Below are 56,723 nucleotides of genomic sequence, written 5' to 3'. Positions count from 1 at the left end.
GTAATAAACACCTGACACGAGGTGGCGCTGTGCGCCTGGAAAGATCCGGGCGACTAAACCCGATCACTGATGAGCAGTGACGGGCCGAGACTAGCCACCGGATTTGGCAGGCGCAAGCGAGCGAAATGATCTAGGAAATGTCCTGCAAAGGAAAGGGAACAGGCCTTCGGAAACGCTGATTTCTTTGTACGAAATATCACCAGGATCGCCACTCCTGTAGGAGCGAGCTTGCTCGCGAAAAGCCTGAGGGCGCCACGGGGAATCAGGTTCCCCGCGTTATCGTTGACCTCCATCGCGAGCAAGCTCGCTCCTACAGCGTTAGCGTTTATTCAACCCCCGCGCCAACCGATCACCCCCCAACTGAATCACCGCCACCAACGCCACCAGCAGCACAATCACCGTCAGCATGATCTGGCTATCAAAGCGCTGATACCCATACCGATACGCAATGTCCCCCAACCCACCTGCACCAATCGCCCCGGCCATGGCCGAGGAGTTGATCATCGTCACCAGGGTGATGGTGAACCCGCCGACAATCCCCGGCAGGGCTTCCGGCAACAACACATGCCAGACGATGTGCCAACGCCGGCAGCCCATGGCTTGCGCCGCTTCGATCAGTCCGTGATCGACCTCGCGCAAACTCACTTCAGCGATCCGCGCAAAGAACGGTGTAGCCGCGATGGTCAACGGCACCACGGCCGCCCAGACGCCGTAAGTGGTGCCGACAATAAGCCGCGTGAACGGAATCAAAGCGACCATCAGGATCAGGAAAGGCACCGAGCGGAACAAGTTCACGAATGCGCCCAGCGCGCGGTTCAGCGCCGGGGCTTCGTAGATGCCGCCCTTGGAACTGGTGACCAGGATCACAGCCAGCGGAATGCCCGCCAACAGCGCGATCAACGACGACACGCCGACCATCAGGAACGTGTCGATAAAACCCTGCAGCAAGCGATCAAACCACATAACCCAGTACCTCCACCTGTTGCGCCCAATGGCCGGCGCGTTGACGCAACTCTTCGGCACTGAGGGATGAGCCCGCCACCGACAGCAGCAGTTGCCCAAGCGCATGGCCCTGAATCCGTTCCACGCCGCCCTGCAGCAAGCGCACTTGGCCACCGAGCGTACTGAACAATGCCGCCAGGTCTGGTTCGTCGCGCTGGCTGCCGGTGAACTGCAAGCGCAGGACCACGGCGGCATCGGCGGATGTCGCTTGCGCCAACAGACGGCTTTGCAGCTCTGGCGGCAATGCGTGCTGCAACGGCGCCAGCAGCGTCTTGCTGACCTCATGCTGTGGATTGCCGAAGACCTCCCACACCGGCCCTTGCTCGACGATGCGGCCGTGTTCGAGCACGACCACCCGATCACAGATCTCGCGGATCACCGCCATCTCATGGGTGATCAAAACGATGGTCAGGCCCAGGCGCCGGTTGATCTCGCGCAGCAGGCCGAGGATCGATTGCGTGGTCTCCGGGTCGAGTGCCGAGGTGGCTTCGTCGCACAACAGGATTTGTGGGTCATGCACCAGCGCCCGGGCAATGCCCACGCGCTGTTTCTGCCCGCCGGACAATTGCGCCGGGTAAGCCTTGTGTTTGGTCTGCAAGCCGACCAGTTCCAGCAGTTCACGGACTTTCTGCTCGCGTTGTTCCTTGGGCACGCCAGCGACTTTCAGCGGCAGTTCGACGTTCTGCCAAACGGTCTTGGCCGACATCAGGTTGAAGTGCTGGAAGATCATGCCGATGCGCCGACGCAGCGCCACCAGGCGGTCTTCGTCGAACTCGCCGATGTCCACCTGATCGATCAGCACCCGACCGCTGCTCGGTTGCTCCAGGCGATTGATGGTACGGATCAGCGACGACTTGCCGGCGCCGCTGCGGCCGATGATGCCGAACACTTCGCCGCGCTGGATTGCCAGGTCGATGCCGTGCAGGGCAGCCACCGGCCCTTGCTGGCCGTTGTAGGTCTTGCCCAGGCCGATGAAGCGGACGTGGGCATGGTTCAGTTCGGGATGCAGCTCGGTGCGTTCGGCACTTTGCGGCTCTGGAATCTCCAGTCGCCGTTGGATGGCGGCGGTCATGCTCAGCTTTCCCAGCCGGCTTGATAGAGCTTGCCGTGAGCTTTATCCAGCGCGGCGCGCACAGCGGGTGAGTGCTGGTAGATGTCGACGAACTTGATCAGGCGCGGGTCGGTTTTGCTCTTGGGCTGGATCACGAACTGAATCACGTACTCCTTGTGATCGAGGCCATCGAACAGCAGCGCGGAGCCCGCATCGAAGGTTTTCGACAAGCGAATGTAGGCCGGGTAGCCCTGCACCAGATCGGCATCGTCATAGGCTCGCACCAGTTGTACGGCTTCGACCTGGAGGATCTTGATGTGCTTCGGGTTGGCGATGATGTCTTCTTCGGTGGCCTTGTAGCCGACGCCGGGCTTGAGGGTGATCAGCCCGGCCTTGACCAGTAGCTGCAAGCCACGACCGCTGTTGATCGGATCGTTGGCGATGGCCACGCTGGCGCCTTGCGGCAGTTCGTCGAAGCTTTTGTATTTTTTCGAATAGAGGCCGACGTTGTTGATGATCCCCGGCGCGAAAGGCACCAGGTCGAAACCCGAAGCGGCCTTGGCGTTTTCCAGGAACGGGATGTGCTGGAAGTAGTTCACGTCGATGTCGCCGGCGGCGAGGCTGACGTTCGGTGCGATCCAGTCGGTGAACTCCACCAGCTCGACTTTCAGGCCTTGTTTGGAGGCCTCTTCGACGGCCGCTTCCAGGGGAATGGCGAAGGCGGCGGTGGTGCCGATTTTCAGCGGCGCGTCGGCGGCGAATGTCACCGAGCTGAACAGGCCGAGGGCCAGGGCCAGTGCTTTGACTGGGTGAGAGAGGTAGTGCTTTTTCATGATGAGTTTTCCAGTCAGTGCATTGATTTTTTGGTGTCTGGTGGGGCCTCTTCGCGAGCAAGCCCGCTCCCACATCTGGAATGCATTCCCCTGTGGGAGCGGGCTTGCTCGCGAAGCTTTTAGCGGCGGTAAGCCGAGCCGGTATGTTGCTCAGGCAAAAACGCCTCTCGCTGAAACAGCTTTTGACGCAAGGTGCCGCTGTCGTACGCCGTCTTGTACGACCCCCGCCGCTGCAACTCGGGAATCACCAGCTCAATGAAATCCTCATAGCTTTCCGGCGTGACGATGCGGGTCAGGTTGAAGCCATCCAGCCCGGTTTCGGCGATCCACGATTCCAGCTCATCGGCCACCTGTTCCGGGGAACCCACTACGGTGATGTAGCGACCGCCGAGGGCGTGTTGTTCGAGCAATTTGCGCCGGGTCCAGTCGTTGTTTTGCAGGTGTTTGGTGGCGGACTGGATCGCGTTGCTCTTTACGTACTGGATCGGTTCGTCGATTTCATACTGAGAAAAATCAATCCCGGTGGACGCCGAAAAATGCGCCACGCCGGCTTCGGCACTGGCGTAGCTCAGGTATTCGGCGTGCTTGGCCCAGGCCAGGTCTTCGGTGGCGCCGACGATCACATTCAGGCCCATGAACACCTTGATGTCCTCGGGGTTGCGTCCGGCGGCGACGGCGCTGGCGCGCACCTTGTCCACCTGCGCCTTGGTCGATGCCTTGGTCTGGCCGCTGATGAACACGCACTCGGCATGGCGCCCGGCGAACAGCAAGCCGCGATCCGAGCTGCCGGCCTGGAACAGCACCGGCGTGCGCTGCGGCGAGGGTTCACACAGGTGATAACCCTCGACCTGATAGAACTCGCCCTTGTGCTCGACCTTGTGCACTTTCTCAGGCTGCGCGTAGATCCGCTGCTGTCGATCGTTCAGCACCGCGCCGTTTTCCCAACTGCCTTCCCAGAGTTTGTAGAGCACCTCCAGGTACTCGTCGGCCTGGTCGTAGCGACGGTCATGCTCGACCTGTTCGCTCAGGCCCATGGCTTTGGCGGCGCTGTCGAGGTAGCCGGTGACGATGTTCCAGCCGACCCGGCCACGGCTCAGGTGATCCAGTGTCGACAGGCGTCGGGCGAACAGGTACGGCGCTTCGTAGGTGAGGTTGGCGGTCAGGCCGAAACCGAGGTTTTTCGTCACCGCGGCCATGGCCGACACCAGCAGCAGCGGGTCGTTCACCGGCAACTGGATCGACTCTTTCAACGGCACGTCCACCGAGTTCTGATAGACGTCGTAGACCCCGACGATGTCGGCGATGAACAGGCCGTCGAACAGCCCGCGCTCCAGCAACTGCGCCAGTTCGGTCCAGTATTCGAGGGTGTTGTACTGAGTCGAGTTATCTCGCGGATGGGTCCACAGACCATGGTTGATGTGCCCGATGCAGTTCATGTTGAACGCGTTGAGCAGGATCTTCTTTTTAGTGGCAGCCATCAGATGGTCCCCCGCAGTGGCGGGTTTTCATCGTTGAGGTAGTAATTACCTACGGCGTGGTACTTCCAGCGCACCGGATCGTGCAGGGTGTGCACCCGGGCGTTGCGCCAGTGACGGTCGAGGCTGTGTTCGATCAAGGTCGCCTGGCTGCCGGCCAGTTCGAACAGCGTGCTGCCGGCGGCCAGGGAGATTTCTGTGCTGATGGCGCGGGCTTCGGCGACGGCAATCGACGCGGCCGCGACGGTCTCGGCATGGGTGTCGGCCTGGGCCTTGTCGAGGTATTCGCCCGCACGCTCCAGCAGCGCCTCGGCGGCGTGCAGGCGAATGCTCAGGTGGCCGAAGCTCTTGAGGGTCAGCGGATCGTCCGTGGCTTTTTCGTGGGTAGCGTCGATCCATGGCCGGGTTTTCGTGCGCACGAAGTGCAGCGCATCTTCGTACGCGGCGCGGGCGATGCCAGTGTCGATGGCGGCATGGAGGATCTGCGCCAGTGGGCCAACCGTGGTAGGGCGCTCGAAGGCGCTTTGAAAGGGGATCACATCGTCAGCGGCAACAAACACATCTTCAAATACCACTGAGCCGCTGCCGGTGGTGCGCTGGCCGAAGCCGCTCCAGTCGTCGATCACACTCAGGCCCTTGCTGTTGCGCGGGACGAACGCCAGTTGCTGCACGCCATTTTCATCCACCACCGAGGTGGGAATGCGCTGGGCGTAAATCGCGCCGGTGGCGTAGAACTTGCGACCATTGATGCGATAGCCGCTGCCGTCGCGGGTCAGGCTGGTGACGCGATCGTGGGCGGTTTTGGTGCCGAGTTCGGCCAATGCATTGCCGAAGCGCTGGCCGGCCAATACTTCGGCATAAAGACGTTTTTTCTGCTCGTGGTTGCCGTTCACCCGCAGCACTTCGAGGGCATAAAAATGGTTTTGCGGGATTTGCCCAAGCGAGCCGTCGGCCTGGGCAATCAATGCGATGACCTTGGCCAGGGTGACGTTGGAAGCGCCGGCGCCGCCATACTCTTTCGGCACGCTGATGCCCCACAGGCCCGAGCGGGAAAACACTTCCAGCTCCGGGTGTGGCAAGCGGCGCTCGCGGTCGCGCAAGGCGCTGTCGCGTTTGAAGTCTTCGGCCAGGTCGCTGGCAATGATCAGGGCTTGTTCATCGCTGGTGATGACCGCGACGTGCTGATAATTTGTCATGTTGTTCTCCAGATGTCTGGTCGTCAGATCCAGGAATGCCGATTAGGCAACGTGCCGTTGAGGCGATAGGCGCCGATGGCGTGATACTTCCAGCGCACCGGATCGTGCAGGGTGTGCACGCGGGCATTGCGCCAGTGACGGTCGAGGTTGAATTCGGCGAGGGTCGCGCGGCTGCCGGCCAGTTCGAACAGCTTTTCACTGGCCAGCAGCGAGATCTCGGTGGTCAGCACCTTGGCTTCGGCCACGGCAATCGAGGCGCGGGCGGCTGACTCGGCGGTGAGCGGCGCGGCGCTGACCTGATCAAGCACCTGTCCGGCCTTGCGCAGCAGCGCTTCGGCGGCGTGCAATTCAATTTTCAACTTGCCGATATCGGCGATCACGTACAGGTCATCGCTGGCCCGCTCGACCTTGGCGTCGATCCATGGCCGGGCGCGGGTTTTCACGAAGTCGATGGCGTCGTCGATGGCGCCTCGGGCGATACCGGCGTCGATGGCCGCTTGAATCAGTTGGGAGACGGCCCCCTGAATGTTCGGCGTGTCGTTGATCTTCCAGTTATCCACAACCAGTTCGGAGTCGACTCGCACGTTGTTGAGCAAAATCGTGCCGCTGGCGGTGGTGCGCTGACCAAAACCGGACCAGTCATCGACGATGCGCAATCCCGGCGTGCCACGACGGATGAACGCCAGCACCTGCCTGCCGTCGTCATTCAATGCCTTGACCGCGACCCAATGGGCGAACAGGGCACCGGTGGAATAGAACTTCTGACCGTTGAGGACACCGTCGGCGGTCAGGCGTGCCTTCAGTTCCAAGGTGTTTTTGGTGCCGCGTTCCGGCCCGGCATTGCCGATGCGCCAGCCATCAAGAACGCTTTTGAACAGTTGTTGTTTCTGCGTTTCGGTTGCGCTGCCGAGGATCAGGTTGAGAATGCCGAACTGGTTCTGCGGGATCTGCCCAAGCGCCGGGTCGGCGGCGGAAATGATCGCGAAGACCTCGGCCAGGGTGACGAACGAAACTTGCGGGCCACCGTACTCGCGGGGGATGGAAATGCTGCCCAGGCCGCTGCGGGTGAACTGTTCGATTTCAGACCATGGGAGCTTGCGCTGCTGGTCTCGTTTGGCCGCTTGCAGGCGGGCGGCTTGCGCCAGCTCGTGGGCGGCCTTGATGGCTTGGGCATCGTTGCGCAAGACTTGTGCGGGCAACAACAGGGGGGCGACGTCCAGGTCACTCTGGACGATTGCATCTGCCAGACTGGACATCAGTGCCGCTCCTTGGCTGCACGCAATGCCCTGGCGATCTGCACTGGGGTGATTGTGTTCCGGACCATACCTACCTCACATCTCATGGAAGCGCCGCTTGTGGCGGCGCATGAAAACAAGAATGTCCGGTGGTCCGGTGTATATACCCTAAACGCGTATAAATAATTTATGAACTAACTTTTAGAAATATGGATAGAAGGATGATCCCGCTGATGTGAGTGGCCCCTGTATTCATTGCTTGCGGGATTCGGCTGCCTTGAGCATTTTTTTCGGGGGGACTTTCAGATAAGGATTGGCGCAACCGATCTTTAGCGTGCGGGGCGGTGCCCAGCGGGAGTTGTTGCCCACCCTGTCGAGAATGCAGTAGGTCACTTCCAGCCGCAGATCTTCGCCGGCTTCGAGGATGATGGCTGGCGGTATCCAGACCTGGATCGGTTGGCCGACATCGGCGGGCTCGAGTCGTGGCAGGTCCATGCGCACATCGCCCCAGCGCAGGGTGATTTCGTCGTCGACGGCCATGTTCAGGTACGGCTCGATGGTCAAGGGAACACCGCGTTTGACCTGACTCGTATTGACCCCCTGACGGCGAATCGCCTCGGGAATGTTCACCGGTGCCAGGCACTGGTTTTCATCGCCGCACAACGCGGAGGGTTGGCCGCCCGGGCAGTCGAGTTTGATCTGCACGTTGCGGCTGGCCGATATCGCCGGGCCCCGGCCAACTTGCATGACCCGGTAGTGAATGCTCGAAGTACCGTTGGCGACAAAACTTTCAGGCACCCTTAGCTGCACCGGTTGGCCGACATCGCTGGCCGTCAGTACGCGGGAGGCCACGTAGCAGTTGTCCCAGAACAGTTCGATCAGGTCGCCTGCATCCATGGCGGGGTAGGGCGCCACATCGATCAGCAGGTGCGCCGCGCAAGTGACGTTGATGCCGGTCTTGTTGGATTGCGCCAGGGTCGGGGCCGCAAGCGCGGATTTGTTCGAGGTGCTTTTCATGAAGTCTCCTTGAAGTCTTGCAACGAAGTCCGTTTCTGGAATATCAAAAAACTAAAAATCGAAGCGAAAAAAACCATTCATTACTTCGAGTTGAAATAATGATTCAAGCGTGATGAATGTTGCTGGCAGGAGACTAGATAAGAGCCATGAAGATCAGGTGTCAATAAGAAATATTAGTTATGATTGGTGTGTGTTGCTATTCAGAAAGTTCCTACACTCCCAAGTAAATAAACCATGTCCGCGTGTCGTATTTGTCTGCTGAAAACGGCGAGATACAGGCGTTTTTGTGCAAGTCGTAGGCACAGTCCTGCCATGAGGAGCCTGATTGGCTCAGCACTGTTTAATTGTTGCGATGCATATATATGTACCGCGTGTGCGTACAGGATATGCGTGTCGAATGGATGAGTTTTGTTTGGTATTTATGAGGTGTATTTCGAGGGGTGTCACTTCCATCCATGGAAGTTTACCGTTGTTGTGCAGGGTTGTTAGTTGTGAGCGTTATTCAGGAACTTGCTCAGGAACTGTTTGGTTCGCTCTTCTTTCGGGTTGGCAAACAACGCCTTCGCTTCGCCTTGCTCGACGATCACGCCCTTGTCGAAAAACACCACCCGGTTGGCCACGTCCCGGGCAAAACCCATTTCGTGGGTGACGATCACCATGGTGCGTTTCTCTTCGGCCAGGCCGCGGATGGTCGCCAACACCTCGCCCACCAGCTCCGGGTCGAGGGCCGAGGTCGGCTCATCGAACAGGATCACTTCGGGCTCCATCGCCAGCGCCCGGGCAATCGCCACGCGCTGTTGCTGGCCACCGGAGAGGCGACGCGGGTAAGCGTCCTCCTTGCCCGCCAGGCCGACCTTGGCCAAGAGCTTTTTACCCAGGGAAACGGCGTCGGCGCGCGGGGTCTTTTTCACCACGATCGGGCCTTCGATGACGTTTTCCAGGGCGGTGCGATGGGGGAACAGGTTGAAGTTCTGGAACACGAAACCTACGTGCTGGCGCAAGCGCCGCACCAGACTCTGCTGCTGGTTCAGGGGACGGCTGGTATCGATCTCGATATCACCGACCTTGATCCGGCCGCTGGTGGGTTCTTCCAGAAAATTCAGGCAACGCAGGAAGGTGGTCTTGCCCGAACCGCTTGGGCCGATGATTGCTACCACCTCGCCTTCCTTGACCTCAAGATCGATGCCGTTGAGCACGACTTGACCCTTGAACTGCTTTGTCAGTTTTTCCACGACAATCATCGGGTCAGGACTCCTGGTCGTGCCGATTGACCCGCGCTTCCAACTGGTTCTGCAGGTGCGACAGCACCGTGGCCAGGACCCAGTAGATCAGTGCGGCGGCAAGATACATGGTGAAGATTTCGAAGGTACGGGCAGTGATCAGTTGCGCCTGGCGGAACAGTTCCGGCACCTGGATGGTAGCGGCCAGCGCCGTGTCCTTGACCAGCGAAATGAAGCTGTTGCCCAGCGGCGGCAATGCGGTGCGCATTGCCTGCGGCAGGATGGCCCGGCGCAGGGTTTGCGCACGGGTCATGCCGATGCTGGCAGCAGCTTCCCACTGGCCGCGCTCGATGGAGCTGATCGCGGCACGCAGGATTTCACAGGCGTAGGCGGCCATGTTCAGCGAGAAGCCGATCAGGGCCGCCGGCAGCGGATCGAGTTCCAGACCCAATTGCGGTAAGCCGTAATAGATCACGAACAGTTGCACCAGCAACGGCGTGCCGCGAAAGAACGACACGTAGATGCGGGCGATCCAGCTCACCAGTTTGAAACGCGACAGGCGCATCAACGCCAGGCCGAACCCCATCACCAGGCCGAAGAACATCCCGCCCAGGCTCAAGATCACTGTGTAGTACGCGCCCTTGAGCAGAAAGGGCACGGAGTCCAGTGCGAGTTGAAAAGCTTCTTCCATTATTGAGTGACGTCAGCGCTGAAGTATTTTTCCGAAAGCTTTTTCAGCGTACCGTCGGCGCGCAGCTTGTCGATGGCTTTGTTCACGGCTGCCAGCAGTTCAGGCTCGCCTTTGCGCAGGGCAATGCCGGCTTCCTGACGGGAGAACGCATCACCGGCGGCGGTGGTGTCCTTGGCTTTCTTGGCGTATTCCAGCGCGGCCAGGCGGTCGATCAGAATGGCGTCGATGCGGCCGACACGCAGATCCTGGAACTTGGTCGGATCATCTTCGTAGGTGCGGATGTCAGCCTTGGGCACATTTTCTTTCACCCACTGCTCGTAGTTGGTGCCCAGACCTACGCCGACTTTCTTGCCAGACAGGTCAGCGGCGGACTTGATGTTCAGCTCGGCGGCCTTCTTCGTCAGCACCAGCGCTTGAATCCCGGAAACGGTGTACGGCTCGGAGAAGTCATACTTCTTCTTGCGCTCTTCGGAGATGGTCACCTGGTTGATGACCGCGTCCAGGCGCTTGGACTCCAGGGCGGCGAGGATGCCGTCCCATTTGGTCGGTTGCAGCTTGACCTTCACGCCCAGCTCTTTGGCCAGGGCTTCGGAGAACTCGACTTCGAAGCCGGCCAGTTTGCCGTCGGCGTCGACGAAACTGAACGGTGGGTAAGTGCCTTCCAGGCCAACGTTGATCACGCCGGCGTCTTTGATTTTTTGCAGTTGCTCACCGGCAACGGCTTGGCCAATCAGGCCAGCGCTCAGTGCCAGGCCCAGCGAGCCCACCAGCAGATTGCGACGTAGTGCGGAAAAATTCATGACAAGCCCCTGTGTTTTCTTATGGAAGACGCTTAAGGAAAGTTGGCAAATTCGGGATTTTGACGACAGCGCTATCCTGCCTTAAAGCAGCGTATGCGTCTCTCGGGAAATTCGCCTGTAGCATGACTATATGATGGCGTTTTTAGATTGGAAAATAATAATTAATCTTCTGGTTATTCCATTTTGGAATAGCTTACGTTTTCACTGTAGGAGCGAGCTTGCTCGCGATGGTCGTCAACGATAACGCTGACAACCTGACACCCCGCGGTGCCCTGTCGTCCATCGTCGGAACGCCGCCCGGAGCAGGCTCGCTCCTACAGAAAATCCTTGTACGCAAACAACGCCGGCGCCCCGCCGGTGTGCAGGAAGATAATCGGGCCCTCATCGAAACGCTGACGCCCGATTCCGTCCAGCAAGCCCGCCATGGCCTTGCCAGTGTAGACCGGGTCCAGCAGCAAGCCTTCCTGGCCCGCCAGCAGCTTCACCGCCGCCAGTGTTCCGGCATTCGGCTCGCCATAACGCGGGGCGAAATACTCATCCCATAGCTCGACCTTGAAAGCCTCCGGCAGGTTCACGCCCAGCAGCTCGGCGGTGCGTTCGGCCAGGCCTTGAACCTTGGGCCGCTGATCTTCATCGCTGCGCGAGACCGTCACGCCGATCACTGGCAGATCCGGCAGCACTTCACTCAAGGCCAGTGCCAGGCCGCTGTGGGTACCGGCGCTGCCCGAGGCCAGGACTACGGCGGCGAAGGTCAGGCCGGTGTCCTTGATTTGCCCGGCCAGTTCCAGCCCGGCACGCACGTAACCCAGGGCACCCAGCGCGTTGGAGCCACCGATCGGCACCAGGTACGGCTTCTTGCCGTTGCTGCGCAGCCGGCCGGCCAGGGCTTGCAGTTGTTCGTCGGCGTTGTCGAGGTTTTCCACCAGTTCGACCTTGGCATCGAACAAGTCGAGCAGCAGCCGGTTGCCATTGCCGGTGTAATTGCTGTCATCGGTGCCGAGGGGGTTTTCCAGAAGGGCTACGCAGCCCAGACCGAGCTTGGCGGCAATGGCAGCTGTCTGGCGCACGTGGTTCGATTGCAGCGCGCCGGCGGTGATCAAGGTGTCGGCACCCTGGGCCAGTGCATCGGCGGCCAGGTATTCGAGTTTGCGCAGCTTGTTGCCGCCCATCGCCAGCGGCGTCAGGTCATCGCGCTTGACGTATACGTCGCGACCCAGCCAGGTCGACAGGCGTTCAAGTTTTTCCAGGGCGGTGGGCTGACCGAGCAGGTCGAGGCGGTTAAAGCGGGCGAGCTGTTGTTTGATCATGGGTCCGTACTGGCCGTTGAAGATCTCAGGACTATAGGCACGCCCCAAAGCCTGGGCAACCGCCAATCGCTTATAGCCAAACGAACTGAGCACAGCACTATTGGTTCTTAATTTGCCTTGCGACCCTTGCCGTAAAGTAATTGCCGTCAGTGCGGCCAGACAGTCCGGTCGCCCGTGAGGAGTTTTTACCGTGAGTGAGCGTTCCAGCCATTGGCAATTGCAGACCATCGTCAGCCAGCTGCGCACGGCGCGTGAACAGTGGCGTGCACAAAACGGCCGGGCCAGCGGCGAGCAGGGCGGTCGCGAACTGCCCTCCCGGGCAGCCATGGCGGAGATTCTCGAAGCCTTGTGCGGTGCGCTGTTCCCGATGCGCCTGGGGCCGGTTGACCTGCGCGAAGAAAGCGAAGATTTCTACGTCGGTCACACGCTGGATGTGGCATTAAATGCGCTGTTGGCCCAGGCGCGGCTCGAATTGCGCTACGCCGCGCGCCACAGTGCCCAGGCCGATACCGAAGTCGAAGCCAAGACCATCCAGATCATTCAGGACTTCGCCCTCGCTTTGCCTGGGTTGCGCAGCCTGTTGGACACCGACGTACTGGCGGCCTATCACGGCGACCCGGCGGCGCGCAGTGTCGATGAAGTGCTGTTGTGCTATCCGGGGATTCTGGCGGTGATCCATCATCGCCTGGCCCACCATTTGTACCGTGCCGGGCTGCCGTTGCTGGCGCGGATCAGTGCGGAAATCGCCCACTCGGCCACTGGCATCGACATTCACCCTGGTGCGCAGATCGGCCGCAGTTTCTTCATCGACCACGGTACCGGCGTGGTGATCGGCGAAACCGCGATCATCGGCGAGCGCGTGCGGATTTATCAGGCGGTGACTTTGGGGGCCAAGCGCTTCCCGGCCGACGAAGACGGTCAGTTGCAGAAGGGCCAGCCGCGGCATCCGATCGTCGAGGATGATGTGGTGATTTATGCCGGGGCGACGATTCTGGGGCGGATCACCATCGGTCAGGGCTCGACCATCGGCGGCAATGTCTGGTTGACCCGCAGCGTGCCGGCGGGCAGTAACCTGACCCAGGCGAATCTGCAGCATGATGATGGGGCGCAGAAGTAGGCCTTTGAATCTCCTTTGACTGGTCTGGCCTCTTCGCGGGCAAGCCCGCTCCCACAGTGGTTTTCGTCGTTCACAATTTCGCGTCCGACACTCATCAACTGTGGGAGCGGGCTTGCTCGCGATTGGATTTCAAGCTGAATCGGGCTATTGGCCCTCGGCACATTTCCTCCCTTGAGCTAGCGTACAACCAGTACCGCCCAGCCCTGCGATTAGTCCTTAGCCCCCTATCCATGTTTAACTTGAACGTTCATTCAAGTTAAACCGGCGGTTCGCTGCCCGCTCACAACAGGAGGCTTGCCTTTGCTGAGTCAGATTTCCACAGCCACGTTTCTACCCTTCGAGGTGCACCGTACATGAGTGCATCGTCCATCCCTCAAGGCGGTCTGATCCGCATGAATCCGCCGGTGTTCTGGTTCTCGGCGAGTTTCATTCTGTTGTTTGGTGTCGTTGTCATCGCCATGCCCGAGCAGGCCGGTGCCTGGTTGCTGGCGGCGCAAAACTGGGCGGCCAACACGGTCGGCTGGTATTACCTGCTGGCGATGACCCTGTATCTGGTCTTCGTGGTGGTCACCGCCTTGTCCGGCTACGGCAAGATCAAGCTCGGTGCCGACCACGACGAACCCGAATTCAGTTATCTGTCCTGGGCCGGCATGCTGTTCGCCGCGGGGATCAGCATCACCCTGTTTTTCTTCTGTGTGTCCGAGCCCCTGACCCACATGCTGCAACCGCCGCAAGGAGAGGCGGGTACGGCGGATGCGGCGCGCCAGGCGATGCAGATTCTGTTTCTGCACTGGGGTCTGCATGGCTGGGGCGTGTTCGCCTTTGTCGGCATGGCGCTGGCCTACTTTGCCTACCGGCATAACCTGCCACTGGCCCTGCGTTCGGCGCTGTACCCGCTGATCGGCAAGCGCATCAATGGCCCCATCGGCTATGCCGTGGATGGCTTCGGCATCATTGCCACGGTGTTCGGCCTCGGTGCCGACATGGGCTTCGGCGTGTTGCACCTCAACTCGGGCCTGGACTACCTGTTCGGCATCGCCCATACCCAATGGATTCAGGTCGGCCTGATCACCTTGATGATGGGGGCGGCGATCATCGTTGCCGTATCCGGCGTCGACAAGGGCATGCGGGTCATGTCCGACATCAACATGCTGCTGGCCTGTGCGCTGTTGCTGTTCGTGTTGTTCGCCGGCCCCACGCAGCACTTGCTCAACACCCTGATCCAGAACCTCGGCGATTACCTCGGCGCCTTGCCGATGAAGAGTTTCGACCTTTACGCCTACGACAAACCCAGCGACTGGCTGGGCGGCTGGACCGTGTTCTACTGGGCCTGGTGGATTGCCTGGTCGCCGTTCGTGGGGCTGTTCATCGCGCGCATTTCCCGTGGCCGGACGATCCGCGAATTCGTCTTCGGCGTGCTGCTGATTCCACTTGGCTTCACCCTGGCGTGGATGTCGATCTTCGGTAACAGCGCCATCGATCAAGTGCTCAACCATGGCATGAGCGCGCTCGGCATGTCGGCCATCGACAACCCGTCGATGACGCTCTACCTGCTGCTGGAAACCTACCCGTGGAGCAAAACCGTCATCGCGGTGACGGTGTTCATCAGCTTCGTGTTTTTCGTCACCTCCGCCGACTCCGGCACGGTGGTGCTGTCGACGCTGTCCGCCAAGGGCGGCACTCACGATGAAGACGGGCCGAAATGGCTGCGAGTGTTCTGGGGTGCAATGACTGCGCTGGTGACCAGTGCATTGCTGTTCTCGGGCAGCATCGATGCGTTGAAGTCGGCGGTGGTCCTGACCTCGCTGCCGTTCTCGTTGATCTTGCTGTTGATGATGTGGGGGCTGCACAAGGCGTTTTACCTGGAATCGCAGAAGCGGATTGCGCAGATGCATTCACTGGCGCCGGTCTCGGGGTCCCGACGTGGCAAGGGCGGCTGGCGTCAGCGCTTGAGCCAGGCGGTGCATTTCCCTTCGCGGGATGAGGTCTATCGCTTCCTCGATACGACGGTGCGCCCGGCGATTGAAGAGGTGTCTGCCGTGTTCATCGAAAAGGGTTTGCACGTAGCGACACACCCGGGCCCGGCCAATGACAGCGTCAGCCTGGAAATCGGCCATGGCGATCAGCATCCGTTCGTTTATCAAGTGCAGATGCGCGGTTATTTCACACCATCGTTTGCCCGCGGCGGCATGGGCTCCAAGCAACTCAACAATCGCCGTTACTACCGGGCCGAAGTGCATTTGAGCGAGGGTAGCCAGGACTACGATCTGGTGGGTTACACCAAGGAACAGATCATCAACGATATCCTCGACCAGTACGAACGACACATGCAGTTCCTGCATCTGGTGCGTTGATCGCGGGCAGGGCGCCGGGGCTTTTCAGCCCTCGGCGCTCAGCACCATGAACAACACCAGCGCCGCCACCGGAATGCTGAACACCACCGTGCCGATCCCCAGTTCCGTACTCAACGACTGGCCGGCGCTCACCACGCCGATGGCACCGTTGATCACTGTCAGCGCCAGCCACAGCAGCACAAACGCGTAGGTCAGGGTCTGGCGGCTGAAGCCGATCTTCTCGCCGATGAACAGCATCAGGGCGAGCAAGGCCAGGCCGAAGGTGATGATGATCGTGGTGTGCATGGCGGCTTCCCTCCTTGCGATAGCTATCGCATCTTCGTTGCTTTGGCGACTTTGTTCCTGTCGACCCTGATCACGCAAGCCTGTCGCGGTTTTGTTGAATTCTGCGGGCTGATCAATTTTTTGTGAAACGATTCAGCATTTAGTCGAATCCCCGGTTTTTTGCCGTCCGTGCGGGCGTATGCTGGGCGACTGGCGAAGCAGTCGATACCAGATTCAAGACAGACAAGAGAGGATTCGATGACTTACACCGCTGCCGAAAACCGCTACGACTCCATCCCTTATCGCCGTGTGGGCCGCAGTGGGCTGGTGCTGCCGGCGCTGTCCCTGGGCCTGTGGCACAACTTCGGCGACAGCACGCCGATCGATACCCAGCGCGCGTTACTGCGCACGGCGTTCGACCTGGGCATCAACCATTTCGACCTGGCCAACAACTACGGCCCGCCGTATGGCAGCGCCGAGATCAACTTCGGCCGTCTACTGCGCGAAGACTTCAAGCAGTATCGTGACGAACTGATCATCTCCAGCAAGGCCGGTTGGGACATGTGGCCGGGGCCTTACGGTCAGGGCGGCGGTTCGCGCAAGTACGTGCTGGCCAGCCTCGATCAGAGCCTGCAACGCCTGGGCGTGGACTACGTCGACATCTTTTACTCCCACCGTTTCGACCCGGACACGCCGCTGGAAGAAACCGCCAGCGCACTGGCGACAGCGGTACAACAGGGCAAGGCGCTGTACATCGGCATCTCGTCCTATTCCGGGGTGAAAACCCGTGAAATGGCCGCGTTGCTCAAGGAATGGAAAGTCCCGTTGCTGATCCACCAACCGGCCTACAACCTGCTCAATCGCTGGGTTGAAAAAGACTTGCTGGACACCACTGACGAACTCGGCACGGGCGTGATCGCCTTCACGCCGCTGGCGCAGGGATTGCTGACCGACAAGTACCTCAACGGTGTGCCGACGGATGCGCGGGTCAATCGTCCTGGGGGTGGTTCGTTGCAGGCGTCGCACTTGTCCGAGGCCAACATCGCCCAGGTGCGAGCACTCAACGAAATCGCCCGGCAGCGTGGCCAGAGCCTGGCGCAACTGGCGCTGGCCTGGACCCTGCGTGATCCACGGGTGACTTCGGCATTGATTGGTGCGAGCCGGCCGGAGCAGATCATCGAGAACGTCGGGGCGTTGAAGAACCTGAGCTTCAGTGCGCAGGAACTGGCGGAGATTGACCGGTTTGCCCAGGAGGGCGGGATCAATCTTTGGGAGAAGCCTTCGACGGCTGAGTGAGTGTTAGGCGCCAGATTCTTTTGCGCCTTTCAGATCGCTTTCGCGAGCAAGCCCGCTCCCACATTGGAACGCATTCCAAATGTGGGAGCGGGCTTGCTCGCGAAGAGGCCAGACCGGCCATTCAAGACATCAGGGTTTACTTAAAAAACGGCACATCCCCCAAAACCGTTGCCCGCTGCATCACCCGCCGCGCCGGCCGGTAATCATCCACCGCGTAATGCTGGGTCACGCGGTTATCCCAGAACGCGATGTCGTCCTGCTGCCAGCGCCAGCGAATGGTGAATTCAGGTCGCGTGGCGTGGGCAAACAGAAACTTCAGAATCGCCTCGCTTTCGGTTTCCGACAGTTCGTTGATCTTCGAGGTGAAGCCTTCATTGACGAACAGCGAGCGGCGCCCGCTGACCGGGTGCGTGCGGATCACCGGGTGTGACAGCGGCGGATTCTTGCGTCGTGCTTCTTCCCATTGGGCCAGCGCCTCGGGCGTGTTGCCATAGCGCTCCAGCGGGAATGAGCGGGTGAAGTCGTGGGTGGCGGTCAGCCCTTCGAGCAAGGTTTTCATCGGCGCCGACAGGGCTTCATACGCCGCAATCCCGCTGGCCCACAACGTGTCGCCGCCAAACTCCGGCAGCAGCTTGGCGCTGAGCACCGCGCCCAGGGCCGGGGTCGGCAGGAAGGTCACGTCGGTGTGCCAGATCGCGTTGTCGCGCACGTCGGTGACGGCGGTGTCGAGGATCAATACTTCCGGTTGTTCCGGCACATTGGGGTAGATCGGGTGAATGTGCAGGTCGCCGAAATTCGCGGCGAATCGCGCCTGTTGCTGGGGCGTGATCGGCTGGTCGCGGAAGAACAGCACCTGATGCTTGAGCAGTGCCTGCTCGATGGTGTCGCGCTGTTCAACGTTCAGCGGCTGACTGATGTCGATGCCGCTGATTTGTGCACCGAGCGCGGAGCTGAGGGGGACGATAGTCAGGTGGCTCATGGTGGTTCTCTTCAATTCGGGGTCGAGCTTTCTTGTAGGAGCGAGCTTGCTCGCGATGGCGGTGAATCAATCACAGTAGTGTTGCCTGTCGCATTGCTATCGCGAGCAAGCTCGCTCCTACAGGGGGGAGTTCAGTTATCAGTGAGCCTGGCCATGCCACGGCACCAGTTTGCGTTGCAGGGCGCGCAGGCCCATCTCCATCGCGAAGGCGATCAGCGCGATCACCAGAATCCCCAGTACCACCACATCGGTGACCAGGAACTGTGCGGCCGACTGCACCATGAAGCCCAAACCGCTGGTGGCGGCGATCAGTTCGGCGGCGACCAGCGTCGACCAGCCTACGCCGAGACCGATGCGCACACCGGTCAGGATGTCCGGCAAGGCACTCGGCAAAATGACGTGACGGATCAACTGCGCCCGCGTCGCGCCCAAGGATTGTGCGGCGCGCAATTTCGCCGGGTCGACGGTACGCACGCCGGTCGCGGTGGCGATGGCGATCGGGGCGAAAATTGCCAGGTAGATCAGCAGCACTTTCGACAATTCACCGATGCCGCACCAGATCACGATCAGTGGCAGGTAGGCCAGCGGTGGAATCGGCCGGTAGAACTCGATCAGCGGGTCGAGCACGCCACGGGCGATGCGGTTGGCGCCGATGGCGATTCCCACCGGCACGGCGGTGAGAATCGCAAAGCCGAGGCCCAGGCCGATGCGCCCCAGGCTCGCGCCGAGGTGCTGCCACAGGGTTGAATCCATGTAACCGGAGGTCGCCAGCAGCCAGCCTTTTTGCAGGACGGCGGAGGGTGGTGGCAGGAACAGCGGCTCGATCAAACCGGTTGCCGTTACGACCCACCAGAAAACAATCAGAGCGACCAGTGTCAGCACACTGATCCAGCGAGTACTCAAGCTGCGTCGTGTAGCAGTCACGGGAGTGCCTGGCCTTGTCGCTGCGGCGGGAATTTCGTAACTGCTCATGCGCGCTCCTGCCGCGTGGCGGCGCTGCGTTGGGAGAACACTTTGGCGAGTACGTGTTCGCGGGTTTCGATAAAGCGCGGGTCGGACTTGATTGCCCGTGCCGACTCACCGGCGGCATAACGCTGGCCGAAGTCGAGACTCAGGCGCTCGACGATCTGCCCCGGGTTCGGCGCCAACAGAATCAGGTCGGTGGCGAGGAACACGGCTTCTTCAATGTCGTGGGTAATCAGGAACACCGGCTTGGCGGTGCGTTGCCAGACTTGCAGCAATAGCTCCTGCATCTGTTCACGGGTGAACGCGTCGAGGGCGCCGAAAGGTTCGTCCATGAGCAACACGCGCGGGTCGGCGGCGAGGGCACGGGCCAGGCCGACGCGCTGCTTCTGGCCGCCGGAAAGCTGCCAGATGCGGCGGTCTTCAAAACCGGAAAGATCGACCAGGGCGAGCATTTCCCGGGCGCGGGCCTCGCGCTTGTCCCGGGCGATGCCGGCCAGTTCAAGGCCGAAGCCTACGTTGGCCAGCACGTCTTGCCACGGCAGCAGCGCGTCGTCCTGGAACACCACGCCACGCTCGGCACTCGGGCCTTTGACGGGCACGCCGTCGAGGGTGATGCGCCCGGTGCTGGGATCGACGAAACCGGCAATCAGGTTCAACAGCGAAGTCTTGCCACTGCCGGACGGGCCGAGGGCGACCAGCAGCTGCCGGGGCCCCAGGCTCAGGGAGATATCCGCCAGCACAGGTGTAGGGCTGCCGGGGTACTGTGCGCTGATGCGCTCCAGCTGTAGCAAAGCCATCGCAATGAACTCCCGATCAGTTGGTGATGAACTTGGCGCTGACGTACGGCGCGTAGTCCGGCAGTACCGCCTCGACCTTGCCTTGCTCCTTGAGGAACGCGGCGGTGTCGGTGATGGCCTTGGTGGTCGGCGCGCCGAGGGTGATCACCTGGTCAGCTGCCAGCGGGTAGACGTTGCCTTGCAGCAGCAGCGGAATGTCGCTGGCCTTGGCTCCGGACAGTTTTACCAGCTTGTCGACGTTGCCCTGGTTGGCGAGCCAGGCTTGCGGGTCTTTGCGGTAGTCGGCGTAGGCGTCCAGGGTCACTTTGGCGAACGCGGTGACGATTTCAGGGTGCTTCTCGGCGAAGTCCTTGCGCACGATCCAGGCATCGAAGGTCGGTGCGCCGAATTTGGCCAGCTCGCCAGAGGTGATCAGTACCTTGCCGTTTTCCTTGGCCACGCCGAGTGCCGGATCCCAGACGTAAGTGGCGTCGATGTCACCACGTTTCCAGGCGGCAATGATCGCTGGCGGAGCCAGGTTGAGTACGGTGACTTTCGACGGGTCGATGTTCCAGTGCTTCAGCGCGGCGAGCAGGCTGTAGTGGCCGGTGGACACGAACGGCACGGCGATCTTTTTGCCGATCAGGTCTTGCGGGGTCTTGATCCCGGAACCGTCGCGAGCCACCAGGGCTTCGGCGGCACCGATCTGGGTGGCGATGAGGAAGGTTTCCACCGGGACTTTGCGGGTGATGGCCGCCGTCAGGGGGCTGGAACCGAGGTAGCCGATCTGCACGTCGCCGGAGGCGATGGCGGCGATGATGTCGGCACCGTTGTCGAATTTGCGCCAGCTGATATCGGCCTTGGTGGCTTTTTCGTAGGCGCCATCGGCCTGGGCGACTTTCGCCGGGTCAACGGTGGTCTGGTAGGCGACGGTGACGTCGGCCGCTTGGGCCAGGAAACTCGCTGTCGCCAAGGAAGCGGCCGCCAGCAAGCGTAGAGGGAAAGTCAGTTTCATCAGAAAGCTCCTTGTCAGGCGACCGAATGTCGGCGTGAGAAAGAGACTAAATGATCTAAGAATTCGAAAATAAATAACTTTTTCGAATTAGCTTATGAGGGGAACAATCTGTGGAGGTCAGCGGATCATGCTCTCTGTGGGAGCTGTGTTTGATGGTCAGTTGCTGATCGCCAGAATGCTCGCCTGGTACGCCCCGACAAACACATCGAAATCACCGACTTCGTTCTGCTCCAGCTCAGCCTGCTCAGCCAGCGACGAACGCGCCCGCTCTTCAAACCTCGCCTGCTCCTCAGCCGGCAACGGCTCGCTACGGAAGAACTCGGCGTGGGCCTGGCTCTGGCGCAGGGAGAACTGGGCAAAGCTCTCCTTGTGCTCGGCCATGGCCGCCAATACCTGTGCCGACGGCGTCAGGGACGAGTCCTGGACCTTGGCCATCTGGGCGTCCAGCGCCTTGCTGTGGGCATCGCCGCCATGGCTCTGGTCGAGCATCGCGGCCAATGGCGCAATTTTCTCCAGTAACTCGCCGGCCCATTCCTTCAGGTCGACCGGATGGCCATCCCGTTGCAGTTGCAGGCCTGGACGACGGCCTTCCTTGACCACGCTGAGGAAGTTCGAAGTCGCGTTGCCGCAACTGGTGTTGGTCAGCAGCGGGCTGTCGTTGAGCGCGCAGTACAGCAGGAACGCATCGAGGAAGCGTGACTCGGTGAGGTCGATGCCCATCGGCAGGAACGGGTTGATGTCCAGGCAGCGCACTTCGACGTACTGGATGCCCCGGGCCATCAACGCCTGGATAGGACGCTCGCCGGTGTAGGTCACGCGTTTCGGGCGGATGTTGGAGTAGTACTCGTTTTCGATCTGCAGGATGTTGGTGTTGAGCTGTACCCACTCGCCATCCTGGTGGGTGCCGACTTCGACGTATGGCGCATAGGGTGTGGCCACCGCCTTGCGCAGGCTGTCGGTGTAGCTGGCCAGATCGTTGTAGCACGGCGTCAGGCCGGCCTGGGCGTTGCTCTGGTAACCCAGGTCGCTCATGCGCAGGCTGGTGGCGTACGGCAGGTACAGGGTGTTCGGGTCCAGTTGCTCCAGCTGATGCGAGCGACCGCGCAGGAAGCCGGCGTCCAGTGCCGGCGAGGCGCCGAACAGGTACATCAGCAACCAGCTGTAGCGGCGGAAGTTACGGATCAGCGCGATGTAGGACGACGACTGAAAATCGCGGTCGGTGCCGACAAAGCCTTCGGCCTGCCTGAGCAACGGCCAGAGTTTTTCCGGCAGGGAAAAATTGTAGTGGATGCCGGCAATGCATTGCATGGTCTTGCCGTAACGCAGGGCCAGACCCTTGCGGTACACATACTTGAGCTGCCCGATATTGGACGTGCCGTAATAGGCGATCGGGATGTCTTCCTCGGCCGGCAACGGGCACGGCATCGATGGGCTCCACAGATACTCGTTGCCGAGCTTGCTGTAGGCAAAACGGTGAATGCTGTCCAGGCTCGCCAGCGTGTCCGCCGGGTCGGGCAGGGCCGGAGTGATGAACTCCAGCAGCGACTCGGAATAGTCGGTGGTGATCTGTTCGTTGGTCAGCGCGGAACCCAATGCTTCCGGGTGCGGCGTTTGCGCCAGACGACCTTCGCCGGTCACGCGCAGGCATTCACGTTCGATGCCGTGAAGGCACTGTTCGAGCAGAGAGAGGTTAGCGCGCTCGCCGAGCAGGGCCAGGCGGCGGTTGAGAAGTTCGCTCAAGTTGGATTCCTTCACGCGTCAGTCGCCCCAATATGGGGGTGGGCAAGACGGTCTACAAGGGTGAAGTTAAAACTGGCGTTTTCGCCTGGTTTTCGGACCGCGCAGGCCCATACCCTGTAGGAGCGAGCTTGCTCGCGATGGAGGTTAACGATAACGAGGGGTGCCTGAGTGAAAACGGCGCCCTGACGTTCATCGCGAGCAAGCTCGCTCCTACAGGTCATTGCGCTGAAATTAACTCAAATCGATGACGACTAGCTACAGGACAGCGAACGTGCCTTGTGCTTTTGCGACCAGTTTGTCGCCCTGCATCACATCGGCTTCGACTACCAACGTGCGGCGACCCGGGTGGATCACCCGCGCCGTGCACATCACCTCGCCGTCTGAGACGGCGCGGATGTAGTTGATCTTGCACTCGATGGTCGCGCTCTGCTGGTCAAAGCCGTGGGTGCTGGAACAGGCCAGCCCCATGGCAATGTCCACCAGACTGAACAAGGCCCCGCCGTGCAGCTTGCCGCCGCGATTGCGCAGCTCGGGTTCCAGCGCCAGGGCGACTTGCGCCACCCCGGTTTCCAGGCTGTGCAGGCGACAGCCCAGTAGCTTGAAAAACGCGCTTTCGGTCAGCCCGGCGGGAATGTCCATCAGCGTTTCTTCAACTGCTTGGCGTTGGCGAACAGCGAAGCCATGGCGTTGTTGCTCGGGGCAGCGGCCGTGGTTTCCTTGCGCGGTGCAGTGTTCTGGGACTGGCGTGGCGCCGACCCCGGACGCGTGCCGCGGGCACCGTCGATTTTCTCGCCCGGGGTGTCGCTCATGCGCATCGACAGGCCTACGCGTTTGCGCGGGATGTCGACTTCCATGACCTTCACTTTCACCACGTCGCCGGCCTTCACCGCTTCGCGAGGATCCTTGATGAATTTCTCCGAAAGTGCAGAGATATGTACCAAACCGTCCTGATGCACGCCGATATCGACGAAGGCACCGAAGTTGGTCACGTTAGTCACCACGCCTTCGAGGATCATGCCCAGCTGCAGATCCTTGAGGTCTTCGACGCCTTCCTGGAACTCGGCGGTCTTGAACTCTGGACGCGGGTCGCGACCGGGTTTTTCCAGCTCCTGCAGAATGTCGGTGACTGTCGGCAGGCCGAAGGTTTCATCGGTGTACTTCTTCGGATCGAGGCGCTTGAGAAATGCGGCATCGCCGATCAGTGAGCGGATGTCACGGTCGGTCTCGGCGGCAATGCGCTGCACCAGCGGATAGGCTTCCGGGTGAACGGCCGACGAGTCCAGCGGGTTTTCGCCGTTCATGACGCGCAGGAATCCGGCGGCCTGTTCGAAGGTTTTTTCACCCAGACGCGCGACTTTCTTCAGCGCGGCACGGGTTTTGAACGCGCCGTGCTCGTCGCGGTGGCTGACGATGTTCTGCGCCAGGGTCGCGTTGAGGCCGGAGATCCGTGCCAGCAGCGCCACGGAAGCGGTGTTCACGTCCACGCCAACGGCGTTCACGCAGTCCTCGACTACCGCATCGAGGCCGCGGGCCAGTTTCAGCTGTGAAACGTCGTGCTGGTACTGGCCGACACCGATGGATTTCGGATCGATCTTCACAAGCTCAGCCAGCGGATCTTGCAGACGACGGGCAATCGACACCGCACCACGGATCGACACGTCGAGGTCCGGGAATTCCTTCGAGGCCAGTTCCGATGCCGAGTAAACCGATGCGCCGGCCTCGGAAACCATGACCTTGGTCATTTTCATGGCTGGGTATTTTTTGATCAGTTCGGCGGCCAGTTTGTCGGTCTCGCGGCTGGCGGTGCCGTTGCCGATGGCGATCAGGTCCACCGAGTGCTTGGCGCACAGCGCAGCGAGCACGGCGAGGGTCTGGTCCCACTTGTTGTGCGGCACGTGCGGGTAAACCGTGGCGTGATCCAGCAGCTTGCCGGTGGAGTCGACCACGGCAACCTTGCAACCGGTGCGCAGGCCAGGGTCGAGGCCCAGGGTGGCACGCGGGCCGGCCGGGGCCGACAGCAACAGGTCATGCAGGTTGTGGGCGAAGACGTTGATCGCTTCGGTTTCCGCGCCATCGCGCAACTCGCCCAGCAGGTCGGTTTCCAGATGGGTGTAGAGCTTGACCTTCCAGGTCCAGCGCACCACCTCGCCCAGCCATTTGTCGGCGGCGCGGTTCTGGTTCTGGATGCCGACATGCTGGCCGATCATGCCTTCGCACGGGTGCATGGTGCCCGGCAATTCGTCGCCGACTTTCAGCGAGGAACTGAGAATGCCTTCGTTGCGGCCACGGAAAATCGCCAGCGCGCGGTGCGACGGCATGCTCTTGAGCGGTTCGTCGTGTTCGAAATAGTCGCGGAACTTGGCGCCTTCCTCCTCCTTGCCGGCAATCACGCGGGCACTGAGGGTGGCTTCCTGCTTGAGGTAGTTGCGCAGCTTGTCCAAGAGGCCTGCGTCTTCGGCGAAGCGCTCCATGAGGATGTACTTGGCGCCTTCGAGGGCAGCCTTCACATCGGCCACGCCTTTTTCCGCGTCGATGAAACGCGCGGCTTCGGTTTCCGGGCTCAGGGACGGGTCGTTGAACAGGCCGTCGGCCAGTTCGCCGAGGCCGGCTTCCAGGGCGATCTGACCCTTGGTGCGGCGTTTCTGCTTGTACGGCAGGTACAAGTCTTCGAGACGGGTCTTGGTGTCGGCGAGCTTGATGTCGCGTTCCAGTTGCGGCGTCAGCTTGCCCTGCTCTTCGATGCTGGCAAGGATGCTGATGCGCCGTTCGTCGAGTTCTCGCAGGTAGCGCAGGCGCTCTTCCAGATGACGCAATTGCGTATCGTCGAGGCTGCCGGTCACTTCTTTCCGGTAACGGGCGATGAAGGGAACGGTAGAGCCTTCATCGAGTAGCGCGACGGCCGCTTCGACCTGTTGTGGGCGTACACCGAGTTCCTCGGCGATGCGGCTGTTGATGCTGTCCATAAAACCACCTGACAAATTGTGAAAGCAGGCTCGCAGGCGCTGAAACAGGGCCTTCGCGAGTCTGGTTGAGCGGCCTGGCCAGCGCCGCTGCCTGGGTCAACAGGCATTGCGTTGACCCGTGAAATCGAACAATTACTGCTGACGCCATGAAAATAAATAGCGTCCGTCTGTAGTACCTGTCTGATGTTGCCTGACACAAAAGGCCGCGCATTATAACCAGCGTTACGGCATTCGGGGGCATAGCGGATTGCCAGTGCAATGGCCGGTTTTCTGGCGCTGAAGGAAAAATCTGCTAACAATGCACACGGTGCGTATAACGGCAGCTACGCCATAATGCGCGCCGAGATCAAAGGAGCATCCAATGAGCAGCACTGCACAAACTGCTGAAGGCGAAAAAATTCTTATCGTTGACGACGATCCGGGGCTGAGCAGCCTGCTGGAACGTTTTTTCGTCAGCAAGGGCTATCGCGCCCGCGCCGTACCGAACACTGAGCAAATGGATCGCCTGCTGGCGCGCGAAGTGTTCAACCTGGTCGTCCTCGACCTGATGTTGCCCGGCGAAGACGGCCTGACCGCTTGCCGCCGCCTGCGCAACGCGAACAACCAGATTCCGATCATCATGCTCACCGCCAAGGGTGACGAGCTGAGCCGCATCAAGGGCCTGGAGCTGGGCGCCGACGATTACCTGGCCAAGCCCTTCAACCCGGATGAGCTGATGGCTCGCGTCAAGGCGGTATTGCGTCGCCAGTCGGCGCCGGTGCCGGGCGCCCCGGGCAGCGAAGACGAAAGCGTGACCTTCGGCGACTACGAGTTGTCCCTGGCCACCCGCGAGCTCAAGCGCGGCGAAGAGGTGCACATGCTCACCACCGGTGAATTCGCCGTGCTCAAGGCCCTGGTGATGAACGCGCGTCAACCGCTGACCCGCGACAAGTTGATGAACCTGGCCCGTGGCCGCGAGTGGGATGCCCTGGAGCGTTCCATCGATGTGCAGATTTCCCGTCTGCGCCGGATGATCGAACCCGATCCTTCCAAACCGCGTTACATCCAGACTGTCTGGGGCGTGGGTTATGTGTTTGTTCCGGATGGTACCGCCACCAAGTGATGGGCGATTTGTAGGAGCGGGTCATGCGGACAACGGATCAATCGATCCCGTCCGCAGACTCGCGATCCGCAATATGCGAGCATCGCTCGCTCCTGCAAGTGTTTAACGGTTATCCATGAAAACCCCCGTTTGGTTCCCCCAGAGCTTCTTCTCCCGCACCCTTTGGCTGGTGCTGATCGTCGTACTCTTCTCCAAGGCGCTGACCCTGGTTTATCTGCTGATGAACGAAGATGTGCTTGTGGACCGTCAGTACAGCCACGGTGTCGCCCTGACGCTGCGCGCCTATTGGGCTGCCGATGAAGAAAACCGCGGCAAGATCGCCGAGGCCGCGACCCTGATCCGGGTGGTGGGTGCCGGCGTGCCGGAAGGCGAACAGCACTGGCCTTACAGCGAGATCTACCAGCGGCAGATGCAGGCGGAGCTGGGGGCCGACACTGAAGTCCGGCTACGCATGCATTCGCCACCGGCGCTGTGGGTACGGGCGCCAAGCCTGGGCGATGGCTGGCTGAAAGTACCGCTTTATCCCCATCCGCTGCGCGGCCAGAAAATCTGGAACGTGCTGGGCTGGTTCCTCGCTATCGGTCTGCTTTCCACCGCTTCGGCCTGGATCTTCGTCAGCCAGCTCAATCAACCGTTGAAGCGTCTGGTGTATGCCGCGCGGCAACTCGGCCAGGGTCGCAGCGTGCGCCTGCCAATCAGCGATACGCCGAGCGAGATGACTGAGGTTTACCGCGCCTTCAACCAGATGGCCGAAGACGTCGAACAGGCCGGTCGCGAGCGTGAGCTGATGCTGGCCGGTGTTTCCCATGATTTGCGCACGCCGTTGACCCGCTTGCGCCTGTCCCTGGAGTTGATGGGTGATCGCACCGATCTGACCGACGACATGGTGCGTGATATCGAGGACATGGATGCGATTCTCGATCAGTTCCTGGCGTTCATTCGCGACGGGCGCGACGAGTCGGTGGAAGAGGTTGACCTGAGCGACCTGGTCCGCGAAGTCGCTGCGCCCTACAACCAGAATGAAGAGAAAGTGCGGTTGCGCCTGGAGCCGATTCAGCCGTTTCCGTTGCGTCGTGTGTCGATGAAACGACTGCTGAACAACCTGATCGGCAACGCGTTGCATCATGCCGGCAGTGGTGTGGAGGTGGCGGCGTATGTATCCGGGGACACCAGCGCGCCGTATGTGGTGCTGAGCGTCATGGACCGTGGTGCCGGTATCGATCCGTCGGAACTGGAAGCGATCTTCAACCCGTTCACCCGCGGTGATCGTGCCCGGGGTGGCAAGGGCACCGGGTTGGGACTGGCAATCGTGAAGCGGATTGCTTCGATGCATGGCGGCAACGTTGAACTGCGTAACCGCTCGGGCGGAGGGCTGGAAGCGCGGGTGCGGTTGCCGTTGGGGTTGTTGTTGCCGCGGGATGCCGTTTAAAGACAGCTTCGAGCGCCAAGCTTCAAGCTGCAAGAAAAAGCGGCTTTCCACTTGCCGCTTGAAACTTGCAGCTTATGGCTGCTTCTAGCCTTTGCCCTTGGTCCGGGTCATGTTCGGCCCACCATTCTTCTCTAAATGCTCAATGATGATCCCCGCGACATTCTTCCCGGTGGTGGTCTCAATCCCTTCCAGACCCGGCGAGGAGTTCACTTCCATCACCAGCGGCCCATGATTGGAACGCAGGATATCCACCCCGGCCACCGCCAACCCCATGACCTTTGCCGCACGCAGTGCTGTCATGCGCTCCTCGGGTGTGATCTTGATCAGGCTCGCGCTGCCACCACGATGCAGGTTGGAACGAAATTCGCCGGGCTTGGCCTGGCGCTTCATCGCTGCGATCACCTTGTCACCGACGACGAAGCAGCGAATGTCTGCACCACCGGCTTCCTTGATGTATTCCTGAACCATGATGTTCTGCTTGAGGCCCATGAACGCCTCGATCACCGATTCTGCGGCCGTGGCGGTTTCGCACAGCACCACGCCGATGCCTTGGGTGCCTTCCAGCACCTTGATCACCAACGGCGCGCCGTTGACCATTTCGATCAGGTCGGGAATGTCATCGGGGGAGTGGGCAAACCCGGTCACCGGCAAGCCGATCCCGCGACGGGACAGCAATTGCAGTGAACGCAGCTTGTCCCGTGAACGGGCAATGGCCACCGATTCGTTGAGCGGAAAGACCCCCATCATCTCGAACTGGCGCAGCACTGCGCAGCCATAAAAGGTCACGGACGCACCGATCCGTGGAATCACCGCATCGAAACCCTCCAGCGGCTTGCCGCGGTAGTGGATCTGCGGCTTGTGGCTGGCGATGTTCATGTAGGCACGCAGGGTATCGACCACCACCATTTCATGGCCGCGTTCGGTACCGGCTTCAACCAGGCGGCGGGTGGAATACAGACGCGGGTTCCGCGACAGCACAGCGATCTTCATGCAACACCTGTGGAGAAGGTAGATACCGGGAACACCGGCTTGTCTTGTACATACTTGATGCCTGGATTGACCACCAACTGGCCGTCGATCAGGGCTTTGGAACCGAGTAGCAGGCGATAACGCATGGACTTGCGGCAGGCCAGGGTGAACTCGACCCGCCAAACCCGATCACCGAGGGCCAGGGTGGTGCTGATCACATATCGCACTTGTGCGTGACCGTTAGAGCTTTTAATGGTTTTTCTCGTCACCAGCGGTGCCTCGCAGCGGCGATGACGCAACTGCACCACGGTGCCCAGGTGCGCCGTGAAGCGCACCCAGGGCTCGCCTTCGCGCTCGAACGTTTCGATGTCGGTGGCGTGCAGGCTTGAGGTGCTGGCACCGGTGTCGATTTTTGCCCGCAGGCCGGCGACTCCCAAATCCGGGAGCGCCACCCACTCGCGCAGACCGACAACGGTCAAATGGTCAAATGTCTTCAAAATTGCTCAACCGGTAGAAACCGCGGTGGCCGCAGGCGGCCAGATTCGCGGTATTCACGCAGAATAATGGTTAAAAGGCGACAGATATCTACGGCCCGGATTTCCAGTCTCGCAATGAGGTTATGGAATGTCAGCATTGTAATCCGGGACGACGTAATTCTTGGTACGAGAGAACGGTAGTACAGTTCACCAATATTTCAGAATGAGGAAATCCCATGGCACAAAAAAACGAAGAGGACGATAAAGTCCGCCTCGATAAATGGTTGTGGGCTGCACGCTTTTACAAAACCCGCGCCTTGGCCAAGGCGGCGATTGAAAGCGGCAAGGTGCATTGCCGGGGCGAACGCTGCAAACCGGGCAAAGAGCCACGGGTCGGTGATGAATTTGTGATTCGCACCGGTTTCGACGAGCGTACGGTGGTGGTCCAGGCCTTGTCGATCGTTCGCCGCGGCGCCCCGGAGGCGCAGACCTTGTATGCCGAGACGCAGGCCAGCATCGCCAAGCGCGAAGAGGCCGCTGCGCAAAGAAAGGCGGGAGCCCTGGGCGTGAGTACCGACGGTAAGCCAAGCAAGAAACAGCGCCGCGATCTGTTCAAGTTTCGTGGTGACAGCAACGAATGATTGGCCGGGGCCGCCGATCACATCAGTCAGGACAAGACTTGTAATTGCACCTGCGCGTAGCCATATGAGGTAATTGGCCTGTCGTGCATGTGCCATTCGTCGTAAAGCGCACACAGCCACCGGCGTGTAAGCCATAACCAGGCAGCAATACGCTATAGCCAAGGCCTAGCGTCGAATTCTGTAACCATTATTGTCACCACTTCAGATACCAGACTTATGACCGACTTACCGGATAACGACTTCACCCAACGCTTCATCTTCGATGACAGCGACACCCGTGGCGAGCTGGTCTCGCTGGAGCTCAGTTACGCTGAAGTCCTGGCCAAGCACGCCTATCCGGAGCCGGTTGCGCAACTGCTCGGCGAACTGATGGCGGCTGCGGCGTTGCTGGTCGGCACGTTGAAGTTCGATGGCCTGCTGATTCTGCAAGCCCGCTCCGAAGGCCCGATCCCGCTGCTGATGATCGAGTGCTCCAGCGAGCGCGACATCCGTGGCCTGGCCCGTTACGAGGCGGACCGTATCGCTCCCGATGCAACCCTGGCCGACTTGATGCCGGATGGCTCGTTGACACTGACCATCGACCCGAGACAGGGCCAGCGTTACCAGGGCGTGGTCGATCTTGACGGTGAAACGTTGTCCGACTGCTTCACCAACTATTTCGTCATGTCGCAGCAGATCGGTACGCGCATCAAGCTCTGTGCCGATGGCCGTCGCGCCCGTGGCATGTTGCTGCAGCAACTGCCCGCCGACCGCCTGAAAGACGAAGAAGAACGCGCCGCCAGCTGGCAGCACCTCACCGCCCTGGCCACCACCTTGACCGCTGATGAGCTGCTGGGCCTGGACAACGAAACCGTGCTTCATCGCCTCTATCACGAAGAGCAGGTGCGTCTGTTCGATGTGCAAAAACTGCGCTTCCGCTGCAGTTGCTCGCGCGAACGTTCGGCCAATGCACTGGTCAGTCTGGGTAAGGACGACGCGCAGAAACTGGTCGTGGAGCACGGTGGCAACATCGAAATCGATTGCCAGTTCTGTAACCAGCGCTACCTGTTCGATGCCGCCGATGTCACCCAATTGTTCGCTGGCGCGGGTGTCGAGACACCGTCAGATACCCGTCACTAAAACGGTTCAGCGCAGGTAAATTCACTGGCTGCCGCCGGATTGACGCCGTTACGACAGGAGGGGCCTACTTTTTTTGGGCTTTTCTGGCATAATCCGGCCCACTTTTTTCGCGGTAGTAGTGCACGACTTTCTACTACAAAAACGTTTGGAGCACTCGGCCACTGGCCGACGGGGAACCTCATGACGCAAGCCAATAACGCCGTGTACACCGATCTGAGTGTTGATGATCTGGTTAAAGAAGCCCTCAACCGCGGTGAAGGCGAGCTTGCCGATACCGGCGCACTGGTTGTTCGTACCGGTCACCGTACCGGCCGTTCGCCAGTCGATCGTTTCATCGTTGAAGAGCCAAGCACCCAGGCCGCTATCGCCTGGGGCCCGATCAACCGCAAGTTCCCGGCCGACAAGTTCGACGCCCTGTGGGCTCGCGTTGAGGCATTCAACAACGCGCAAGAGCATTTCGTTTCCCACGTGCATGTAGGTGCGGCTTCCGAGCACTACCTGGCCGTGAAGATGACCACCCAGACCGCCTGGCAGAACCTGTTCGGCCGTTGCCTGTTCATCAACCCGGCCCAGTACAACCCGGCGGGTCGTGAAGAGTGGCAAGTGCTGAACGTTGCCAACTTCGAGTGCGTGCCAGAGCGTGACGGCACCAACTCCGACGGTTGCGTGATCATCAACTTCGCACAGAAGAAAGTGCTGATCGCCGGCATGCGTTACGCCGGTGAAATGAAGAAAGCCATGTTCTCGGTGCAGAACTTCCTGCTGCCGGCCGCTGACGTGCTGCCAATGCACTGCGCCGCCAACATCGGCGAAGAAGGCGACGTGACCCTGTTCTTCGGTCTGTCCGGTACCGGCAAGACCACCCTGTCCGCCGACGAAAGCCGTTACCTGATCGGTGACGACGAGCACGGCTGGGGCGAGGGCGTGGTGTTCAACATCGAAGGCGGTTGCTATGCCAAGTGCATCGACCTGTCCGAGAAGAACGAGCCGGTTATCTGGAAAGCCATCAAGCACGGCGCGGTCCTGGAAAACGTCGTTATCGACGACGCCAAGCACGCCGACTACGCCGATGTCAGCCTGACCCAGAACAGCCGTGCCGCGTACCCGCTGGAGCACGTTGCCAAGCGTTCCGGGAAGAACCTCGGTGGCGAGCCGAACGCTGTGATCTTCCTGACCTGCGACCTGACCGGCGTTCTGCCGCCAGTGTCGATCCTCAACGAAGAACAAGCGGCTTACCACTTCCTGTCCGGTTACACCGCTCTGGTCGGTTCGACCGAAATGGGTTCGGGCAGCGGCATCAAGTCGACTTTCTCCACCTGCTTCGGCGCACCGTTCTTCCCGCGTCCGGCCGGCGAATACGCTGAGCTGCTGATCAAGCGCATCCGCGGCTTCGGCTCCAAGGTCTACCTGGTCAACACCGGCTGGACCGGCGGTGGCTACGGCGTCGGCAAACGCTTCAACATCCCGACCACCCGTGCAGTGATCGCAGCGATCCAGAGCGGCGCGCTGATCGGTACCGAAACCGAGCACCTGGACACCATCAACCTCGACGTGCCACTGGCCGTACCGGGCGTTGAGACTGGCCTGCTGAACCCACGTAACACCTGGGCCGACAAAACCGCCTACGACGAAGCCGCCAAAGCACTGGCCGGCCTGTTCATCGAGAACTTCAAGAAGTTCGAAGTGAGCGACGCGATCAAGGCTGCCGGTCCAAAGCTGTAATGCTGGATTGAGCTAACGAAAAAGCCGCCCCTCGGGGCGGCTTTTTTGTGCGTGTCGCTACAGGCCTTCCAATGCCTGAGTGTCCCAGCGTTGGGCCTTGATGGCCCGGTAGAGCATGCCGATGGTCAACGGCACCTTCTCGCCGCGACCCTTGGCCTTTCGCTTTAGATTCACATCGTAGCCGTCGGGCTGGAAATAACGATAGCTGTCGAAATCCACGAAATCGATGGCGAATAGATCTTCCAGGCATTCGATCAAGTGCTGTGCATCGGCACCGTTGCAACCAAGGTCGAAATTGATCGAGGTGGCAAGGCTGATGGTTTTGCGTTCGGGCAGGCCGAGTTCTTCGTGTAGCAGTTGCATGAGTTGCTGCATTGAGTGGTCGTCGGGGAAGTTGGGGGCGAGGTTCATTGCGTAGGTTCCGCCAATCGAAATGCAGGCGCCATATTGTCCTGCTCACGTTTCGACAGCCCCAGAGCGCCCGCTAGCGTTGGCCATTGGCTGACGACCTGTTTGAAACTGTTGATGATGTTTTCTGCATCCGCGCGACCTACCCGAAAATACTCCGCCACTTCCCGGGCCAGTTCCAGATCCAGGGCGTTGTCGGTATCGGTGATGTTGAGCTTCAAGCCGTCGGCGTGGGCCACCGGGTTCATGTCATAGGCGGCAGACAATCGCCACCCCCGACCCGGATCAAGGATAAAACCATGGTTGCGCAGGTGATCGTCAGTGTTGGAGACCAGAATGTTGAGCACAATTCGAGACCACAGCTCCCGCAGGTCTGCTTTGGTTTCCGAGCCGTGTTCCATGAGTACTTCGGCCAACTCAAGGTAGCTCGCACCGACAGAGGCATCGTCACCGTCAACTCGATCAGTCATGGTCATGGCCGAGGCAAAGTGCAGTCGGCCACCTCGTTCAGTGCGATCGAAGCGCTTTACCATGAAGCAGTGATGATCGCTGGCGTAGCGTCGGGCGATACCGGTCGCGACTCGCAGGCCACAATGATTGGCCAAGGCATTTACCACGAGTTCCCAGGCGCCAATGTCATAGTCATCGCGTGTGCTGGGGAACTTGGCAATCCACAAGTGACCGTGCTCGTCTGCAACGCTGGCCTTGGGGCGGGCACCACCCAGCGAACCTCCGGGTGCGATCAGCATTCTCAGCCACTCTCGGCCGTCGAGTGAGGTGTTGTCCGGATCGTTTTCCAGAGCACGGCTTGCTTGCTCCAATGCCCGCAATTCAATGAAGGGTGGGGCGGCCACGCCATTGCGGTCATCGAGAAAGTTGCCTTGGTCATTGAGCTTGTAGCGGATCGCGCCGGCCCGATAGAGATCATGTACGCCTAACAGGAAATCCGACTCGTAGAGCTTGCTGCCTTTGGCAACCAATCCATCGCGAACATCTCGTTCCATCCTCCGCTTCATCAACAACTGACCCCACCGATCCGGGCTGGAATCAGCGAACACACCAAATCGGCTTTGATGTTGCCCAGGGAACTGACGACCTTCATAGAGGCCGATTCGAGGGTCCAGCGGTGTGAAGTTCAACTCGGGGTCTGCTAGCGCCGCAGCGTCGTATTCAAATTCGAAGACGTCCGTGGAACGGGCCTTTCGGGAGTGCAAGAAACCGAGACGCCTGGGTCCATTCAAGGATTCCCAATCGGCATACACCGCAATTTGCGTCATTTTTCACCTGTCGCGGACTTGGTTTTTTTCTTGGTCAACAGATTGGAAAGTGAGTGGGTGTTGAAGGGGAAGTCAGCGGAGAGATCCTCTGTCCGGGTGGCACTTTCAATTACGCCAGTGTCTTTTTCAGGTATTGGAGAGGCCTTTTTAACTGCGCTTTTTCTGCGTACTCGTCGGTTCGAGTCTTTCGCTGAGGTTGCCTTGGGTTTCAGCTGCGCGTCCTGCAGTTGACGCCCCACCTCATCGGTTGCTGCGAGTTTGTCCAAGTCTTTTTCCAGACCCAGAACCTGCATGACAGACAAGTAGGCGCCGATGGTCACTCCTGAGCCACCCGATTCCAGAGAGCGCAAGGTTGTCAGTGACATGCCCGACCTCTCGGCGACTTGCTTGGCTGTGAGCTTGCGGCGCAGTCGGGCCAACTTCAATCGCTCCCCGAATTCGGCTAGCAATCTGGATGCGGCAGGCAGGAGTGGCGCGGTTTTCTTGGCCATATGCCAATATTCCTTCATTTATTAGCCTTAGCTAGCAGAATAATAGCACTTGGATGAAAGAACATCGCTTTGCCATGAGTGCGTCCTCACCGCATTAAAAGTTTTGTGGGTGGAGCTTTGCACTGCCATTATTCCAGCTGAAATACCGATAAACAGCCAGAATAATGCCAGTTTGTCAGCGACGGCCCGGACTATAGGGTTGAGTGGTTGGTCTTCGATAGCCGACAAGGTGTCTTGTTTTGCAGGACCTTGCCGAAGCTTTCATAGGTCGTTGCTGACGGGGTTATCCACAGTGCACCGCGTTATCGTTCATCGCTGGCAAGCCAGCTCCTACAGGGGATGTGGTGGGGCTTCAGCCGGTGAGTTTCGGCAGGCGCTGCCGGGCGATGTCGAGCAGGTCGTTGCCGTCCTGGGTCAGCAGGTACAGGGCGCTGACGATCTTGGGGATGTCGCTCGCTTGGGCCTGGTTGAAACACGTGCAATAAAGGGTTTCGAGGAGGTCGCTGGCGGCGCGGATGCGTTGTCGGGCGGCGTCGAGGATCTCGAAGGGGTCGGCCTCGGTATCGATGACCAGCACCGGGGTTTCGCTGTAGCGGGTCTTGAGCGGCTGGTAGCGGGCTGGCAGTGAGTCGGGGTTTTTCATTGAGTGGGTCCTGTGCGAAATCGGCAAGTGTTCCCGGCAGGCCGAGACACTGTTTTCAGCCGCGCTGGAAACTATAGGAGGGTATGGCGTTGCGGGACAAGACGGCCGAGATCGACAGGCTTTGTAAGGGTTTTGTCATATTTAGAGGAAGCGGACTACAGGTTGTTGGTGGGTTTTCAACGTGAAATGGCCAGGGGTAAAAATGCTTACAGCGTTTTCAGTCGCTTCGCAGCAAATCTCGGTAGAAGGGGCCTCGGACAATGTCGGGTGTTTCGAGTTTTGCGGAGGGTGTGTTGGCCTCTTCGCGAGCAGGTTCGCCCCGACAAGGGATCTGCGTCGTACTTGATTTTTTCGGTAGTGAAGGGCGAGTCGGTGTGGGTGGTTCAGACTGGCGAGGTTACCTCGACGCTGCCGAACGACCCATACAGACTTACTCGGTCGTGACCTTCGGCGCCTGGCGCGAGGCTGCTTCCAGATCCATTAATCCTCTACCGTACGCTTCACTGTTGGCATAGATGCCAGTCCGGTTCGCCGTCGCCAGCAGACGCTCGCGCACTTGCTGCGCAGTGAGCTCAGGGTAACGGCTTTGCAGTGCCGCCAATGCTCCGCTGACCAGCGCGGCAGCAGGCGAGGTGCCAGCCGTCTGGGTGTATTTGCCATCCTTGTTGGTGGTCAGCAGGCCTTGCCCTGCACCGGAGTCGCCACCCGGTACGGCAATGCACCAGGCTGCCGCCACGCCACAATAGTTGGATTTGGCATTGATGGCGCTGCCGTCGTTTTTCAATGCAACCACCGCGATCCAGCCTTTTTCCAGTTCGGGTATGGCGACAGGCAAGCCGGGTTCAGCCAAGGGTTCTCGTTTCAGTTCATTGCCGGTGGGGAAAACAAATACTGCGCCGTCCTCAACCAGTTTCCGCGCCGTCACTAGCGATTGCGGCATGACTTGCCTGTAACGCGCCTCGTTGATTTCGGTCGCCGGAATGGCGTTGGCCCACGAGTTGTTGAGTATGCGCGTGCCCTTGTCGAAACCTGCTTGCCAGGACTGAGCGATTTCACCGTCGAAGAAAAAGGGTTCGTTATCGTCGCCAAAGCGATAGGTGATCAGCTGTGCGTTGAACGCGACGCCATGCATGCCCTGATCGTTCTTGTTGGCGGCGAGGATGCCGGCCATCTGGGTGCCGTGGCCGATACGATCAAAGGTGCCGACCCGATTCTCGACATAGTCAAAACCCGGATCACGGAGCCTTCCTAGAAACTCCGGCAGGCTACTGTTCAAACCCGAGTCGATCAGTGCGACAGCCACACCCTGGCCGGTGCCGCCGCGGGCATAAAGACTTGATGCGTTGACAATCGCCAGACCTTTTTGGGCCTGATACTCCGGCGTTTCGAATGCAGCTGTGTCCAGGGAAGGCTGTTCCGGGCCGGTCAGGCATCCGCTCAACAGAAGGGGTAGTGCGAGCGCGCAGGCAAGCGGAAAAAAGTGTTTTTGGGACATGATCGTTCCTTGAAAAAGATCCGCGTATCTCACGCTTCCTGCATGATGGACACCTAGCGGAGGTTGATGGAGGTAAACCATACCGGCTGACGGAAGGCTGAGGTCAGTGGGCAAAGTGCCTCCAGTGTTTCAACCTGTGGCCAGGAATCGGTGGGTTGGGACGCTGTATCATCCCTTATCGTTTTCGCCCTCAACCTTTTCTCGACTCGCTGCGATCGCCGGCCCGGCTTTTGGCACTGCGGCGGTCAACGGAGTGACAGCTTATGCACAACACCCTGGAACAGGTTTTCGGTTATCCACAGTTCCGACCCGGTCAGGAGTCGGCTGTCAGTGCCGTGCTGGCCGGGCGTTCGGCGGCGGCGATTTTCCCCACCGGTTCCGGCAAATCCCTTTGCTACCAATTGCCGGCGGTGTTGCTGCCGCACTTGACGCTGGTGGTCTCACCGTTGCTGGCGTTGATGCAGGATCAACTGGCGTTCCTGCAACGCCATGGCATTTCGGCGGGCAGTATCGATTCGGCCCAGAGCCGCGATGACGCCAGCGATGTCATGGCCCGTGCCAGGTCCGGCGAGTTGAAGATTCTGATGATCTCGGTGGAACGCTTGAAGAACGAGCGTTTTCGCCATTTCCTGCAGCAAGTGCCGATCTCGCTGCTGGTGGTGGACGAAGCGCACTGCATCTCCGAATGGGGGCATAACTTCCGCCCGGACTACCTCAAGCTTCCCGACTATCAACGCCAGTTCAATATCCCTCAGGTGCTGCTGCTGACCGCGACGGCGACGCCCAAGGTCATCACCGACATGCAGGTGAAGTTCGCCATCGCCGCCGAGGATGTAGTGACCACCGGTTTCTATCGGCCGAACCTGAATTTGCTGGTGGAGCCGGTTCGCGGAGCGGACAAGCGCAGACGCCTGGTCGAGTGGATGAGCCAGCGCCCGGGTCAACCGAGCATCGTCTACGTCACCCTGCAGAAAACCGCCGAGCACATCGCCGAACACCTGAACCGCAACGGCATTCAGGCCGAGGCCTATCACGCCGGGTTGCCCCATGATCAACGGGAAGCGATCCAGCGTCGCTTCATGGGCGGGCAGTCCAATTGCATCGTCGCGACCATCGCTTTCGGCATGGGCATCGACAAGAGTGACATCCGCAACGTGGTGCATTTCGACCTGCCAAAATCCATTGAAAACTACAGCCAGGAAATCGGCCGCGCCGGGCGTGACGGGCAGCCGTCGGACTGCCTGGTGTTGGCCAACCGCGACAGCCTCAACGTGCTGGAGAACTTCGTCTACGGCGACACGCCCGAGCTGGATGGCATCCGTTGCGTGCTTGACGAGATGCATACCGCAGCCCCCGAAGGGCAGTGGGAGTTTCTGCTGGGGCCGTTGGCCGATCAGAGCAATATTCGTCAATTGCCGCTCAAGACCTTGCTGGTGCAGCTCGAGTTGCGCGGGTTGATCGCCCCGCGCTACGCGTACTACGCCGAGTACCGTTTCAAGTATGTGCAGGAGCCGGAGGCGCTATTGGCGCATTTCGAAGGCGAGCGCAGGGATTTTGTCGCGGCGATCATCCAGACCTCCAGCCGCGCCCGGACCTGGGCAACGGTGAATTTCGAGGCGTTGTACGAGCAGTATCAGGCCGAGCGCACTCGGGTGGTCAAGGCGCTGGATTACTTCCAGGAGAAGGGCTGGGTGGAACTCGAAAGCAAACAGATGACCGAGGTCTACAGCGTGCTGCAAAGCGGGCTCGACAGCGTCGCGTTGAGCGAGGAACTGCATGGCTGTTTCACTCGGCATGAGCACACCGAGATCGCGCGTATTCACGCCATGCTGGATCTGTTCGCCACCGACCAATGCCTGGGTTATCGCCTGGCAGAGTATTTCGGCGATCACAATGCCCCGCAGCAATGTGGTCATTGTTCGGTGTGTCATGGGCAAGTGGCGCGGCTACCGGCACCACCGGAATTGCCGGCGCTTGTGGATAAAAATTTCGAGGCGCTGTGTGGCGGTTTTATCCACAGGCACGAGCAGCACACGGGCAACCTGCCATCGGCTGAGCGCGTGACACGGTTTCTGTGCGGGATCAGTGTGCCGCTGTTCACCAGGCTCAAGGTGCGGGCGGTTACCGGGTTTGCGGCGTTGGAGGATTACCCGTACGCCGAGGTGCGCGAGTGGGTTGAGCGGCATCTCGCAGGCTGAGCTGTGGTCCTTGTGGGAGCGGGCTTGCTCGCGAAAGCGGTGGGTCAGTCACCATCACTGCCAATTGATGAGTCGCCTTCGCGAGCAAGCCCGCTCCCACAGGGATTTCAGTGTCTGACTGGGCACATCCATCCGCTGAATGTTGCCCATCACAGGAATAAATTTCAAAAAAGCCCGGTGGCTGACTATGGTGATGGCTGTCTTCGGATCGCCAACAAGAGAACAAAACATGAGCCAGACACCGTCGAACATTCAGCGTGCCGCCGTCATCGGCGCGGGCACCATGGGCCGTGGCATTGTCATGTGCCTGGCCAACGCCGGAGTGGCTGTGCAGTGGGTCGACAACAATCCGCAAATGCTGGAGCAAGCGCTGGCCAGCGTGGCGGACACCTACGCTCACAACGTGCGCCAGGGCCGGATTGATAAGGGCGAAGCCGATGCCTGTGTCGCGCGCATAACGGCGGCAGATGATTATCTGGCCATCCGCGATGTCGACCTGGTCATTGAAGCGGTGTACGAAAACCTTGAGCTCAAACGGAAAATTTTCCGCGAGCTCGATGGCCTGCTCAAACCTGAAGCGATCCTGGCGAGCAATACTTCGGCGCTGGACATCGACGCTATCGCGGCGGCTACACGCCGGCCGCAGCAAGTGCTGGGCCTGCATTTCTTCAGCCCGGCACACATCATGAAACTGCTGGAAATCGTTCGCGGTGCACGGACGGCGCCGGCAGTGCTCGACGCGGCGCTGGCGCTCGGCCAGCGCATGGGCAAGGTCAGTGTGGTGGCGGGCAATTGCGACGGTTTCATCGGCAACCGCATGCTCAATACCTATGTGCTCGAAGCGCGAAAAATGCTGCTGGAAGGCGCTTATCCCTATCAGGTGGACGCAGCGCTGCAAGGGTTCGGTTTCGCCATGGGGCCGTTCCGCATGTTCGACGTGGTTGGCGTCGACCTGCAGTGGCGCGCCCGACAACTGTCCGGTGTCGGGCAGGACGCGCCGGAGGTTCAAGTAGATAACCGACTGTGCGAGATGGGGCGCTTTGGTCAGAAGAGCGGTAATGGCTATTACCACTATGAGCCGGGCAGTCGCCAGGCCGAACATGATCCACAGGTCGATGCGCTGGTGCTGGAAGTCAGCGAAAGGTTGGGGTTCCACCGTCGCGTGATCGGCCCGGAGGAAATTCTCGAGCGCTGCTTGCTGGCACTGGTCAATGAAGGCGCGAAGATCCTGCAGGAAGGCATTGCCGGGTCAGCTCATGACATTGATCTGGTTTACCTCAATGGCTACGGTTTCCCGGCGGACAAGGGTGGGCCGATGGCCTGGGCCGACCAGCAAGGGTTGGCGGACATTCACCGGCGCTTGATGGACCTTGAAACGCGTCAGGGCGATCACTGGCAGCCGGCGCGGTTGATCGGGGAGTTGGCGGCGGCCGGCAAGGGCTTTGCTGACAAGTGATTGATGTGGCGCTTGTAGGAGCGAGCTTGCTCGCGATGAATGCAACGCGGTTTTCGCCTTAGACTGGCGAACCCACTCAGGAATCAACGTTAATGCCCCAGCGCACCGACTACCCGCACTTCCAGCCCATCACCACCCGCTGGCACGACAATGACGCCTACGGTCACGTCAACAACGTCACCTATTACAGCTTCTTCGATACGGCGGTGAACACCTACCTGATCGAAGTCGGTGGCCTGAACATCCATGACGGCGAGGTGGTGGGGTTCGTGGTGAGCTCGGCCTGTGATTACTTCGCTTCCATTGCCTTCCCGGACCGCATCGAGATCGGTCTGCGGGTGGGCAAGCTGGGCAACAGCTCGGTGCAATACGAACTGGCGGTGTTCAAGCAAGGGGAAGACGAAGCCTGTGCGGCGGGGCGCTTCGTGCATGTGTTTGTCGATCGCGCGTCGAATCAACCCGTAGCGATTCCTTCAGGGTTGCGTGGGGCGCTGGAGCGTCTGGTGGTTGAATAGGGCAAAAAAAATCGCAGCCCTTGGGCTGCGATTTTTGTTGTACTCACCGGCGAGGCGCTCGAGGCCTTAGTCGCGGTAGTACCTGTGGTGGTGCTTGCGATGGCCATAGGCATGGCCGCGGCCTGGATGGTCGTCACGGTAGTAACGACGATCGTCATGGCCGCGATAGTAACGACGATCGCCGTCCTCATCATCGTACTCTTTGCCCATGTGGTTACCCAGCGCGCCACCGACGCCGCCGCCTGCTGCGGCGCCGATCAGGCTGCCGGTGGTGCCGCCCATGCTGCGGCCGACCACGTTACCGCCTGCAGCACCCAACGCACCGCCAATGGCTGCTTCGCCACGGCTGTGTTTGTTTGCGCCGACGGCGCTACCACCCGCGCCACCCAGGGCCGCGCCGATGGTGGAACCTGTACTGCCGCCTAACGACTGGCCGACGACCGAGCCTAGAACCCCGCCCAATGCGCCGCCTACACCGGCTTCGGTGGTGCCGCCAGCAGACGCGATACCGCTGACCAGGCCAAGGGACAACAAGAGAATCGAGGAGAACTTCATGGAGGAACCTCTAGGGGATGACGGCGCGATCCTGAGGCTCTGGAATGGGCGTGACAATCGAAATCCGACGAATAACACGACCTGTATACAATATTGCAAGTTACTGTTTTTTGGGTGGAACTTAACGTTTTTTTGCCGGTCTTTTATTACTTCGCAAAGGCCGTTTTCATGAGAAAGCGGCCTTTTTTGTGGGCGAAAGGAAAGTACTGAATCTGGAATGTTTGTTGTTTGATCTACCGTATTCGCGAGCAAGCCCGCTCCCACAGGGGAACGCATTCCAATGTGGGAGCGGGCTTGCTCGCGAAGAGGCCAGATCAAACGACGTGTTACGCCGACCTGGCCATGATCAGTCCAGTCTCGCTCGCCGCTTCCAACCGGATCGCCACGAACTTCGATGTCGGCGTATGGCTGCCATCGCCGATGCTTTCCAGTGGCACCAGCGGGTTCACTTCCGGATAGTAGGCCGCCGCTTGCCCGGCCGGGATATCAAACGCCAGCAGCGTGAAGCCTTTTACCCGACGTTCAACGCCATCGTCCCAGAGCGATACGATGTCTGCCTTCTGCCCCGGCTTGAAGCCCAGGCGGATGATGTCGGCTTCGTTGACGAAAAGCACATCGCGCTGACCTTTGACCCCACGATAGCGATCGTTGAGACCATAGATGGTGGTGTTGTACTGATCGTGGGAGCGCATCGATTGCATGATCAGATCCGGCAGCACACCGGTGGCGCGGGTGCGTTCGTGCACCAGGTCTTTGGGCAGCAAGTTCGGGCGGAAATTGGCCCGGCCTGAAGCGGTGTTCCACTTGCGTGCGCCGGCGCTACTGCCCAGGTAGAAACCACCCGGATTCCTGACTTTCTCATTGAAATCCTTGAAGCCTGGAATGGTCTCGGCAATCAGGTCGCGGATGCGGCTGTAGTCCGCCACCAGCCAGTTCCAGTCCACCGGGTGGTTGCCCAGGGTCGCGGCAGCGATGCCGGCCAGGATCGCCGGTTCCGAGCGCATCTGGTTCGACAGTGCCTGCAACTGACCATTGGAGGCGTGGACCATGCTGAACGAATCTTCGACGGTCACCGCTTGCGGGCCTTCGGTCTGGATATCGATGTCGGTGCGGCCCAGGCACGGCAGGATCAGTGCGTCCTTGCCGTGGGTCAAATGGCTGCGGTTGAGCTTGGTGCTGATCTGCACGGTCAGGTCGCAGTTTTGCAGGGCCTGGAAGGTGCGCGGGCTGTCCGGCGTGGCCTGGGCGAAATTGCCGCCCAGACCGATGAAGACTTTCGCCCGGCCTTCAGCCATCGCATGAATCGCCTCGACCACGTTGTGGCCGTTGTGGCGTGGCACCTTGAACTGGAAGCGACGCTCCAGGGCATCGAGGAATGCCACTGGCGGCCGTTCGTTGATGCCCATGGTCCGGTCGCCCTGCACGTTGCTGTGGCCGCGTACCGGGCACAGACCGGCTCCCGGCCGGCCGATGTTGCCGCGCAGCATCATCAGGTTGGCGATTTCCTGGATGGTCGCCACCGAATGGCGATGCTGGGTGATGCCCATGGCCCAGCACATGATGACGCTCTTGCTCTTGGCGTACATGCGCGCCGCTTGTTCGATCTCTACCAGCGTCAGGCCCGACTGCTCGACGATCTGCTCCCACGGTGTTTCGTCGATGGCCGCCAGGTACTCCAGCACATTGGCGCTGTGTTCATTGAGGAAGTCGTGGTCGAACACCGCCGGTGCGCCGCTGTGCTGCGCATCGCGTTCCCACAGCAGGAGGAATTTCGCCATGCCGCGCATGATCGCCATGTCGCCGCCCAGGGCCGGGCGGAAGAACGCGGTGTTGGTTGGCTTGTCGCCGTTGGTGAGCATTTCGAACGCGTGCTGCGGGTGCTGGAAACGCTCCAGGCCACGTTCCTTGAGCGGATTGATGCACACCACCTGAGCGCCGCGCTTCACCGCTTCGCGCAGTGGTTCGAGCATCCGCGGGTGGTTGGTGCCGGGGTTCTGGCCCCAGACGAAAATCGCATCGGCGTGTTCGAAGTCGTCGAAGGTCACGGTGCCTTTGCCGACTCCGACGCTTTGCGACAAGGCGACACCGCTGGCCTCGTGACACATGTTCGAGCAGTCAGGGAAATTGTTGGTGCCATAGGCGCGCACGAACAGTTGATAGAGATAGGCTGCTTCGTTGCTGGCGCGGCCCGAGGTGTAGAACTCGGCCTGATCCGGGCTCGACAAGCTGTTCAGGTGTTTGGCGACCAGCGCGAATGCGTCGTCCCAACTGATCGGCTTGTAGCGGTCGGTTTCGGCGTCGTACCTCATCGGCTCGGTCAGGCGGCCCTGATATTCGAGCCAGTAGTCGCTTTGCTCCAGCAGCGAAGTGACGCTGTGCCTGGCGAAGAATCTGGCATCAACCCGGCGTTTGGTCGCTTCCCAGTTCACCGCCTTGGCGCCGTTCTCGCAGAACATCACCATGCCGCCTTCCTGAGAATCACCCCAGGCGCAACCGGGACAGTCGAAGCCGCCGCTCTTGTTGGTCTTGAGCATCATGCGCAGGTTTTTCAGTGCGTTGTCGCTGGTCAACCAGGCCTGGGCGACACTGATCAGTGCGCCCCAGCCACCGGCCGGGCCTTTGTAGGGCTTGTAGCGAGGGACAGGTGTCTGGTCGGCTTGACGGTGTTGACTCACGCTTGATTCTCCGACGTTGGGCTGTACACCCGCGGTGCATTCTTCTGTGGCAAATGGATGAGGTTGAGGTTGTGGCGGCGGGCCCATTGCACGGCAAGGCCGGTGGGCGACGACAGGCTGACCAGGGTCTGGATGCCGGCGCGCAAGACCTTCTGGATCAATTCGAGGCTGCAACGACTGGTGACAATCACCAGTCCGCCAGCGGTCGGAATTTTTTGCCGGATCAGCCCGCCGATCAGTTTGTCGAGGGCGTTGTGCCGGCCGATGTCTTCACGCCCCAGCAGCAACTCGCCTTGACCGTTCATGAACACAGCCGCGTGCACTGCGCCGCAATGCTGGCCCAAAGGCTGGAAGGCGCCGATGCGCTGGCGCAGGCCATCGAGCCATTCGGCCGGTGGCAGCGGGGCGCCGGGCAATACCTGAAGGTCCGGCAATGCCTGCTCGACCGCTTCCACGCCGCACAGCCCGCAACCACTGGTGCCGGCCAGTTGCCGACGCTGTTGCTTGAGGTTCCAGAAGGCGCGGTTGGCGATGGTCACTTGCGCGTATTGCGCTGACCCTGAGCCGCTGAGTTGCAGGTCATAAATATCAGTGGCGTCGATGATGATGCCGCTGCCCAGGCTGAAACCGACGATGAAGTCTTCGAGGTCCGTTGGCGTCACCAGCATGACTGCCTGGCTGATGCCGTTGTAGGCAATCGCCAACGCGACTTCCTCGGCCAGTGCGGTGCTGGCCGATTCCGAGTATTCAAGGTTACTGTAGCTATACGTCTGGCTTGCGGCGGGCGCGGGCGTTTCGAGGGCAGGCGCCGCGCAGGCTGGGCGCTTGGCGTTCATGGCATCACCGACGGATTGATCAGCTTTAAGACTAGGCGCGGCAACTTGTCACGTCTAATCGCTATTACTGATCTACCGATAGATACCGTCGATCAAGAGTTCGTCTGCGATTGCCGATAGATCGCGAAACAGGCCTCCGCCAGGGCCGAGCGTGGTGCACTGCGCCGCATGATCAGCCCCAGGCGGCCAAGGGTCTGGGCGTTCTCGATCGGTTGCAGGCGCAAGTGTTCGGCCAGCCCTTCGAGGCCACCGTCCAATGGCATCACGGCGCAACACAGGCCGCCGTGCACAGCTTGCAGCAGTTGATGAACGGCGTCGGTCTGCAGCAACGGTTGTGGGGTGAGGCCGCGGCTGTGGAAGTTATGGTCGATGGATTGGCGAAAGTGCATGCCGCTGGTGAGCATGCCCAGTGGCAGTTCGATCAATGATTCCCAACTCAGCGGCGCCTCGCCAAAGGTGAAGAAGCGTTGGTCGTAGAGCAGCCCCATGCGGGTTTCGCTGAAGGCCAGGGAGTCGAAATGTTCGGCGTCGAGGCGTTCCAGATAGGAAACGCCGAGGTCCAGGCGATTGTTCGCCAGTTGTTCGAGGATCTGCTCGGAACTCAGTGCCGAGAGTTCGAAACGCAGGTTCGGGTGCTCGGCATGCAGGCGTTGCAGCAGCGGCAGCGGATCGAAGCTCGACAGCGGCACCATGCCCAGGCGCAAGGTGCCGACCAGGTTGCCACGACAGGCGGCCGCTTCGGCGTACAAACCGTCATAGGCTGCCAGCACCGTGCGTGCCCAGGCTAATACCCGCTCGCCCGGCGCGGTGAAGCCCTCGAAGCGCTGGCCGCGATTGACCAGCGGCAGATCGAGTTCTTCTTCGAGGCTGCGCAGGCGCATGGACAGGGTCGGCTGGGTGATGTGGCAGCGCACGGCGGCCTGGCCGAAATGGCGGGTTTCGTCGAGCGCGATGAGGAATTTCAGCTGCTTGATGTCCATCTTCGCTCCTGGGCGCGGGAAGGGGCCGATTCTATCGCAAGCGGGGTCATTGGTCGGGTTGGATTCGCAAGCGATGGCCGTGGTCTAGGCTTCTGCGTCTGGAACCGCAAACCCAAGGAGAGTGCACCATGAGTCTTTTGAGCTTTGTGAAGGAAGCAGGCGAAAAACTGCTGGATCTGCTGACGCCGGGCAATGCCAATGCCAGTGAGCAGTTGAAAGAACACATCAGCAAAGTCGGCCTGGGTAATCCGAATGTGCAGGCGACGGTCGATGGCGACAAGGTTACGGTGACTGGTGAAGTGGCGAGCCAGGAAGAAAAGGAAAAGATCCTGCTGGCGGTGGGCAATATCGCCGGGATTGGCAACGTGGATGATCAGATTACCGTGACCGGGCCGCTAGTGAAGGCCGCGGTATTCGTCACGGTGGTAAAGGGCGACACCCTCAGCGCGATTTCCAAGCGTGTGTATGGCGACGCGAACAAATACAACAAGATTTTCGAAGCCAACAAACCGATGCTGTCGCACCCGGACAAGATCTATCCGGGGCAGTCGTTGCGGATTCCCGAGTAGCCTGTGACACCGTGTGATGGCTTTCGCGAGCAAGCCCGCTCCCACATTTGATCTTCATCGCACACAATTTTTGTGTTCACTGGAGATCAAATGTGGGAGCGGGCTTGCCCGCGAAGCAGGCGCCTCGGTATCAAAGTCCTGCAATCAAATCCCGATAATCCTCAACCGCTGCAAACTCCGCCGTATCCTTCGGCCCTTTGCGGCTGTCTGGTTCGCGCACCGCCAGCAAGTGCGCCACGCCAAAATCCCGTGCGCTGCGCAGGATCGGCAAGGTGTCGTCGATGAACAGGCTGCGCGCCGGATCGAAATCGATGTCAGCTTGCAGCGCATCCCAGAACTGCGGGTTTTCCTTGGGGAAGCCGTAGTCATGGGAACTGATCAAGCGCTCGAAGTAGGGCGCCAGTTCGACTTTTTCCAGCTTCAACGACAGCGCATCCCGATGGGCATTGGTGATCAGCACCACGCGCTTGCCGGCCCGTTTGATCGCCGCCAGAAAGGTGTCGGCATCCGGGCGCAGGGCGATCAGATGCGCGGTTTCCAGTTTCAGGTTGCGCACCGACAGCTTCAGTTCGGCGCTCCAGAAGTCCAGGCAGTACCACTGCAACTGGCCGGCATTGCGCTCGAACAACGGCTGCAATTCCATCTCGGCCATGGTCCGGCTGACCCCGTGCAGTTCGGCGTAACGCTGGGGCAGGTGCTCCATCCAGAAATGATTGTCGAAGTGCAGATCCAGCAGCGTGCCGTCCATGTCCAGCAGAACGGTATCGATGTCGGACCAGGGTAATGAAGGCATGGCAGCGTCTCGGGCAGTAGAAAGATTTCTGGCGTAAACAATCGGGAAAGCCGCGTTATAGTAGCGCGTTCACGCCAAGGAGCTTTGCATGCGCCAGAAACCCACCATACTCGCCCGCGAAATTGTCGCCACCAGTCGATTGTTCTGCGTGGAGGAGCTGAAGTTGCGCTTTGCCAATGGCGTGGAGCGCACCTATGAGCGCCTGGTTGGCAAAGGGGCCGGGTACGGCGCAGTGATGATCGTGGCGATGCTCGATGCCGAGCATGCGGTGCTGGTCGAGGAGTATTGCGGCGGCACGGATGAATACGAAATGTCATTGCCCAAGGGGTTGATCGAGCCGGGTGAAGACGTGTTGGCGGCAGCCGAGCGTGAACTCAAGGAAGAGGCCGGGTTCGGCGCGCGACAGCTGGAGCACCTGACCGAGTTGTCGCTGTCCCCCGGTTACATGAGCCAGAAGATTCAGGTGGTGCTGGCCACTGACCTCTACGAAGAGCGCCTGGAGGGCGACGAGCCCGAGCCGATGCGGGTGGACAAGGTCAATCTGCGTGAACTCTCGGCGCTGGCGCAAAATCCGCAATTTACCGAAGGCCGTGCCTTGGCGGCGCTGTATCTGGCCCGAGACCTGTTGACTCAGCGCGGAGCGTTCCAGCCATGAATTTTCCGCATCCGTTGATGGCACCGGTCATCGAGCTGGCCTTGCAGGCTGGTGAAGCGATCCTGCCGTTCTGGCGCACAGGTACGGCCGTTACGGCGAAGGCTGATGATTCGCCGGTGACCGCTGCTGACCTGGCCGCGCACCACCTGATTCTGGCCGGGCTGACGGCACTCGATCCAAGCATTCCGGTGCTCTCCGAAGAGGACGCCAACATTCCCCAAGGCGTTCGCGCTGGCTGGCAGCGCTGGTGGCTGGTCGATCCGCTGGATGGCACCAAGGAATTCATCAGCGGCAGCGAAGAGTTCACCGTCAACATCGCCCTGATCGAAAACGGTCGAGTGGTGTTCGGTGTCGTGTCGATGCCGACCAACGGCCGTTTCTATGTCGGCGGCGCCGGCCTCGGTGCCTGGCGCGGCGATAAAGGTGGTACGCCTGTGGCGATTCAGGTACGTGATGCGTTAGCGCCTGGCGAGTCGTTCACCGTGGTGGCCAGCCGTCGCCATTCGAGCCCGGAGCAGGAGCGTTTGCTGGCCGGGTTGAGCGCCAGCCTTGGCGAGCTGCAACTGACCAATATCGGCAGTTCGCTGAAGTTTTGCCTGCTGGCCGAAGGGGCGGCGGATTGTTATCCGCGCCTGGCACCGACCTCGCAGTGGGACACGGCGGCAGCGCAAGGCGTGCTGGAAGGCGCCGGCGGCGAGGTGCTGGAGTTGAACGGCGAGCCGTTCAGCTATCCGGCGCGGGAATCGCTGTTGAACCCATTCTTTCTGGCATTGCCGGCGAAGGCGGCGTGGCGGGAGAAGCTGCTGGCGCTCGCCACCCTGTAGGAGCTGGCTTGCCGGCGAAGCGGTGTGTCAGGCACACCGCGTTACATCAATCGCCGGCAAGCCGGCTCCTACAGAGGTAGTGGCGCTTAACGGTGCAACACATACTGCCCGACAAACCTCACCGCATCCTCATCACGGCCTTCATTGACGACCCGCGTATGCAGCGTCAACCGCGCTCGGCTGTAGCGCTGGAACGTGGTCAGGAATTTCTTCCAGATCACTGGGTCCGGCGCCTGGCAAATGGCGTTGGCATCGCCCGTTACCGGCAGCGGGTAACTGATCTGTCCTTCCTGAATCACGATGTGCCCGTCGGTAATGCCTTCTTCCTTGAGGCGCAAATGCAGCCAGCCCCAGCCGGCCAGGACCGCGCCGCAATACAGGCTGCCGCCGAACATGGTGCTCTTGTGATTGACGTTGGCTTCCAGCGGCAAGTGCAGGCGCAGTTGCTGGTCATGCCAGTCGAGCACTTTGAGGCCCATGTCCCGGGTGAGGGGAATGTCGTGATGGAGGACTGATTCCAGTTGGCGACTGTCGCGGCTCATTCAGGGGCCTCTTGCTTGAAGTGGATGATTGGACGCTAGCTCAGTCGAGGTCGTCAGGGTGGGCCGAGGCGCCACTGTCCGAGAAGCTCAAACCGTGTTTGCGCAGTTTGTCGTGCAGGGTCTTGCGCGGAACGCCGAGGGCTTCGGCGACGCTGCGCACGGAGCTGTGCGGGCGTGCCAGTTCGGCGGCAATGAGGGTTTTTTCGAAGTTCTCCACTTGCTCGCTCAAACCGCCGCTGACGACTTCGACCCTATTGCCAGCGCTGCCATCCGGCGTGCTGTTGTCGAGGGCCAGTTCCAGCCCGAGGGCAAAACGTTCGGCCGCATTTTGCAGCTCGCGCACGTTGCCGGGCCAGGTATGGCGCAGCAGCAAGGCTCGTTGCCCCGGTTGCAGTTCATGGGGCGGCAAGCCGTGGCGGGTACTGGCTTCATCGGCAAAATGCTGGAACAGCATCAGGGCATCTTCGCCCCGTTCGCGCAGCGGTGGAATCCGCAATGGCGCGACGTTCAGGCGGTAATACAAGTCGGCACGGAAACGTCCTTGATCCGCCGCCTGGCGCAGGTCTTCCTTGGTGGCGGCGATGATGCGGATGTCCAGCGGGATCAGTTGATTGCCGCCCAGGCGCTCGACCACCCGCTCTTGCAGCAAGCGCAGCAATTTGACCTGCACATCCAGGCTCATGCTTTCGATTTCATCGAGGAACAATGTGCCGCCGTTGGCGAATTCGAACTTGCCGATGCGGCGTTTCTGCGCACCGGTGAAGGCGCCGGGCTCGTGGCCGAACAGCTCGCTTTCGACCACTGATTCGGCCAGGGCACCGGCGTTGATCGCCACGAACGGTCCGTTGCGACGGTTCGATAAGTCGTGCAGCGCCCGGGCCACGACTTCTTTGCCAGCGCCGGTTTCGCCGAGGATCAGCACATCGGCCCTGGTCGCGGCCAGGGCGCCGATCTGCTCGCGCAGGCGCAGCATCGAAGGGGAGTGGCCAACCAGGCGGGCGCTTAGCTCATTGCGGTCGCTCAAGGCCAGCCGCAGGCTGCGGTTATCCAGCACCAGCCGGCGCAGGGCCAACGCGCGGCGCACGCTGTCGAGCAGGGCGTCGCTGGCGAAGGGTTTTTCCAGAAAGTCATAGGCTCCGGCGCGCATGGCCTGCACGGCTAGTGGCACATCGCCGTGGCCGGTGATCAACAGCACCGGCAGTTCAGGGTCCTGGGCATGCAGTTCGGTCAGCAGCTCCAGACCGTCCATGCCGGGCATGCGGATGTCACTGACCACCACGCCCGGCCAGTCGCGCTCCAGTTGCGCGGCCAGACCCTTGGCTTCGGCCAGCGGCAGGATTTTCAGGCCGGCCAGATCCAGCGTTTGGCTCAAGGCCTGACGCAAGTGGGGATCGTCGTCGATCAACACGACCTGAATGCGGTTGTCGATGGTCATGCACTTCGGTCCTCGGACGGTTGCAGGCTCACGCCCGGTGCGCCTGCGCGCAGTTTCAGGGTAATCAGGGCGCCGCCCTCCTTGTGATTGGCGAACGACAGTTCACCACCGAAGGCACGCATCAGGGTTTCGCAAATCGCCAGCCCCAGACCCAGGCCCTGGGTGCGGGTCTTGGTTGTGTAGAACGGCTCGCTGGCGCGCCCAAGGGCTTCCATGCAAAAGCCGGGGCCGTTGTCGCGAATGTACAGGTTGACGCCATCGGCCGTGGATTGGGCACTCAACCAGAGTTTACGTGGCGGGCCTTTTTCCGTCAGGGCATCCAGGGCGTTGGCCAGCAGATTACCGAGTACCTGGCGCAGGCGGGTTTCCCCGGCCTCGACCCACAGGGTGGCGGCGGGCAAGTCGCGGATCAGTTCGACCTCCATGCTGCGTCGGCGCTTGGCCAGCAAGGCCAGGGCATCATCCAGCGCCGGTTGCAGGGCGACGCTTTCCGGGGCGTGGCGGTCGCGGCGGGCGAAGGCGCGCAGGTGGGCAATGATCGAGGCCATGCGCCCGGTCAATTCGCTGATCAGCTTGAGGTTGCCGCGGGCATCGTCGGTGCGCTGGTGATCGAGCAATACTTCGGCGTTTTCCGCGTAGCTGCGAATCGCTGCCAGCGGCTGATTGAGTTCGTGGCTGATGCTCGCCGACATGGTGCCCAGTGCCGACAATTTGCCGGCCTGCACCAGGTCATCCTGGGCGCGTACCAGCTCCTGCTGGGCCTGTTCGCGCTCCAGTACTTCCTGTTTCAGGCGCCGGTTCAGGCCTTCGAGATCGCTGGTGCGCTCGGCGACCCGACCCTCGAGTTCGCGGCGGGCCTTGGCTTCGAAGGCAATGCGTTCGAGATAATGGCGACGGCGCTGCATCATCAGGCCGAGCAACAGCATCAATACCAGCAGTGTTGCACCGCCGATGGCCACCACCGTGCGCACCGGGCGGTCGATCAGGGTACGCGGGGCGAGGATGCTGACATTCCAGCCGGTTTCGGCGATCTGCTGGGTCTGGGTCAACCAGGCATTGGGATTGAGCTTCAGCGGTTTTGGATCGCGGGTTGGGTAGGGTTGAATCGCGGTGATGGCTTTGCTTTCTTCCTCGTTCAACGGGCGGGTCGAGCGGAATCGCCACTCCGGACGCGAGGTGAGAATGACCACGCCGTTGTGGTCGGTCAGCAGCAGTTGTTCCGGGGTTTTGCCCCAGAGGCTCTCGGTGTGGTCAAGGTCGACCTTGACCACCAGCACGCCAACGATTTTTTCGCCATCGCGCACGCCGGCGGCGAAGAAATAACCGCGCTTGGCGGAGGTCGTGCCCAGGCCGAAAAAGCGCCCGAGCTTCCCGGCCATGGCTTCGCTGAAATACGGCCGGAAGGAAAAATTGCGCCCGACAAAACTGTCGTGTTTGTCCCAGTTGGAGGCGGCCAGGGTCTTGCCGGTGGCGTCCATCAGGTACATGACTTCGGCGCCGGTCTGGGTCGCAATGTCTTTCAGCAGGCGGTTGGCATTGCCTTGGGTGACGCCATCGTCCGGCGCACCGAGAACGGCGCGCAGGGCCGGTAGGTCGCCGAGGATCTGCGGCAACACTTCATAGCGGTGCAGGGTACCCAGCAGGTTGGCGACGTAGAGGTCGAGGGTCTGACGATTCTGGCTGGCCAGCTCGCTGCGGTAATAACGCTCGGCCAGATGCTCCAGCGGCCACAGCAACGGAGCCAGGCACAGTGCCAGCAGGGCCAGGCTGCGCCAACGGGGTCTGGAGGGGAGAGTCGGTTTCATGAGCAGCATGCGCCTGTGGGTACAGGCGCATTATGCCTAGGCTTGCGCACCTTGGGTCAGGTGCATCTTGATCGGGGAGCTTCAGCCGGCCTTTCAGGCAAAGACGTCGGCGTCCTTGAACAATACGCCGGCCTGATCTTTCGCCGACAGCTGCGGCGTGCCCTCCAGTTGCCAGTCGATGGCCAGGTCCGGGTCGTCCCAGCGAATGCTGCGCTCGGCGGATGGCGTGTAGTAGTCGGTGGTTTTGTAAAGGAACTCGGCAAATTCGCTCAATACCACGAACCCGTGGGCGAAACCTTCCGGGACCCAGAGCTGACGATGATTGTCGGAGGACAGTCGCACGGCGACCCATTTGCCGAAGTGCGCGGAGCTGCGACGGATGTCCACGGCTACATCCAGCACTTCACCTGCCGTGACGCGAACCAGTTTCCCCTGGGTATTTTCCAGTTGGTAATGCAGGCCGCGCAGCACGCCCTTCTGCGATCGGGAGTGATTGTCTTGAACGAATTCAGTGTCCAGTCCGGTGGCCTCCTTGAAGGCCCGGGCGTTGAAACTCTCGTAGAAGAAACCACGTTCGTCACCAAAGACCTTGGGTTCGAGGATCAGAACACCGGGCAGGTCGGTGGTCACTACATTCATGGTGGTTCTCCAGCAGTGTGCGTTTGATGGCCGCCATTCTTGCGCAAAGCGCCGACGGGGGCGAGTGTTCAAGTAAAAAACTGCCGGCCTGTTCCAGCCCCTGTAAACGACGAGTACCGGCCCCGGGGGGGTTGCGTATCGCCTTGAGCAGTGGCGATATAGGCGCCTAATAAAATTTCAGGGGTCGTTGTATGTCGCTCGCCACGTTGATTCATCGCGCCAGTTTGCCCAGCCCGCAGGTGTCTGCGGAGCAAGCGCTAGAGCTGCTGGAGGAACACTACGGGCTCAGCGGCAAGTTGCAGGCCCTAGGCAGCCAGCAAGACCTGAACTACCGCGTCGACAGCGAGCGGGGACGTTTCGTCCTGAAAATCTGCCGTGGCGACTACTCGGTACTTGAGCTTCAGGCACAGCATGCCGGCCTCAAGCACTTGGGCGAGCATCCCGATGTCCATGTGCCGCGTGTCATCGCGGCGAAAAACGGCGCGGACCTGCTGTCTCTGGACATAGGCGGCCAGGCAGTGCACGTTCGCCTGCTCGATTACATCGAAGGCCAGCCGCTGACGAGCCTCAGTCATTTCAACCCGACGGTGGTGTCCGCCTTCGGTCGCCTGTGCGGTGAAATGGACCTGGCCCTGGCGGACTTCGACCATCCGGGTCTGGTGCGAACCCTGCAGTGGGACGCCCGCCATGCTCACGCCCTGATCGCGCATTTGCTGCCGGTGATCAAGGATGAAGACCAGCGCAAACTGATCGTCGAAGCGTCCGGGCAAGCCGAGCGGCATTTGCAGCCACTGGAGGACAAACTGCCGGTGCAGGCCATTCACATGGACATCACCGACGACAACGTGGTGTGGCAGCGCGATGCGCAACGCCACTGGCAGCTGCAAGGCGTGATCGATTTCGGCGACCTGGTGCGCACCTGGCGCATAACCGATCTGTCGGTGACCTGCGCCGCGCTGCTGCATCATGGCGAGGGCGATCCGTTCTGCATCTTGCCAGCGGTACAGGCGTATCACGCGGTCAATCCGTTACAACACGAAGAGCTGCTGGCGCTGTGGCCGCTGATTGTTGCTCGCGCGGCGGTGCTGGTGCTCAGTGGCGAACAGCAGGTCAGCATCGATCCGGGCAATGCCTACAGCCGCGATAACCTGGTCCATGAATGGGAAATCTTCCGTGTGGCCACGTCGGTGCCGCTGGCATTGATGGAAGCGGCGATCCTCACGGCCGTCGGCCAGAATCCTCCGGCCATCGGCAGTGAAGGCTTCGCGCCGCTGTTGCCGAGCCTGGTGGGGCGTGAGTTCGCCTTGATCGACCTGGGCGTGCTCAGCCCGCATTTCGAGGCCGGGAACTGGGAGCAGGAGGGCGTCGACCAGCGCCTGCTGGATGAAGCGGCCGAGGCACATGGCCTGGCGGCCAGTCGCTACGGACAATACCGCTTGTCCCGCACCCGCCCGGACAGCGCCACTGAGCCTGATACTTGCCCGTTGCATGTCGAGTTGCGTGTGCCTCAGGGCACAGCAGTCGAAGCGCCATTTGCCGGGGTGGTGCATCACCCATCCGCCGGCGTGCTGCAACTGGACGGCCCGCATTTGAGTGTACGGCTTTGGGGCGTCACACCGTCGCTGCACAGCGGCGCGGCACTGGTCAAAGGCCAGGTGCTGGGTTCGGTCAGCGGGCGGTTGATCGTGCAGTTGTGCCGTGGCGGCTCGATCGATGCGCCGTTGTTCTGCACGCCATCGCGCGCCGCCGCCTGGCAGGCGCTGTGCCCATCACCTGCCGCGCTGCTGGGGCTGGCTTGTGACGCCGAAGCAGAGCTCGACGGAACGACCTTGCTGGCCCGCCGCAACGCCAGTTTCGCCCGTACGCAAAAGCACTATTACGTCGACCCGCCGCGCATCGAGCGTGGCTGGCGCAACCATTTGATCGACATGCAGGGGCGTTCCTACCTCGACATGCTCAACAACGTTGCGGTCTTGGGCCACGGTCACCCGCGCATGGCGGCGGTTACCAGTCGCCAGTGGTCGTTGCTCAACACCAACTCGCGCTTCAACTACGCGGCCGTGGCCGAGTTTTCCGAACGTTTGCTGAAACTGTCCCCTGACGGCATGGACCGTGTGTTCCTGGTCAACAGCGGTAGCGAGGCCAACGACCTGGCGATTCGCCTGGCGTGGGCCTACAGCGGCGGCCGTGACATGCTCAGCGTGCTGGAGGCCTATCACGGCTGGACGGTGGGTGCCGACTCGGTGTCGACCTCGATCGCCGACAACCCCAAGGCCTTGAGCAGCCGCCCGGACTGGGTGCACCCGGTGACCGCGCCAAACACCTATCGCGGGGAGTTCCGCGGGCCCGACAGCGCGCCGGATTATGTGCGAAGCGTCGAACACAACCTGGCGAAAATCGCCGGGCAGAAACGCCAGCTGGCCGGTTTCATCTGCGAACCGGTGTACGGCAATGCCGGCGGTATTTCGCTGCCAGCGGGCTATTTGCAGCAGGTCTATGCAATGGTTCGGGCCCAGGGCGGCGTGTGCATCGCCGACGAAGTGCAGGTCGGCTACGGGCGCATGGGCGATTTCTTCTGGGGCTTCCAAGAGCAGGGCGTGGTGCCGGACATCATCACCATGGCCAAGGGCATGGGTAACGGCCAGCCGCTGGGCGCGGTCATTACCCGCCGGGAAATCGCCGAGGCGCTGGAGGCCGAGGGTTACTTCTTCTCGTCCGCCGGGGGCAGCCCGGTCAGTTGCCAGGTCGGCATGGCCGTGCTGGATGTGATGGAAGAGGAAAAACTCTGGGAGAACGCCCAGGTCGTTGGCGGGCACTTCAAGAAGCGCCTCGAAGCGTTGATCGATATTCATCCGTTAGTGGGCGCGGTGCATGGTTCTGGTTTCTACCTGGGTGTCGAACTGATCCGCAACCGCGAAACCCTGGAGCCGGCCACCGAAGAAACCACCGCACTGTGCGATCGCTTGCGTGAGCTGGGGATCTTCATGCAGCCGACCGGCGATTACCTGAACATCCTCAAGATCAAGCCACCGATGGTCACTTCGCGCCAGAGCGTGGATTTCTTCGTGGACATGCTGTCGAAGGTGCTGGCGGAAGGTCTGTAAACCGATCCACCAAATGAATGCGGGCCTATGTGGGAGCGGGCTTGCTCGCGAAAGCGGACTGTCAGTCGACATC

Annotated in this window: 50 protein-coding genes; 15 read left to right on the top strand and 35 right to left on the bottom strand. The window is 60.7% G+C overall.

Features of this window, described 5'->3' with window-relative positions; genetic code table 11:
• Positions 1-318: 318 nt before the first annotated feature.
• From ACCD00_RS13205 to ACCD00_RS13155, 11 genes are all read right to left on the bottom strand, one after another.
• Positions 319-963: a methionine ABC transporter permease gene (locus ACCD00_RS13205; protein ID WP_007972909.1), complete on the bottom strand. Its 645-nt coding sequence runs from the start codon at positions 961-963 to the stop codon at positions 319-321.
• Positions 953-2,074 carry a methionine ABC transporter ATP-binding protein gene (locus tag ACCD00_RS13200; RefSeq protein ID WP_413425069.1) on the bottom strand — a complete coding sequence of 374 codons (1,122 nt, stop codon included), beginning with the start codon at positions 2,072-2,074 and terminating at the stop codon, positions 953-955. Before ACCD00_RS13200 ends, ACCD00_RS13205 begins: the two co-directional genes overlap by 11 nt.
• Before the next feature lie 2 nt (positions 2,075-2,076).
• Entirely contained in the window at positions 2,077-2,886 is an 810-nt protein-coding gene (locus ACCD00_RS13195) for a MetQ/NlpA family ABC transporter substrate-binding protein (protein ID WP_413425067.1), read from the bottom strand.
• A 119-nt stretch (positions 2,887-3,005) separates the two neighbouring features.
• Entirely contained in the window at positions 3,006-4,364 is a 1,359-nt protein-coding gene (locus ACCD00_RS13190; protein ID WP_413425065.1) for an LLM class flavin-dependent oxidoreductase, read from the bottom strand.
• The gene (locus tag ACCD00_RS13185) at positions 4,364-5,557 is read right to left on the bottom strand and encodes an SfnB family sulfur acquisition oxidoreductase (protein WP_413425063.1); all 1,194 of its coding nucleotides are present in this window, start codon (positions 5,555-5,557) and stop codon (positions 4,364-4,366) included. Before ACCD00_RS13185 ends, ACCD00_RS13190 begins: the two co-directional genes overlap by 1 nt.
• Positions 5,558-5,580: 23 nt before the next feature.
• Positions 5,581-6,813 carry an SfnB family sulfur acquisition oxidoreductase gene (locus ACCD00_RS13180; RefSeq protein ID WP_413425061.1) on the bottom strand — a complete coding sequence of 411 codons (1,233 nt, stop codon included), beginning with the start codon at positions 6,811-6,813 and terminating at the stop codon, positions 5,581-5,583.
• 231 nt (positions 6,814-7,044) lie between these two features.
• Positions 7,045-7,809, bottom strand: a complete 765-nt coding sequence (locus ACCD00_RS13175; protein ID WP_413425059.1) for a hypothetical protein — start codon at positions 7,807-7,809, stop codon at positions 7,045-7,047.
• Between the two features lie 485 nt (positions 7,810-8,294).
• The gene (gene tcyN, locus ACCD00_RS13170) at positions 8,295-9,050 is read right to left on the bottom strand and encodes an L-cystine ABC transporter ATP-binding protein TcyN (RefSeq protein WP_413425057.1); all 756 of its coding nucleotides are present in this window, start codon (positions 9,048-9,050) and stop codon (positions 8,295-8,297) included.
• Between the two features lie 4 nt (positions 9,051-9,054).
• On the bottom strand, positions 9,055-9,720 hold the full coding sequence (tcyL, locus tag ACCD00_RS13165) for a cystine ABC transporter permease (RefSeq protein WP_007972897.1): 666 nt from the start codon (positions 9,718-9,720) through the stop codon (positions 9,055-9,057).
• Positions 9,720-10,520, bottom strand: a complete 801-nt coding sequence (gene tcyJ / locus ACCD00_RS13160) for a cystine ABC transporter substrate-binding protein (RefSeq protein ID WP_413425055.1) — start codon at positions 10,518-10,520, stop codon at positions 9,720-9,722. Before tcyJ ends, tcyL begins: the two co-directional genes overlap by 1 nt.
• Positions 10,521-10,834: 314 nt before the next feature.
• The gene (locus ACCD00_RS13155; protein ID WP_413425053.1) at positions 10,835-11,827 is read right to left on the bottom strand and encodes a D-cysteine desulfhydrase; all 993 of its coding nucleotides are present in this window, start codon (positions 11,825-11,827) and stop codon (positions 10,835-10,837) included.
• A gap of 190 nt (positions 11,828-12,017) precedes the next feature.
• Here ACCD00_RS13155 and epsC point away from each other — a divergent pair, with 190 nt between their 5' ends.
• Both epsC and betT read left to right on the top strand, forming a co-directional pair.
• Entirely contained in the window at positions 12,018-12,944 is a 927-nt protein-coding gene (gene epsC, locus ACCD00_RS13150; protein ID WP_057399186.1) for a serine O-acetyltransferase EpsC, read from the top strand.
• A gap of 392 nt (positions 12,945-13,336) precedes the next feature.
• Positions 13,337-15,298 (top strand): choline transporter BetT, encoded by a 1,962-nt coding sequence (betT, locus tag ACCD00_RS13145; RefSeq protein ID WP_413425088.1) that lies wholly within the window; start codon positions 13,337-13,339, stop codon positions 15,296-15,298.
• A gap of 24 nt (positions 15,299-15,322) precedes the next feature.
• Here betT and ACCD00_RS13140 read toward each other — a convergent pair whose 3' ends face one another.
• A complete protein-coding gene (locus ACCD00_RS13140) occupies positions 15,323-15,583 on the bottom strand; it encodes a hypothetical protein (protein WP_413425051.1) in 261 nt (86 codons plus the stop codon).
• A gap of 237 nt (positions 15,584-15,820) precedes the next feature.
• Here ACCD00_RS13140 and mgrA point away from each other — a divergent pair, with 237 nt between their 5' ends.
• Positions 15,821-16,858, top strand: coding sequence for an L-glyceraldehyde 3-phosphate reductase (gene mgrA, locus ACCD00_RS13135; RefSeq protein WP_057399192.1), 1,038 nt, complete (start codon positions 15,821-15,823; stop codon positions 16,856-16,858).
• A 136-nt stretch (positions 16,859-16,994) separates the two neighbouring features.
• On the opposite strand, the gene tauD is transcribed toward mgrA, so the two are convergent.
• From tauD to ACCD00_RS13100, 7 genes are all read right to left on the bottom strand, one after another.
• Complete coding sequence (tauD, locus tag ACCD00_RS13130) at positions 16,995-17,837, bottom strand: taurine dioxygenase (RefSeq protein WP_413425048.1); 843 nt, start codon at positions 17,835-17,837, stop codon at positions 16,995-16,997.
• Between the two features lie 138 nt (positions 17,838-17,975).
• On the bottom strand, positions 17,976-18,809 hold the full coding sequence (tauC, locus tag ACCD00_RS13125; RefSeq protein ID WP_413425046.1) for a taurine ABC transporter permease TauC: 834 nt from the start codon (positions 18,807-18,809) through the stop codon (positions 17,976-17,978).
• Positions 18,806-19,600, bottom strand: a complete 795-nt coding sequence (gene tauB / locus ACCD00_RS13120; RefSeq protein WP_413425044.1) for a taurine ABC transporter ATP-binding subunit — start codon at positions 19,598-19,600, stop codon at positions 18,806-18,808. The genes tauC and tauB overlap by 4 nt, the downstream gene beginning before the upstream one ends.
• 16 nt (positions 19,601-19,616) lie before the next feature.
• Positions 19,617-20,594, bottom strand: coding sequence for a taurine ABC transporter substrate-binding protein (gene tauA, locus ACCD00_RS13115; RefSeq protein WP_413425042.1), 978 nt, complete (start codon positions 20,592-20,594; stop codon positions 19,617-19,619).
• A gap of 156 nt (positions 20,595-20,750) precedes the next feature.
• Positions 20,751-22,334 carry a glutamate--cysteine ligase gene (gene gshA, locus ACCD00_RS13110; protein ID WP_413425040.1) on the bottom strand — a complete coding sequence of 528 codons (1,584 nt, stop codon included), beginning with the start codon at positions 22,332-22,334 and terminating at the stop codon, positions 20,751-20,753.
• Positions 22,335-22,589: 255 nt separating this feature from the next.
• Complete coding sequence (locus tag ACCD00_RS13105; protein ID WP_007972875.1) at positions 22,590-22,973, bottom strand: PaaI family thioesterase; 384 nt, start codon at positions 22,971-22,973, stop codon at positions 22,590-22,592.
• Entirely contained in the window at positions 22,973-25,297 is a 2,325-nt protein-coding gene (locus ACCD00_RS13100) for a Tex family protein (protein WP_413425038.1), read from the bottom strand. Before ACCD00_RS13100 ends, ACCD00_RS13105 begins: the two co-directional genes overlap by 1 nt.
• 361 nt (positions 25,298-25,658) lie before the next feature.
• Here ACCD00_RS13100 and ompR point away from each other — a divergent pair, with 361 nt between their 5' ends.
• Together ompR and ACCD00_RS13090 are read left to right on the top strand one after the other, a co-directional pair.
• Positions 25,659-26,399 (top strand): two-component system response regulator OmpR, encoded by a 741-nt coding sequence (gene ompR, locus ACCD00_RS13095; RefSeq protein ID WP_007972873.1) that lies wholly within the window; start codon positions 25,659-25,661, stop codon positions 26,397-26,399.
• A 115-nt stretch (positions 26,400-26,514) separates the two neighbouring features.
• Complete coding sequence (locus ACCD00_RS13090) at positions 26,515-27,828, top strand: ATP-binding protein (RefSeq protein ID WP_008019059.1); 1,314 nt, start codon at positions 26,515-26,517, stop codon at positions 27,826-27,828.
• A gap of 84 nt (positions 27,829-27,912) precedes the next feature.
• Here the strand turns inward: ACCD00_RS13090 and rimK are convergent, their stop codons facing one another.
• Together rimK and ACCD00_RS13080 are read right to left on the bottom strand one after the other, a co-directional pair.
• On the bottom strand, positions 27,913-28,818 hold the full coding sequence (gene rimK, locus ACCD00_RS13085) for a 30S ribosomal protein S6--L-glutamate ligase (protein WP_007972871.1): 906 nt from the start codon (positions 28,816-28,818) through the stop codon (positions 27,913-27,915).
• Positions 28,815-29,276 (bottom strand): ATP-dependent zinc protease, encoded by a 462-nt coding sequence (locus ACCD00_RS13080; protein WP_413425086.1) that lies wholly within the window; start codon positions 29,274-29,276, stop codon positions 28,815-28,817. The genes rimK and ACCD00_RS13080 overlap by 4 nt, the downstream gene beginning before the upstream one ends.
• Before the next feature lie 233 nt (positions 29,277-29,509).
• Between ACCD00_RS13080 and ACCD00_RS13075 the strand changes: the two genes are divergently transcribed.
• From ACCD00_RS13075 to ACCD00_RS13065, 3 genes are all read left to right on the top strand, one after another.
• Complete coding sequence (locus ACCD00_RS13075; protein WP_008019054.1) at positions 29,510-29,914, top strand: RNA-binding S4 domain-containing protein; 405 nt, start codon at positions 29,510-29,512, stop codon at positions 29,912-29,914.
• Positions 29,915-30,130: 216 nt separating this feature from the next.
• Positions 30,131-31,033, top strand: coding sequence for an Hsp33 family molecular chaperone HslO (gene hslO / locus ACCD00_RS13070; RefSeq protein ID WP_413425034.1), 903 nt, complete (start codon positions 30,131-30,133; stop codon positions 31,031-31,033).
• Positions 31,034-31,213: 180 nt separating this feature from the next.
• Positions 31,214-32,755 (top strand): phosphoenolpyruvate carboxykinase, encoded by a 1,542-nt coding sequence (locus ACCD00_RS13065; RefSeq protein ID WP_413425032.1) that lies wholly within the window; start codon positions 31,214-31,216, stop codon positions 32,753-32,755.
• 57 nt (positions 32,756-32,812) lie between these two features.
• Here the strand turns inward: ACCD00_RS13065 and ACCD00_RS13060 are convergent, their stop codons facing one another.
• From ACCD00_RS13060 to ACCD00_RS13040, 5 genes are all read right to left on the bottom strand, one after another.
• Complete coding sequence (locus ACCD00_RS13060) at positions 32,813-33,166, bottom strand: DUF1493 family protein (RefSeq protein ID WP_413425030.1); 354 nt, start codon at positions 33,164-33,166, stop codon at positions 32,813-32,815.
• Positions 33,163-34,440, bottom strand: coding sequence for a type II toxin-antitoxin system HipA family toxin (locus ACCD00_RS13055; protein WP_413425028.1), 1,278 nt, complete (start codon positions 34,438-34,440; stop codon positions 33,163-33,165). Before ACCD00_RS13055 ends, ACCD00_RS13060 begins: the two co-directional genes overlap by 4 nt.
• On the bottom strand, positions 34,437-34,931 hold the full coding sequence (locus ACCD00_RS13050; protein ID WP_413425026.1) for a helix-turn-helix domain-containing protein: 495 nt from the start codon (positions 34,929-34,931) through the stop codon (positions 34,437-34,439). Before ACCD00_RS13050 ends, ACCD00_RS13055 begins: the two co-directional genes overlap by 4 nt.
• Positions 34,932-35,283: 352 nt before the next feature.
• Positions 35,284-35,574 carry a hypothetical protein gene (locus ACCD00_RS13045; RefSeq protein WP_413425024.1) on the bottom strand — a complete coding sequence of 97 codons (291 nt, stop codon included), beginning with the start codon at positions 35,572-35,574 and terminating at the stop codon, positions 35,284-35,286.
• 430 nt (positions 35,575-36,004) lie between these two features.
• Positions 36,005-37,069: a S8 family peptidase gene (locus ACCD00_RS13040; RefSeq protein WP_413425084.1), complete on the bottom strand. Its 1,065-nt coding sequence runs from the start codon at positions 37,067-37,069 to the stop codon at positions 36,005-36,007.
• A gap of 263 nt (positions 37,070-37,332) precedes the next feature.
• Between ACCD00_RS13040 and ACCD00_RS13035 the strand changes: the two genes are divergently transcribed.
• From ACCD00_RS13035 to ACCD00_RS13025, 3 genes are all read left to right on the top strand, one after another.
• The gene (locus ACCD00_RS13035; protein ID WP_413425022.1) at positions 37,333-39,267 is read left to right on the top strand and encodes an ATP-dependent DNA helicase RecQ; all 1,935 of its coding nucleotides are present in this window, start codon (positions 37,333-37,335) and stop codon (positions 39,265-39,267) included.
• Positions 39,268-39,496: 229 nt separating this feature from the next.
• Positions 39,497-40,723 carry a 3-hydroxyacyl-CoA dehydrogenase NAD-binding domain-containing protein gene (locus ACCD00_RS13030; protein WP_413425020.1) on the top strand — a complete coding sequence of 409 codons (1,227 nt, stop codon included), beginning with the start codon at positions 39,497-39,499 and terminating at the stop codon, positions 40,721-40,723.
• Between the two features lie 92 nt (positions 40,724-40,815).
• Entirely contained in the window at positions 40,816-41,238 is a 423-nt protein-coding gene (locus ACCD00_RS13025; protein WP_413425018.1) for an acyl-CoA thioesterase, read from the top strand.
• A 66-nt stretch (positions 41,239-41,304) separates the two neighbouring features.
• On the opposite strand, the gene ACCD00_RS13020 is transcribed toward ACCD00_RS13025, so the two are convergent.
• From ACCD00_RS13020 to ACCD00_RS13005, 4 genes are all read right to left on the bottom strand, one after another.
• Complete coding sequence (locus tag ACCD00_RS13020; protein ID WP_413425016.1) at positions 41,305-41,793, bottom strand: glycine zipper domain-containing protein; 489 nt, start codon at positions 41,791-41,793, stop codon at positions 41,305-41,307.
• A 326-nt stretch (positions 41,794-42,119) separates the two neighbouring features.
• Positions 42,120-44,468, bottom strand: a complete 2,349-nt coding sequence (locus tag ACCD00_RS13015) for an FdhF/YdeP family oxidoreductase (protein WP_413425014.1) — start codon at positions 44,466-44,468, stop codon at positions 42,120-42,122.
• Entirely contained in the window at positions 44,465-45,304 is an 840-nt protein-coding gene (fdhD, locus tag ACCD00_RS13010) for a formate dehydrogenase accessory sulfurtransferase FdhD (protein ID WP_413425012.1), read from the bottom strand. Before fdhD ends, ACCD00_RS13015 begins: the two co-directional genes overlap by 4 nt.
• A 92-nt stretch (positions 45,305-45,396) precedes the next feature.
• Positions 45,397-46,284, bottom strand: coding sequence for a LysR family transcriptional regulator (locus ACCD00_RS13005; RefSeq protein WP_413425010.1), 888 nt, complete (start codon positions 46,282-46,284; stop codon positions 45,397-45,399).
• Positions 46,285-46,412: 128 nt separating this feature from the next.
• Here ACCD00_RS13005 and lysM point away from each other — a divergent pair, with 128 nt between their 5' ends.
• On the top strand, positions 46,413-46,853 hold the full coding sequence (lysM, locus tag ACCD00_RS13000) for a peptidoglycan-binding protein LysM (protein WP_413425008.1): 441 nt from the start codon (positions 46,413-46,415) through the stop codon (positions 46,851-46,853).
• Positions 46,854-46,983: 130 nt separating this feature from the next.
• Here lysM and yrfG read toward each other — a convergent pair whose 3' ends face one another.
• Positions 46,984-47,646 (bottom strand): GMP/IMP nucleotidase, encoded by a 663-nt coding sequence (yrfG, locus tag ACCD00_RS12995; protein WP_413425006.1) that lies wholly within the window; start codon positions 47,644-47,646, stop codon positions 46,984-46,986.
• An 88-nt stretch (positions 47,647-47,734) separates the two neighbouring features.
• On the opposite strand from yrfG, the gene nudE reads away from it, so the two are divergent.
• Together nudE and cysQ are read left to right on the top strand one after the other, a co-directional pair.
• Positions 47,735-48,301, top strand: a complete 567-nt coding sequence (nudE, locus tag ACCD00_RS12990) for an ADP compounds hydrolase NudE (protein ID WP_008019034.1) — start codon at positions 47,735-47,737, stop codon at positions 48,299-48,301.
• A complete protein-coding gene (gene cysQ / locus ACCD00_RS12985) occupies positions 48,298-49,125 on the top strand; it encodes a 3'(2'),5'-bisphosphate nucleotidase CysQ (RefSeq protein ID WP_413425004.1) in 828 nt (275 codons plus the stop codon). Before nudE ends, cysQ begins: the two co-directional genes overlap by 4 nt.
• 86 nt (positions 49,126-49,211) lie before the next feature.
• On the opposite strand, the gene ACCD00_RS12980 is transcribed toward cysQ, so the two are convergent.
• From ACCD00_RS12980 to rfbC, 4 genes are all read right to left on the bottom strand, one after another.
• Complete coding sequence (locus tag ACCD00_RS12980) at positions 49,212-49,667, bottom strand: YiiD C-terminal domain-containing protein (protein WP_008003181.1); 456 nt, start codon at positions 49,665-49,667, stop codon at positions 49,212-49,214.
• Between the two features lie 40 nt (positions 49,668-49,707).
• Positions 49,708-51,102 (bottom strand): sigma-54-dependent transcriptional regulator, encoded by a 1,395-nt coding sequence (locus ACCD00_RS12975; protein ID WP_413425002.1) that lies wholly within the window; start codon positions 51,100-51,102, stop codon positions 49,708-49,710.
• Positions 51,099-52,907, bottom strand: a complete 1,809-nt coding sequence (locus ACCD00_RS12970) for a sensor histidine kinase (RefSeq protein ID WP_413425000.1) — start codon at positions 52,905-52,907, stop codon at positions 51,099-51,101. Before ACCD00_RS12970 ends, ACCD00_RS12975 begins: the two co-directional genes overlap by 4 nt.
• Positions 52,908-53,000: 93 nt before the next feature.
• Complete coding sequence (rfbC, locus tag ACCD00_RS12965) at positions 53,001-53,546, bottom strand: dTDP-4-dehydrorhamnose 3,5-epimerase (RefSeq protein WP_413424998.1); 546 nt, start codon at positions 53,544-53,546, stop codon at positions 53,001-53,003.
• A 191-nt stretch (positions 53,547-53,737) separates the two neighbouring features.
• On the opposite strand from rfbC, the gene ACCD00_RS12960 reads away from it, so the two are divergent.
• Positions 53,738-56,650: an aminotransferase gene (locus ACCD00_RS12960; RefSeq protein WP_413424996.1), complete on the top strand. Its 2,913-nt coding sequence runs from the start codon at positions 53,738-53,740 to the stop codon at positions 56,648-56,650.
• Positions 56,651-56,723 lie beyond the last annotated feature (73 nt).

It is taken from the genome of Pseudomonas sp. Pseusp3 (assembly GCF_047304225.1).
GTDB lineage: Bacteria > Pseudomonadota > Gammaproteobacteria > Pseudomonadales > Pseudomonadaceae > Aquipseudomonas > Aquipseudomonas fluorescens_CD.
The sequence above is the reverse complement of the archived record's forward strand: the minus strand, read 5'-3'. Positions and strand labels throughout refer to the sequence as shown.

Coding starts and splice junctions, on each gene's coding strand:
- ACCD00_RS13205 (WP_007972909.1), bottom strand. CDS start 963: ATGTGGTTTGATCGCTTGCTGCAGGGTTTTATCGACACGTTCCTGATG.
- ACCD00_RS13200 (WP_413425069.1), bottom strand. CDS start 2,074: ATGACCGCCGCCATCCAACGGCGACTGGAGATTCCAGAGCCGCAAAGT.
- ACCD00_RS13195 (WP_413425067.1), bottom strand. CDS start 2,886: ATGAAAAAGCACTACCTCTCTCACCCAGTCAAAGCACTGGCCCTGGCC.
- ACCD00_RS13190 (WP_413425065.1), bottom strand. CDS start 4,364: ATGGCTGCCACTAAAAAGAAGATCCTGCTCAACGCGTTCAACATGAAC.
- ACCD00_RS13185 (WP_413425063.1), bottom strand. CDS start 5,557: ATGACAAATTATCAGCACGTCGCGGTCATCACCAGCGATGAACAAGCC.
- ACCD00_RS13180 (WP_413425061.1), bottom strand. CDS start 6,813: ATGTCCAGTCTGGCAGATGCAATCGTCCAGAGTGACCTGGACGTCGCC.
- ACCD00_RS13175 (WP_413425059.1), bottom strand. CDS start 7,809: ATGAAAAGCACCTCGAACAAATCCGCGCTTGCGGCCCCGACCCTGGCG.
- tcyN (WP_413425057.1), bottom strand. CDS start 9,050: ATGATTGTCGTGGAAAAACTGACAAAGCAGTTCAAGGGTCAAGTCGTG.
- tcyL (WP_007972897.1), bottom strand. CDS start 9,720: ATGGAAGAAGCTTTTCAACTCGCACTGGACTCCGTGCCCTTTCTGCTC.
- tcyJ (WP_413425055.1), bottom strand. CDS start 10,520: ATGAATTTTTCCGCACTACGTCGCAATCTGCTGGTGGGCTCGCTGGGC.
- ACCD00_RS13155 (WP_413425053.1), bottom strand. CDS start 11,827: ATGATCAAACAACAGCTCGCCCGCTTTAACCGCCTCGACCTGCTCGGT.
- betT (WP_413425088.1), top strand. CDS start 13,337: ATGAATCCGCCGGTGTTCTGGTTCTCGGCGAGTTTCATTCTGTTGTTT.
- ACCD00_RS13140 (WP_413425051.1), bottom strand. CDS start 15,583: ATGCACACCACGATCATCATCACCTTCGGCCTGGCCTTGCTCGCCCTG.
- mgrA (WP_057399192.1), top strand. CDS start 15,821: ATGACTTACACCGCTGCCGAAAACCGCTACGACTCCATCCCTTATCGC.
- tauD (WP_413425048.1), bottom strand. CDS start 17,837: ATGAGCCACCTGACTATCGTCCCCCTCAGCTCCGCGCTCGGTGCACAA.
- tauC (WP_413425046.1), bottom strand. CDS start 18,809: ATGAGCAGTTACGAAATTCCCGCCGCAGCGACAAGGCCAGGCACTCCC.
- tauB (WP_413425044.1), bottom strand. CDS start 19,600: ATGGCTTTGCTACAGCTGGAGCGCATCAGCGCACAGTACCCCGGCAGC.
- tauA (WP_413425042.1), bottom strand. CDS start 20,594: ATGAAACTGACTTTCCCTCTACGCTTGCTGGCGGCCGCTTCCTTGGCG.
- ACCD00_RS13105 (WP_007972875.1), bottom strand. CDS start 22,973: ATGGACATTCCCGCCGGGCTGACCGAAAGCGCGTTTTTCAAGCTACTG.
- ACCD00_RS13100 (WP_413425038.1), bottom strand. CDS start 25,297: ATGGACAGCATCAACAGCCGCATCGCCGAGGAACTCGGTGTACGCCCA.
- ompR (WP_007972873.1), top strand. CDS start 25,659: ATGAGCAGCACTGCACAAACTGCTGAAGGCGAAAAAATTCTTATCGTT.
- ACCD00_RS13090 (WP_008019059.1), top strand. CDS start 26,515: ATGAAAACCCCCGTTTGGTTCCCCCAGAGCTTCTTCTCCCGCACCCTT.
- rimK (WP_007972871.1), bottom strand. CDS start 28,818: ATGAAGATCGCTGTGCTGTCGCGGAACCCGCGTCTGTATTCCACCCGC.
- ACCD00_RS13075 (WP_008019054.1), top strand. CDS start 29,510: ATGGCACAAAAAAACGAAGAGGACGATAAAGTCCGCCTCGATAAATGG.
- hslO (WP_413425034.1), top strand. CDS start 30,131: ATGACCGACTTACCGGATAACGACTTCACCCAACGCTTCATCTTCGAT.
- ACCD00_RS13065 (WP_413425032.1), top strand. CDS start 31,214: ATGACGCAAGCCAATAACGCCGTGTACACCGATCTGAGTGTTGATGAT.
- ACCD00_RS13060 (WP_413425030.1), bottom strand. CDS start 33,166: ATGAACCTCGCCCCCAACTTCCCCGACGACCACTCAATGCAGCAACTC.
- ACCD00_RS13055 (WP_413425028.1), bottom strand. CDS start 34,440: ATGACGCAAATTGCGGTGTATGCCGATTGGGAATCCTTGAATGGACCC.
- ACCD00_RS13050 (WP_413425026.1), bottom strand. CDS start 34,931: ATGGCCAAGAAAACCGCGCCACTCCTGCCTGCCGCATCCAGATTGCTA.
- ACCD00_RS13045 (WP_413425024.1), bottom strand. CDS start 35,574: ATGAAAAACCCCGACTCACTGCCAGCCCGCTACCAGCCGCTCAAGACC.
- ACCD00_RS13040 (WP_413425084.1), bottom strand. CDS start 37,069: ATGTCCCAAAAACACTTTTTTCCGCTTGCCTGCGCGCTCGCACTACCC.
- ACCD00_RS13035 (WP_413425022.1), top strand. CDS start 37,333: ATGCACAACACCCTGGAACAGGTTTTCGGTTATCCACAGTTCCGACCC.
- ACCD00_RS13030 (WP_413425020.1), top strand. CDS start 39,497: ATGAGCCAGACACCGTCGAACATTCAGCGTGCCGCCGTCATCGGCGCG.
- ACCD00_RS13025 (WP_413425018.1), top strand. CDS start 40,816: ATGCCCCAGCGCACCGACTACCCGCACTTCCAGCCCATCACCACCCGC.
- ACCD00_RS13020 (WP_413425016.1), bottom strand. CDS start 41,793: ATGAAGTTCTCCTCGATTCTCTTGTTGTCCCTTGGCCTGGTCAGCGGT.
- fdhD (WP_413425012.1), bottom strand. CDS start 45,304: ATGAACGCCAAGCGCCCAGCCTGCGCGGCGCCTGCCCTCGAAACGCCC.
- ACCD00_RS13005 (WP_413425010.1), bottom strand. CDS start 46,284: ATGGACATCAAGCAGCTGAAATTCCTCATCGCGCTCGACGAAACCCGC.
- lysM (WP_413425008.1), top strand. CDS start 46,413: ATGAGTCTTTTGAGCTTTGTGAAGGAAGCAGGCGAAAAACTGCTGGAT.
- yrfG (WP_413425006.1), bottom strand. CDS start 47,646: ATGCCTTCATTACCCTGGTCCGACATCGATACCGTTCTGCTGGACATG.
- nudE (WP_008019034.1), top strand. CDS start 47,735: ATGCGCCAGAAACCCACCATACTCGCCCGCGAAATTGTCGCCACCAGT.
- cysQ (WP_413425004.1), top strand. CDS start 48,298: ATGAATTTTCCGCATCCGTTGATGGCACCGGTCATCGAGCTGGCCTTG.
- ACCD00_RS12980 (WP_008003181.1), bottom strand. CDS start 49,667: ATGAGCCGCGACAGTCGCCAACTGGAATCAGTCCTCCATCACGACATT.
- ACCD00_RS12975 (WP_413425002.1), bottom strand. CDS start 51,102: ATGACCATCGACAACCGCATTCAGGTCGTGTTGATCGACGACGATCCC.
- ACCD00_RS12970 (WP_413425000.1), bottom strand. CDS start 52,907: ATGAAACCGACTCTCCCCTCCAGACCCCGTTGGCGCAGCCTGGCCCTG.
- rfbC (WP_413424998.1), bottom strand. CDS start 53,546: ATGAATGTAGTGACCACCGACCTGCCCGGTGTTCTGATCCTCGAACCC.
- ACCD00_RS12960 (WP_413424996.1), top strand. CDS start 53,738: ATGTCGCTCGCCACGTTGATTCATCGCGCCAGTTTGCCCAGCCCGCAG.